Below are 44960 nucleotides of genomic sequence, written 5' to 3'. Positions count from 1 at the left end.
AAACAATTATATCGTGGGCAATTAAAACTGTTTGATGTTTAGAAAGACGTATGTAAATTGCACTGATACCTCGAGGCTCTGCCTCGGGGTCATTCATTTTTATAAAAATAAAAACTCCAACCATAAGTTGGAGAATATTGTCAATACCGCAAATACTATATAAAACAATAATATGAAGGATTTAGTAAATACCAATGAATTCAAGAACTTCGTAAAGGATGTAAAAGCAAGAATTCACAAAGCACAGTACGAAGCATTAAAAGTTGTGAATAAAGAACTGATTCAGCTTTATTGGGATATTGGAAAAATGATTGTAAAGAAACAGGATGAATTGGGCTGGGGCAAAGCCGTTGTTGAAAATTTGGCGATTGATTTACAGAAAGAATATCCGGGCTTGCAGGGTTTTTCTCATCGTAACCTTTGGCGAATGCGTACTTTTTATAGTGAATATAAGTCGCATGCAATTCTGCCACCATTAGTGGCAGAAATTGGTTGGTCGCACAATGTGGTTATAATGGAAAAATGTAAAGATGAATTAGAGCGGAAATTTTATATGGCAAGCACAAAGAAATTCGGGTGGACAAAAGATGTTCTGATACATCAGATTGATAATAAAACTTACGAAAAATATTTATTGAACCAAACCAATTTTGATAAAACCCTGCCCGAGAAATATAAGAATCAGGCAAAGCTTGCGGTTAAAGACCATTATACTTTTGATTTTCTCGAATTATCGGAAGAACACTCTGAGAAAGAACTTGAGCTCGCTCTCATTCGCAATATTCGTAAATTTCTCGAAGAGATGGGCAGTTATTATACATTCGTAGGTAGCCAGTACCGGCTTGAAGTAAGTACAAAAGAATATTTTGTTGACCTTTTGCTTTTCCACCGTCAGTTACGATGCCTCATTGCTATTGATTTAAAGATTGGGGAATTTACGCCTGAACATAAAGGAAAAATGGAATTTTATCTCACTGCATTGAACAAACAAATTAAACTGAATGATGAAAATAATTCTATCGGAATAATTATTTGCAGAAGCAAGGATAAAACAATAGTGGAATATTCTTTGAGCAATGCCACGCAGCCAATTGGTGTTGCCACATACAGCACTACTCCTCAATTACCTGCTAATTATAAAAAATATCTTCCATCGAAAAATGAAATCGAAAAACGACTATCGGATTTTTTAACAAAAAAGGAAGAATAAAATAATCTAAAAAAATCCAACGACACTATCCACTTTTATTTTTTCAGAGCTCAACTTTATTTTAGTTGGTCAAATTGTTTTTGAAGATTCTCAAGGTTGGTCTGTCTTGCTGTCATCAATGCAGCTAACTCGTTTCTTTCTTTATCGTTGAGATGATATTCATTTCCGCTTTCCTGTTCTGTTTTTTTCTTCGATTGATAAAAGCCAAACCACTTGTTGTATGCGTTAAGGTAATCATTCAACGCTGGGAGTATAGGACTTTTCATCTCAACAATTTCATCGTAAAGTTCTTTATTAGTTTTATAGTCGCTGTTATCAATTTTATGAACCTTTGCGATATTCCAAATTGCTGCTCTGAAAGCATTGTGTCTGTCAGTTTCAGAAATAAAAATTTTCATTTGATTATTTATTTTTAGGTTATTAATATTTTTAATTTTTTAAAACAAATTTTTCTAATATAAATGTTTTTTGTGTGCTCAATTAAAGAAACAAAGTAGGTTCATTTTTCTGTCCATGTTTTTTTCAAAGACCTAAAATCATTTTTATATCCTCAATTTTTTTTACTTTACTCAATTGTTCATTTATAGAAGTCAAATCAGATTTAGAGAGTTTTATTAGTTTTTCAATAGTAGTTTTATATTCGGTTAGAGCTTGTTTTTTAATATCATCCGATTCGGCTTTGGTAAATCTTTTTGTAATATCATCTAATACTTTCTGCGATTTTTTATAAATTTCTTCTCCTTTAGGATACTGATAAGAATACTTATAATAACCGTTACTGTTCCAAGTGCGGTTTTCAATCAAATAAATTATTTTGTATTTTTCTTCATATTTATGTATTACATAATCGCCAATTCCCTTTATATCAGTTATAGTAAGTTCTGTTCCGCCGGAACCTCGAAAATCTTCTACAATCTTTACAACATTTCCAACTTCATCATAAAAAATATGGTCATTAGAAAGTACAGAATTATTAGGAGAATCTTCGGTTAGAATTTCAGATTTTAATTTTCCTGTTTCGTAATACTCATAATAATAACAACAGGTATTACCAACACTTCCATATTCCGTACTAATGCCGTATTCAAGAGAAACTTTACCGGATTGGTAAAACTCTTTTCCGAATCCTTTCAATACATTATGTTCTAATTTTAATTTACCATTATCATAATACTCTTTTTTTATCCTTTTTGAAAAATCATCTTCAAGACAAATAATGCCATTTTTATAAGTTCGTTCTATTGTTTTGATTCCATCTCTTTTACAATCAACCTTAATAATTTCTTTTGTTTTCTTCCCATCCTTATCATAATTTGATGTAGATAAAAGATAAGGTGATTTTTCAGAATAATAATGTTCGATAATATAAGATTTATCAGCATTCATAATTTTAAGATCTCCTGTTTTTTCGTTATAGATATATGATATTTTATTAAATAATTCTATATTTCCTATTTTATCTCTCTCAATATTTAATAATAAATATGCTTTTCTGATATAGGTACTATCTGTAGCAATTTTATTACCGAAATTATCAGTATTACTATTCAAATAACCAGAAGGTTCAAAGTGAAATTTTTCATAGACATTGTTTTCTGTTGCATAAATGCTCACAGAAGATAATTGTACTTTCCCTCCCCCAATATCGTAAGAATAATTTATGGAATACGTAACATTCAGAGAATCGAATGATACAGATTCAATTACTTTGAAATAACCAATATAATCATTCCCATGCACACCATATATATAAGTTTTCCCGTTTTTTTCTTCTGATTTAGGACTCCCATCATTAAACCAAGCGAAATAACCATTTTTGTCTTTTTGTTCAGACTTTCGACCATTAGAATAATACTTGACAAAAGATATTTCTTTACCCATATCAAAAATTGTTACATCGCATAAATAATGTATTTTACCGTCATCAGTCCAACACCAAGATTTACTTTCTCCATTTTGTAAATCATTTTTATAATTTATTTTACCTTCGACCTGTCCTTTTCCATACATATCATATGAATTCCAAAGTCCATCCTTTTTTCCCATATTATAAAATCCCGACTCAAAAATGACGCCGCTTTCAAAATACGATTTATAATAACCATTTTTAACACCAGTTGTATTGTCAACTTGGTATTCAAATTTTACTCGTGTTCTATAAATATCATAATATTCCTTTACAACTTTTTGTGAAAAAGCATTAATTGATAATGCTATAATTGCAATTAAAAAAAGTTTTTTCATTTTGTTATTTTTTTAAAATTTTAAAGATTGAAAATATCTGTTTCAATAATGTTTTTCACAACAAAATTTTTAATATTTATTTTTTTGACATCAAAAGCAAATCTTATTACAAAACTCTCAATTGGCGTTGCTTGCTGAAGACAAAATGCTACTCTGCCTTTTTGAATTAAATCATTGCATACATCTATAAACCTATAAACTTCTATTATTTTGCCATTTGCAACTCCTATAACAAAATCACAATCTAAACAGCTCTCTAATTTAAGTTTCCATGCTCTTCTTGTTGCATTCAATGGGTCTTTACTATCCTTAATGGTTTTAGAAATATTTACTGCTATAATTTTCATAAATTTTAATTTTTATTGTAAAACAATTTTTCTAATATCAATAGTGTTGCTTTGTGCGTCAATTAAGTGAACAAAATAAATTCCGTTTCCAGTCCATGTTGATAAATCAACAGTTTTTTGTTGTTGATTTACTATGGTAGTATAAACAATTTGACTCAACGAATTTGTAATTTGAAGCGTATAGCCATTCATTGTTGAAAAGTTGCTGCCAAAGTCAATTGTAATATGGTCATTCGTCGGATTTGGGAAAATTTTAACTGTATTTTTATAGACAATTGGATTGAATCCTGTTAAGTTTGCATTAATAATTAAGGTATCAGTAACCGTAATAGTTTGATAACACAGCCCTGCATTATATAAAGCAGAAATTTCATTTTGTGTCAAAACTCTATTCCATATTCCTATATCATCAATACTTTCATTTCCTTGCGGTATACTTATTGGAATATTATTATTAGAAAATGTTCCTAAAGGTACCGTACGTGAAGTATCTATAACACCATCAATATACATCTTTTGAACACCATTAGTTCCTCTATCTGCAATAAATACAATATGGTGCCATATAGTATCATTTAAATGTGTGTTTTTGCTATATAAATACGGTTGAGAACAGCCAGTCCAATCTATTTGAGTAATTAATTGACCATTCCAAATACTTATACTCCAATCATCAATGCCAGCACCAGCAACATCACGTTGTGGTAAAACACAATTTAAACTATTATTTATTGGTATTTTTACCCAACATGCCAAAGTGAATGTATTTGGCAAATTAATTTGTTGGGGTAATACCAAAGCATCTGAATTATTCACAATTTGTAAAGCATGTTGATAAATACCAAATCTATCATTTATATAATATGAACCGGTAATAGTTCCATTATATAAATTGCCACTAAGGTCATTAATATTTCCATCTAATGTGGCCACCAGCCCATTAATCCATTTGTAGGAACATAAGCTGGTACATTTTGTGCAAAAGCATTAATTGATAATGCCAAAATAGCAATTGTAAAAATTTTTCTCATTTTATTTATTTTTTAATTATTCCTACTCTATTATAGATTTTCGGTTACTCTATTTATAATCATAAATTTATGCAAATTTAATATTTTTTTTAAATTATAGCACAAGTGCTATAAATACTTTTTTTCAAAAATGTAATTTTCGTTTGTGAAAAAGAAAAAAATAAAAAAGCGAAAATTAATTTTTGATGCCACAGGTATTAAAGCGTTTGCAATACATTTAAAAAAGTTAAGGCAAGAAGCAAATATCACACAAAGCCAACTTGCTTTTGAAGCCAGTATTTCTTTAAGCCAAATTGCACGTATTGAAACAGCACGAACAAATCCCACATTAAGTACGATTTTTGCTATTTCAAGAGCTTTAGATATTCCCCTAACTTCCATGTTCGATTTTTCATTACCTGAAAACAAAGAAAAAGAAAAAAAATTTTAACTTTTCGATTCATTTAGTTCATTTGGTTCACTTCGTTCAATCTGTAAAAATCATTTTATTTTTAAATATCTTTGCAAAACATAAATTGTTTATATGTTGTCGAAAATAACTTGTAAAGAAATAGAAAAAAGGTTTGGAAAAGAAATTCGTTATCCTACTGACTGCGAGGCATTGGCGGGACATATTTCAATGGAAACAAATCAACGTATAAGTGCATCAACTCTTAAACGCATACTTGGTTTTGTCAAGGGAATTAAAGAACCTCGTTTATATACGCTTGATGTAATAGCTCAATATTTGGGATTTGAAAATTGGGATATTTATATTGATAAATTTTCTAAAATTGAAAATTCGGAATTTGCAAATCTTGAACAAATAGATGTTTCAGGTTTATGTGAGAATGATAAAATCGAATTTACATACGAACCTAACAGAAAAATAATAATTCTTTACAAAGGAAATTTCAACTTTGAAGTAATTGAATCGCTAAACAGCAAATTACAAAAGAATGATAATTTGAAAATATTCCATATAATCAGGCACTATCCGTTATTGATTAATTCTGTTACAAGAAAAGGTTTGGACATGGGACAGTTCAAGGCAGGTAAGATTAGCGGAATCACAAACATAAATATTATCAAAGCATAATGAATCTGGTTACTGAAAGTTCGGATTTTGAAAATATTGAAACAAATGCTGTTGTTCCGGGTAATGCGTCAATTAAAGAATTGCTTCCTTATCAAAGCAACAATAGTAGTGTTTATAAAATACGTATTAATGATAAATGGTTATTATTAAAACGCATTTTGCCTGAATATAGAGAACACCCTGCGTATATAAACGCATTAGAAAAGGAATTTAATTTAGGATTTAATCTCGACCATCCTCATATTGTAAAATATCTGAATAAAGGAAATGACTCGGAGGGTTTGTATTTACTTTCAGAGTACATAGATGGTGTGTCTTTGCGAAATATTATTCAGAAAAATCCACAAGGAATAGAAGATTTTAAACTGATTAGAAAAATTATTTTGCAATTGCTCGACGCATTGGATTATATGCACAAGCAACAGATATTTCATTTGGATTTAAAACCTGAAAATATAGTTATTACTCATAAAGGGAGCAATGTAAAAATAATTGATTTGGGCTTGTCATGCTCTGATTCGTATATTTCTGTCTCATCAGGAACAAAAAAATATTGTTCGCCTGAACAATTAAATAATCATAGAAACGCAGATGCAAGAAGTGATTTCTATTCATTAGGTTTAGTTTTTCTCGAATTGATTACCGGCAGTACCAAATTATCAGGTTTGAAAAAAATACCAAGTCGGTACAAAAAAATTATTACAAAATGTATTGAGCCATTACAAGAAAACAGATATAATTCGGCTGAAGAAATTATTTCAATATTGGTTAATGGAAATAGAAAAAAATATTTTCTGTTTGGAATTATTGGGCTATCCGGTTTAATATTTTCAATTCTTTTTTTAATATACTTTTATAAACACTCAGATAACTCAGGTAACGAATGGAAGCAATTAGCGTCTTTGCCCGAAATACGATGCTCCGGCAAAGCTATAATTTATAAAGATAAAATATTTTACATAGGCGGTGCAGATGCAGTAAAATGCAGAAATAATACATGGGTGTACGATTCGAGAAAAAATATATGGATTGAGAAAGCACCAATTCCAACATCAAGAACAGAAATGGGCTGTGCTTTGGTTGATAAAAAGATTTATTGCTTTGGCGGATGGCAAGGCGATAAAAAAGGCATGACTAATAAAGCAGAAATTTACGATATTGAAAACAATACATGGGACTCACTGCCAAGATTACCTAAATTTATTACTTCGGCTTCGGCTGTTAGTATTAAAAACCAAATTTATATTTTAGGAGGAACACTCGGCGAAACAAAAACATATTTTTTTAGATTTAATACGGAGACATTAAAATATGATAGTTTAAATGTTTTTAAGAATCAAAGGTCTAATTTATGCTTAATTGTTATTAATGATAGAATTATTGCTATTGGTGGCAGTGCTTTTAAAAAAGGTCAGTACAACTGGCTTGACGATGTTGACGAATACAACCCAAATTTAAACACATGGACTAAAAAAGCAAATATTCCAAATCCAATTACAGTCAGTAGTGCAGTTTTGAAAGGTTATGAAATACATTTAATAGGAGGCAGTACAATAGAAAATGATATTACAAAAAGAATTAAGAATTATCATTTTGTTTATAATTATAAAAACAATACTTGGTCTATTGAAAAACCATTACCATTTAATATCCATAATCATCAAGCAGTTTGTATAAACGGGAAAATAATAATAATCGGAGGAATTAATGAAGAACCTTATCCTTCAAAAAATGTTTATATAGAAGAATAATAAGATTAATATGTTTGTTAGGAAACAGTCAGAAATATTTTTTTTTAAAACGATAATCAACGTAATTTTTTTAAAAAATCATTTCAAATTATTGGTTTCATAAAAAATCGTTTAACCTTCGTCTTCTTTTATACACCTTATAATTGTTTAACCTGTATTCCCTTTCTCTTTTTTCTTCTTGTATTTTTTTATACAACCTATAACATTTTATACTACAAAAATATTTCCCTTCGGTATAAACAATTCTCATTCCTTTTCTGAAAGTTTTACCACAATGAGTGCATTTTTGTCCTATTAATTTTTGAACATCACTATTTTTTTCTTCCTGTTCAGATGAATTTGTATTATTTTCGGTAGTAGTGTTTAAATTTTCAGTAGTAGCAGAAATTGTATTAACTAACTCCTCTGCATTTTCATTTTTTTCATCATTAAGGATTTTTTCATACAAATTAGCCCACTCCTCAGCATTAGATTCATCAGTAGTAGTATTTTCAATAGTAGTGTTGCGAGTAGCACTATTATCAAGAGAAGTAGTGATAATGTCCTTAACAAAATTTTTAAATTCTTCTTCATGTGTTGTTAAAAAATCCGTAATGTTTTCTTTCTTCACTACTTCCGATTTTATCACTACTTTTTCTTTTGGCTTTCCTTCCTTTTCAATAGGTTTTTTATGTTCTGAAAGTTTAATATTATTTGTTGAATTATTTTGGAGTAGTGCATTATTAGTGCTACTCGGCGTGTTTAAATATTGTTTTTTTATTATTGCTATTCTCGATGGAGAAACTTTTAGTTCTGCTTGAATATCGGTGTAGCTATTTCCGTTTTTCAACATTTCAATAATTAATTCGTCTTTTGAGTCCATAGTATTATTTTTTTTAGTTATTAAATTTATGTGTATTGATTTATTATAAAATTCATAGTCCGTTACGTCCAAATAATCCCAATGAATTGATATTAAAAAGGCAATGATGGACGATAAAAAAATATTGATGAAAACTCCACATCCAAACTGGACGCATTGGACTTGAAGGACGTTAACAGGACACTTGTTATTTTTTTGGCGTCCTTCTATATTTACTGATATTATTATATTTTTTATCATTTGGACGTAAAGGATTATAAAAAAAATTAAAATATATCCACCCTTATTGTTGTATTATTTTTTGAGTAAATGAAAAATACCGATTATTTCCGCTCTTCCTTTCAATTAACAAATCTCCCACGCCTTCTGAGTGTAAAGCAAATTTTTTCAACCATTTAATAAAAGTTCTTTGATTACTATAAAATTTATTTTCTTTTAATTCAGAATATTCTTCTAAAAATTTCTGATGAATTTCTTTTTTATCATATTCCTGCCCAATAATAATTTCATTATATTTTATTTTTTCTTCAATGAATTCAACAAACTCCGGACAAGTACAATCAATAATTTTTCTTTTATTAAGATTGATAGATTTTGCAATAATTAAACCTTTTTCAAAATATTGCCAAACACAAAACATCATATAATTATCAAAAATATTCCAATCTGTTTTATCCCAATCCACAAAAAACCATTTTCCAAACTCATCATAAGGGCTATATTTGTCGCTGTAATGCTCACTAAATTCAAATTCAACACATCTGTCTTTTGAGCTTGCTCCATCTACATCAATAGTTTTATTTGTTGTAATTATTATTTTTGCTCTTAATTTAAAAGGGTGTGCATTTTTCTTTTCAACCTTGATAAATTCGGTAATATCATTGTAAAGATTTTCAAAATTAAAATTAGACCTGACATCATTTAGATTTACTATTTGAGTGTCAATGCTTGCTTCTTGGTATTTGTGTTTATCTTCAGGTTTAAAATCTTTTCCATTTATTTCACAATAATTTTTCATCTTTCCTAAACTTTTGCAAAGTAACGTTTTGCCTGTTCTTCCGTCAGGTTTTTCACTTATTTTGCTATCTGTAAAAATTGCAGCTTTTAACTTTCCCTCGAAATAAGTATGCAAAATATAGCCGATAATGGTACTTAATGAAAGGATTCTTTCTTTATCATTATTACAGATATTATAAATAAACCTGATAAAATCACTTTGCAAATCATCCAAATCGTTTATTCTCTCAAAATTTCTTTCTAATATTTGATTTTTCCAAATGTGTCCTGTTAATTCTGAATATGGTTTTAAATTAAATCCTTCTTTGTTACATTCAATAAAACCATTTTTAAAATAAAAAAAGCAACTATGTTTAGTATCTTTATTAAAAACAATTTGTTCATCCGGGGTTAGTAAACTTAATTTGTTTTCACAAAAATAATTTCCGGGATTTCTGTAAAATTTATCTAATAAAAATTCCCGTTTTACTCCTTTATATAATTTTTCGGGTAATGATTTCACATATTTAATAAAATAATCCTGTATTTGTGTAATTGTTACTTGTTGTATTACCTGATTGTCAATTTTAATAAAAATAAAATCAGTATCAATATCAAATCGCTTGAAGCCAAAAGAATAAAGTAATTCGATAAACTTTTTATAATTTATTTTTAAATCTTTTATGTTATTATTGTTATCATAAATGGGAGAATAAAAAGGTTCGATTTTTTCCGAACCGCTTGAATTGGTAATAGAATCAGGTTGTACGTTATTATCTTTTATTACAGGCGAAATATTAATTCCGCTTTCCTTTGCAATTTTGAAAAATGATTTTATTGTTATTCCCTGTTTTCGTTGCTTTAAGCACTCATCAAATTGTTTATTACATTTACATTCATCATATTTTTTGGAATACTTGCTGATTCTGTGAAAATAATTTCTTCCATTTTCATCAAACCCATTAGCAATTGCAAATCCTATTTTCAACCAATTATCATAGCTTCCGGTTATATCAATTTTTTGTTTTTCAATTTGATTAATTATTTTTTCTACATCTGTTTCTAATTTTGATGTTTCTTGATTTTTTGAAATATCAAGCATTTTTGAATTGTCATTAACATAAATATTTTTATCGGAACTTAGAAACATCAATCTGCTTACGTCTTTGCAGGACTTATCAATACTTAAATTGTAATTTTGTAAATAATATTTTTCTAAATATTGAAAATTTTGAAGGTGGTTATTTTTATCAGGTAATATTTTAACAATAATTTTTAATCCGTTTCCACTTGGACTGATAAAGCTTGCATGAGTCAGTTCGTCCTTATTTATTTTTTCTTGCAAATCTTCTAAATTATCTATTTTGTCAATATCAATTTGAATCAATCCTGAATGTTCAATTAAATCAGAAGAAGAATGAGATTCTTTAAATGTTCCTGAAGTAGTGATTGAAGGCAATTGTTTTTTGAAAGCTTCTTTTTCTTCTTTAGTTTGTGCATTTCGGACTTTTTGGATTTGCTCAAACAGTTTCTCTGATTTTATTATTTCAAATACTTCGCTAATATCAATATCTTTAGCTTTCTTGCTTTTTACATCTTTAAAAAATGAAACTTTCATATTGTTTAATTTATTTAGTTAAACCTAATTTTGCTGCAACATTTGATTTTTCAATTCTTTCCATGTCTCTTATTGTCAATGGCTCGGGTTTATAATTTAACAACTCTTCCATTGAGCATTGAAAAAATACAGATAAGCGGGCTATTTGACCTACTGGTATTTCGTAACTTTCGTTAAGCTTGGTGTACATATATTTTTCAAATGTTCTTTTGTTTATACCCAGCGTTTTGGGTAATACATGTTTTGCAAGTAAATAATCGAGATAAGAAAATTTTTCAATTTTTTCTTTGATTTTATACTTATATTCAAAATATTTCTTTATATTTGTCATGTCTTACGAATGAAAATTTATTTTTATGTAAAATATATTCGTTACAAATGTAAGAAAATAATTTACATTAAAGCAAGAAAAAATTTGATTTATTTTTATTTATATGCACATTGGTTTAAAAATCAAAGAATTAGCTGAAAGCAAAAAAGTATCTGCAAAAGAGCTTGGGGATAAAATCGGAAGAACTCGCCAAGCTGTTTATGATATTTATAGCGGAAAAGTTTCTGTAAATATTGATTTACTTGAGAAGATTGCAAAAGCACTTGATATAAATATTGTATTATTTCTTAAAGAACATAGCCAATGGCAAGCATTAAGAAAAGAAATGCTTAATGATGCGTTAAATGAAATTATTCCAATTATAATATCGAAAAATTACATTTCTATTTTGGAAATACGCCAATTGATTATGGATATTCATGTAAATGCAACTAAAGGTAAAGGATTGGTAAATCTTAATCTTGTTAAGCAACAAAATAATTCATCATTTATATTAGAGCAAAGTTACGAAGAACTTAAAAATAGTTTAAAAGAGAAAGATTTAAAACGATTTACTCAGAATATCTTTAATAAATATTTTACAGATTTAAAGCAAGTAGTTGATTCATCTGATTACAAAAAGATAATTGCTGAATACTTTAATAAGAAACCAATCTCTAAAAATGCTTAAAATGGTGGTAATCAACAATTATTTTTCTTGCGACAGTTGCGACAGTAAAGTTAGAAAACAAATATTATTAATTAATTATAAATCAATGGTGTATGTATTGCGAAATAGTACAATTTTGTAATCCCATATTCCACCCAAAATGTTTTTAAATGAATAATTGGAATATTAAGTTCAAAATTAAAATCAACAGAGCCTCACTTACCTAAATTGTTTCCTTTGCTTTTCTAATAATTTTTCAATATAATTCTCAATTAGTTAATAATTTAAAATTTAAAATATTATGACATTAATATTATCAGGTAAATTTTTAACAATAGAAAATGTTGTTAAAGTAGCTCGTCACAACGAAAAAATAGAATTACATCCCGATTCAGTTAAAAAAATAAATGCATGCAGAGCGATGCTCGAAAAGAAAATTGAAGCTAAAGAAATAATGTATGGCATTAATACCGGCATTGGTGAATTTTCGGAAATTGTACTGGCTGACGACCAGATAAAAGATTTTCAACGTTACCTTGTATATAATCATGCAGCAGGCATTGGTGAACCGATGAAAATTGAATATGTGAGAGCTGCAATGCTCGGCAGAATTAATGTTCATGCTCACGGTAATTCAGGATGTCGCATCGAAATAACACAAACATTAGTGGATATGCTGAATAAAGATGTAACTCCTCATGTATGCGAGAAAGGTTCAGTCGGGGCATGCGGAGACCTTGCTCCGATGTCTCAAATTGCTTTATTGATGCTCGGCGAAGGATATGCTTATTACAAAGGCGAAATGCTTGAAGGAAAAGAAGCATTGAAAAGAGCAGGAATCCCGATACCGGGTTTAGAAGCAAGAGATGGATTAGCTACTATCAATGGTTCAAATGTTCTTACGGCAATGAGTGCAATCATGCTTTATGACACCAATCGTTGGTTAAAACAGGCAGAAATAGCATGTGCAATGACATTGGAAGCATTGAAAGCAAATCTCAAACCATACAACCATAAAATACTTGAAGTAAGAGGGTTTGCAGGTGGTATGCGAAGTGCTGCATCAATTCGTAAAGTAACAAAAAACGGAGACCTTGCTGAAGGAAAAGTAAAAGTAAAAGTACAGGACGCATATTCCATGAGGTCAACACCGCAGGTAATAGGTGCCGCTCACGATGCTGTTGCATGGGCAAAACAACAAGTGGAAACAGAATTAAACGGTGTAGGAGATAATCCTATTTTCTTTGCAGAAGAAAATCTGCAATTATCCGGTGCAAATTTTCAGGGCTCACCGGTTTCATTGCCAATGGACATGATTAGTGCTGCGGTTACAATGGTTAGTGTATTATCCGAAAGAAGAATGAACCGTTTGAATAATCCGGCTCTTAGTGTTGGGCTACCTCCTTTCTTAACTAAAGGAGCAGGTATGTTTTCGGGCTTAATGCTTAGCCAATATACTGCAGATATGCAAATTGTAGAACAACGCATTTTATGTATGCCTGCTTCAATACAGTCAATTCCGGCAGCTGCCGACCAGGAAGATTTTGTTTCAATGGGAATGAATACTGCAATAAAAAATTTCCAGATACTTGATAATGCTTATGGCATTCTTGGAATTGAATTTATGGCTGCTGCACAAGCACTCGATTTAAGGGAAAAATTTGAAACTCCTTTCAAATTCGGAACCGGAACTGAAATTGCAAAAAAAGTTATTCGTAAGCATGTGGAGTATCTTGATATTGACAGACCATTATATCCTGACCATAATAAAATGAAAGAACTTGTCAAGTCATGTGAAATACTTGAAGCCGTTGAAAAGGAAATAGGAATGCTGGAATAATTTTATATTGTTTTTTAAACTTTCTAAAGTTTTAAGAAAGTTTGGGTGTTTAACGAGGTTGTCTCAAAAGTGCTCTGTGTAACTCTGTACATTCTCTGTGGCTCTCTGTGTAATTTTTTATTTTATTGTTACACAGAGATTCACCGAGCAATCACTGAGAACCACAGAGAAAAAAAATACTAAAATTTTACTTTTGAGACACCCTCTTTTAAAAAAATGTTTAATTGATAAATTGCTAAATTGTTGAATTTTCATAATTCATAGTTCTTACAACGTTTTAATATTTCCAATCTGCAGCAAATTTTTAATAACTTGAGTATAAGTTTTTATTCATTTCTTAATTTTCCAACAATTTTTTTACTTATTTTGTGTTTCCTTAAAAACGAAAACGCGTAATAATGAAAAAAATAAATCCAAAAATAGAAAGAAAGATTTTTGTTATTGATACATCTGTAATATTGTACGACCATAATTCTTTTAAAAATTTTATGGAACACGATGTTGCCATTCCCATAAGTGTTTTGGAGGAACTTGATAACTTAAAACGGGGGAATGACACTAAAAATTTTGAAGCCCGTGAATTCATAAGAATCATTGATGCACTTTCCGAAGGCAACTCTTTACAGGAATGGATACACCTTGATGGAAACGAAAAAGGAAGCATTACAGTTGTGATGCAACAACAAGCAAAAATGGATGCTGAAAAAATTTTTGGTGAAAAGAAAACCGACCATAAAATATTAAATGCAGCACTTTATCTTTCCGAAAAATATCCCGAAAGAAATGTAATCCTTGTTACAAAAGACATTAATCTTCGTGTAAAAGCAAAGGCGCTTAATCTCACAGCAGAAGATTATCAGACAGGGAAAATAAAGGACCCTGGTGATTTATATACAGGAAAAACAGAAGTGAACGATGTTCAAAGTGAAGTCATTGATGAATTTTATACAAACGGATATTGTGATTTGGAAAAACTTTCAATTTCTGCTCCGTTTGCAAATCATTACTATATATTAAAAAGCCAAAAGAAATCAATTTTATCATTTTTCAATCCTTTAACAAACCGGCTTGAACATGTCCAGAAACATAGTGTTTCGGGAATTCAGCCGAGAAATGCCGAACAAACTTTTGCCATTCATGCGGTGATGAACCCCAATACATGCCTTGTTACCATTCAGGGAATTGCGGGAACGGGAAAGACATTGATTTCACTTGCCGCAGCTCTTGAGCTTAGGCATAATTATCATCAGATATATCTTGCACGTCCTATTGTTCCGCTTAGCAATAAGGACATCGGATTTTTACCTGGTGACATAAGTTCCAAAATAGGTCCGTATATGGAGCCATTGTGGGATAACCTGAAATTTATCAAAAATCAATATGGTAGTACAGATAAGGAATTTAAAAAGATAAGTGAATTGATTGAAGAAGAAAAATTGGTGGTTGCACCGCTTGCATACATCAGAGGGCGTAGTTTTTCAAACATTCTTTTTATTGTTGATGAAGCTCAGAATCTTACTCCGCATGAAATTAAAACAATAATTTCACGTGCAGGCGAAAAAACAAAAATGGTTTTTACAGGCGATATTTTCCAGATTGATACACCATACCTCGATACTCAAAGTAACGGTTTATCGTACATGATTGATAAAATGAAAAATAATAATCTATACGCTCACATTACTCTCGAGAAAGGCGAAAGGTCTGAACTTGCTAATCTGGCAAGTCATTTATTGTAGAAAGTAAAAGTGTTTGTGTTTTGTTTTTTTAGGTTATTATTTTTTCAAGTTCTTCAATTTCGCAGGCATCTTCTGTTTTATATTTTCCTATTCTTGTTCTGCAAAGAGCAGAAAGGTAAGCACCGCTTTCAAGGGCAGCACCAAAATCGCGTGCAAGTGAGCGTATATATGTTCCCTTACTGCAAACAACTCTAAATTCAACAACGGGCATTGTGATTTTTATAATATCAAATTCGGAAATTGTAATAAGTTGAGGTTTTATTTCTTTAGTTTCACCTCTTCTTGCGAATTTGTATGCTCTTTGTCCGTCAATTTGTTTTGCGGAAAACAGAGGAGGAACTTGTTCAAATGTTCCTGTAAACTTTTTTGAAATCAAAAAAAATTTTTCATCGGTAATGTGATTTACGGGAAATGTTTTATCGGTTGGTTTTTCCATATCATAAGACGGAGTTGTAGCGCCAAATGTAAATGTTCCCGTGTATTCTTTCTCAAGGTTTTGAAATTCCGATATTTTTTTTGTGAATTTTCCGGTGCAGATTATTAAAAGTCCTGTAGCAAGAGGGTCAAGTGTTCCGGCATGTCCTACTTTTATTTTTTTGTTATATTTATGTCTTAATTTTTTTTTGAGTAATCCGACTACATCAAAAGATGTCCATCTGTATGGTTTGTTTATTAGAAGAAATCCTCCTTCATCAAAATTAAAAGTCATTAATCAAGAATATTCAAATTATAACCGAGTGCGAGTAAAATTAAAATTATGGTTCCTACTATTATTCTGTAGTAGCCGAAAAATCTGAAACCGTATTTTACAATAATTGAAATAAAGAATTTTATGGCAAACATTGCAACAACAAATGCAACAATATTTCCTATAGCAAGAACAATTATATCTTTTTGCCTGATATTTTCATAAACTCCCGAAAGTTCCAGAACTGTTGCTGCAAACATTGTAGGTACTGCAAGAAAAAATGAAAATTCGGCTGCATTTTTTCTGTTAAGCTTTTGCGTCAATCCGCCTATGATTGTTGACGCAGAACGTGAAACACCTGGAATCATCGAAAATGACTGAAATATTCCGATTACAAATGCAGATAAAAAAGAAATTTTCTGTTTTTCTTCTTCTTCCTCATTTTTAAGTAAATTATCAATAAAGAGAAAAATTACTCCTCCGATTAGTAATGAAAAAGCAACAACAACAACATTTCCGAGCAGTGATTCAATATAATCTTTCAGAAAAAAACCTATTACAGCAGCAGGAATGAAAGCTACAAATAATTTGTAATAAAAATCAATAGTTTGAAAAAATCTTTTCCAATATAGCACTACAACCGATAATATTGAACCGAATTGAATGCTTACTGTGAAAACTTTTACAAATGAGGTGCTTGGAATTCCCAGTAATGATTGAGTTATAATCATGTGTCCTGTCGATGAAATAGGAAGAAATTCGGTAAGTCCCTGCACTATAGCAACTATTATTGCTTGAAGAAATGACATTGAAATTATTTTTTAATAAAAATATGTAATTATCTTTTACTGTTCGTCCTTGTTGAATCGTTTCATTATTGCGAAAATTTCAATTATAAAGCCAATAACTAAAAGTATAGGAGAAAGAGTAATTCTTCTGAAACTGAATACTTCGGGATTGAATATGTTAGGGTCTTTTGGAGCACCGCCCGTCATAAGCAAATATCCTACTGCTAAAAACGCAATACCGATAAGCATTAGAGTATAATTTTCTTTTGTAAAAACAAAAGATTCATTCGGATTTTCTTTAATATTCTTGTTTTCTTTTATGTTTTTATTTTCTTTTTGTTTCATCTGTTTTTTTTATTTTTTATAATAGATGGCAAAATTGCAAAAAATAAATTTAATAATAATATAAATCGTCGGTTTTAAGTCGCAAATATTTTCTAACTGCAAAAATTGTTGAAATATATGATATTAGCAAACCCAGTAAAACTACTATTCCGAATACTTCTGCTAACACGTTTATTTCGTTCATGTACATTAATTCGGGTATTTCAGTTACTATAAAATAAATTGTTCCCGAAAAAAAGAGAATAGCAATTAAAGCTCCGTAAAGTCCATGAACTATACCTTTCAGTACAAATGGTTTTCGCACAAAATACTGTGTGGCTCCCACAAGCATCATGCTTCTGATAAGAAAGCGTTTGGAATAAACGGAAAGCCGGATGGTATTGTTAATTAAAGCTATGGAAATTACAAGCAGGATAATACTGAAAAATATCAGTACGATGCTGATTTTGCGAATCTTGTCGTTTACGAGATTTATAATTGATTTCTGATAAAAAACTTCTTTTATATTTTCATTTTCAAGTAATTTTTTTTCAATAATGGAAATGCTTGCATTATTTGCAAATTCGGCTTTAAGCCGTATGTCGATAGAAGGAAGTAGAGGATTATAGCCGAGAGTTTTAATGAAATCTTCGCCAAGGTCTTCTTTAAGCTGAATGGCAGCTTCTTCTTTTGTAACATATTTGCTTGAGCGTACAAAATATGAAGAATCAAGATGGGCTTTAAATTTAAGAATTTCGCTTTCATTGACCTTTTCCCTAAAAATAAGGGAAACATTCACATTTTCTTTTACATAGTCGGATAATTTTTTTGCATTAAGCAGTATTAACCCTAATAATCCGAGCATGAAAAGAACAAGAGCAATGCTTATAACCGATGATAAATAGGTTGTCCGCAATCTTCGTCTGGCAAATTTTTCTTCTGATGATAACATTAGGGAAAAAGTTTTTCGGTTTCAAATTCAAATGAACGTGCAAACATACTCAAATAATTTGGAAAATAAATTATGTGAATAACTTTAACGGCATATTTTTTATTTTATTTGACTAAATTTGTAAAAATTTAATAAATTATTTGTTTTGAAAGCAAAGGTCGGATGTTTTACATTATTGCTGGTGTTTTTATATAGTTGTCAGGTTAGTAAAAAACTTGAGCATAATCAGTACTTATTAACAAAAAATATAATTCATAATAGCAATAAGGAAATTTCAAATGATGAATTACTGAAAGTTGTAAAACAAAAACCAAACAGAAAAATATTCTGGTTTGTGCGTTTTCATCTCACAGTATATAATATGTTTAACCGGGAAAAAGAAACGAAATGGAATAAATGGTGGAAAACAACAATAGGGGAGGAACCTGTAATTTTCGATTCTTTGTCAATGAACACTTCTTCAAAGCAAATTACAAAGTATCTTCAGGCAAAAGGATATTTTAATGCAACAGTTAAAGATTCGGCTCAGCACCGTAAAAATATAAAAAAGAAAAGAGTATGGGTGCATTATAATATTAAAGCTAACAAACCTTATAAAATAAAAAATATAAAATATATAGTTGATGATATTTATATTAAAAATAAAGTTTTATCTGATACAATAAATTCATTATTAAAAAAAGGTAATAATTATGATATTGATTTATTATCAAAGGAAAGAGACAGGATTACAACAATTCTGAAAAATGACGGATATTTTTATTTTTCGAGAGAATACATATATTTTAAGGTTGACAGTTCTTTACAAAACCATCAATTGGATATTACAGTTGATATTAAAAATATAAGTATTAAATCAACCGGAAATTCCGATTCAGTCGTTTCAGAAAAGCACAAACAATATTATATAAATAAAATTGAAATACTAACTCCTGCTTCGCTTTCCATTGTTGATTCAGTGAAATATGACACATTACAATCCGATGATTATATTTTTATATTTAAAAATAAACTGCGATATAATCCTAAGGCAATTACTCAATGTATTTTTGTTAAGAGAGAACAATTGTTTCGTGTCAATGCAGTAGAACAAACATATAATAAACTATCAAATACAAGAGCATTTAAATTTGTCAATATTCAGTTTAATGAAGTAGCTTACGATTCTGTTAAAAACAAGGATGGGAAACATTATCTGGATTGCAAGATTCGGCTTGTATCATCAAAAGCACAATCCTATTCAATTGAAGCACTCGGAACTAATTCTGCCGGTAATCTTGGAATAGCCGGTAATATAATATACCAGCATAAAAATATTTTCAGAAATTTTGAAAATTTCAATTTCAAAATAAAAGGAGGAATGGAATTTCAAAATACCAATTTAGCTGAAGATAATGATTTATTAAATCATTATCTTCCTTTCAATACTTACGAATACGGCTCGGAAATGAGTTTAAGTATTCCGGGATTTCTTCTGCCTGTAAGTGCCGATAAATTTTCGAAATCATCATATCCCAAAACTCTTTTGAGCATCGGGTATAATTTCCAACAGCGTCCTCATTTCTGGCGTTCAATTACAAATGCTGTTTTCGGTTATGAGTGGAAAGAAACGGAATACAAAAAACATATCATCAATCCTGCCGAATTGAACATCGTTAATATTTTTAAAGATGTTTTTTTTAATGAACAGATAAATGCTACAAAAGATTTATTGATAATTAACAGTTATCAGAATCATTTGACAACCGCCACAAATTACAGTTTTATATATAATAATCAGGATATTAATAAAGCGAGAAATTTTTCTTATTTCAAGGGAAATATTGAATTTGCAGGGAATTTGTTAAGAGGTATAAATAATCTGGGAAATAAATTTTTATTAAATAAATTTCTTGAAACAAGAAAGGACAGCACCGGGATTTATCGAATTTTCGGTATAAACTATGCACAATACATGAGAGCTGACATTGATTACAGATATTATAATATTATAAATAACAAGATATCACTCGTTTTCCGCTTTTACACCGGTGTTGGAGTTACTTATGGAAATTCTAGTGTAATGCCGTTTGAAAAAAGTTTCTGGCTGGGAGGAGCAAATAGCTTGAGGGCATGGCACATGAAAGGAGTTGGTCCGGGTTCGTATTACGACAGCTTGGGAACGGGCTACGACAAAACCGCTGATATGGCTTTGGAAACAAACCTTGAATACAGATTTAAAATATACCGCATTCTCGAAGGTGCTGTTTTTGCCGATGCCGGAAATATATGGCTTTTGAAAAAAGACAGCAAACGTATTGGAAGTGAGTTTGAGCTAAATCGTTTTTATAAAGAAATTGCTCTCGGAACAGGACTCGGATTTCGTTTGAATTTTTCTTATTTCATAATTCGTTTCGATGGAGCCATACCTCTGAGAGACCCCAAACTACCCGAAAATAAAAGATGGCTCGGAAAAGATATAACTACAAAAGATATAATTTTTAACATCGCAATAGGGTACCCGTTTTAATTCAAAAATTTACAATTATTTTTTATTGCTGCTTATGTCATTTTCTTTTTATCGAGAAATTCAAAGAAATTTTTCTTATAAGTTTCGCTGATTGGTATCAACTGGTCGGCAATTTTTATGCGGTTTCTTTCAATATTTTCTATTTTATCAATGGCAACTATGAATGATTTATGAACCCGAATGAATTTGTTCTGCGGCAAAATATCTTCAGCTTTTTTGAAGTTCAGCAAAGTCATAATTCTCTTTGTGGGTGTTACTATTCGTAGGTAATCACTCATCCCTTCAATATATAAAATATCTGACAGCTGAATTTTCTCGAAACGATATTCGGTTTTAACAAAAATAAAATCATCGGAAGGATTGGTTATGTATATTTCTTTAGTTTCACTTTTTATATTACTTTGAATATTAACTTTATCAAATGCTTTGTCAACTGCCTTTACAAAACGCTCAAATGATATGGGCTTTAAGAGATAATCAACAATGTCGAGTTCAAATCCTTTAATGGCATACTTATCGTATGCAGTGGTGAAAATTGTTAATGGCTTTTGTTTAAGTGCATTTAAAAATTGTATACCGGTAAGCTTGTCCATTTGAATATCAAGAAATAAAAGGTCAACCTTGTTTTTTGCAATGTAATCAATAGAATCAACAGGATTGTAAAAGGTTTTTATTAAATTCAGAAAGGGAATTTTACTGCAATAATCTTTAATGATATCGAGTGCCAGCGGCTCATCGTCTATTGCTATACAATTTATTGTCATAATTAATTTTCAATTATAAGTTTAATAATAAATTTATTGTCTTCGGTTTTTATTTCCATGCTATGCTCACCCGGATAAATAAGTTCGAGACGACGTTTGATGTTTTGCAATCCGATACCGCCGATTTTATCTTTTCCTGAATTTTCAGATTTATTAATGTAATTTATTACTTCGAAAATTATTTTATCTCCTTCAATCATAAGATTGATAAAAATTCCGGGCGAATGCACACTTTTATTTCCATGCTTGAAAGCATTCTCTACAAAAGGAATAAGCAACATGGGAGTAATAACTTGATTGGTTATATTTCCAGTAATATTAAATTCAATAAAATTATTCTCCTTAATTCTAATTTTCTGAAGTTCAATAAAACTGTTCAGATATTCTATTTCTTTTTCGAGTGGAACTTTATCAGTATTTGCATCATAAAGCATATACCTCATTATTGAAGAAAGTTTCATCAATGCTTTTGAAGCATCATCCGATTTTTTTATTACAAGTGAATAGATGTTATTCAAAGTGTTGAATAAAAAGTGGGGATTTATCTGCGACCGCAGTAAAGCAAGTTCGCTTGCCTGATTCTGATTTATTAAATCGGCTTTCTGCTTTTGATGATTAAACCAATCGATGGTAAATCGTGTAAAGAAAGCATATAAACTTAAAACAACCGTTATCCGAAATTCATTTGCAATTTCCCAATTTGAAAAAACAAGCTCTTTTAAAGGCAATTTTATAACATAAAGGTCATAATAATAAAAAATTATTAATCTAAAACTTGCATAAACGATAATAGCTAATACCGCAATAAAAACACCGGTAAATCTGGATTTTAAACGAAAAAACAGTGGAACAAAAATAAAATAGAAAAGATAAAAAATACAAATATGAAAGAAAATATTTAATGGTAAAGTCCAAAAATAATAAGGAATACTTTTATATGCTGTTTTGAAAATAATAGGTGTGAACTCCGGATATAATATATATATCCAAAATATGATATGAAATATTATGATATTTTTTCTGCTCACAGTTTGCGGTTTTATGAAGTAAATATATGAAATAAATTTTTCATATAGAATTTCTATTAATTCAAATCTGACAAATAACCCAAGTAATCGGCAAGATACTTAATTTAATCGGCAACCTGCAAACATTGCGTTTAATTGACATTCAGCGGGAAATTAAATCGGATTACAGATTACATTTTTATTAAGGTAAATCATGAATTATTTTTGTTTATGCACACTGAGAATTCTAAAATTAAAATAAATAAATAAAATCTTATGAAAAACAAACTGTCAATAATCGTATCGCTTTTTGTGCTACTTAATTTATGCTTTGTAAAAGTGCAAGGTATAAATAATGAAAAAGTGAATTGCACAATTTCGGGTGAGGTTTTTGATAAAAAAACCAATCAACCTGTGGAATACGCTAATGTGGTTCTGTTTAATCAATTGGATTCGCAGATGGTTACAGGAACAATAACTTCTACCGAAGGAAAATTTCTTTTAAAAAATATTGTGGAAGGAAAATATTATTTAGTTGCAAATTTTATAGGTTATAAGAAAAAAAATATTTCCGGTATCATTTTATCAAAAGAAAATAAAGAATTGAAACTTGAACCAATAAAAATTGAACCTGTTACAACTAATCTTTCCGAAGTAAGCATAAGTTCAGATAAAAACGATGTGGAATATAAAATTGATAAAAAAGTTGTAAACGTAAGTCAAAATCTTAATAGTACCGGAGGAACAGCTGTTGACGCACTTAAAAATGTTTCGGGAGTTATAGTTGCTAATGATGGAAATGTAACCCTTAGAGGTAGTTCAAACTTCACTGTTTTGGTTGACGGAAAACCTTCGGTATTGAGCGGAACTGAAGCATTACAACAAATTCCGGCAAGTGCAGTTGATAAAATTGAAGTAATTACAAATCCTTCAGCCAAATATGACGCAGAAGGTACAGCAGGTATAATTAATATTATAATGAAAAAGAATTCTATGCCGGGTACAAATGGAATAATGAATGCTTCAATTGGAAGTGGAAATAAATACAGCGGAGATTTTCTTTTTAATTTTAGGAAAAACAAAATAAATTATTTCGTCGGAGCAAATTACCGTGATAATACAAGCAAATCATTTAATGAATTATATAAAGAAACTAATGTAAATGATGCAATAAATTTTTTAAATTCTGACGGAATTCAGAAAAGAAAATATACAACTTCATACATTAAAGCGGGCTTCGATTATAGCATAAATGATAAGAACAGTATTTCATTTTCAACTCAGATAGGAAATGTTGATTTTAACGGTTCAATTAATAATAAATATCACGAATGGATAAATCCCGGTTCTATTGACCTTTATACTTATAATAAAGAATCAATGAAAGTTAACGGACTTTATTATATATCAAATATCAGTCATCAGAAGAAATTTAAAAAACCCGGAGCAGAGCTTAATTCATTATTGTATTTGTCGCACTGGGAAGGTGATAGAAGTGAAGAAAATAATGAATATCATACTAATACTAATTGGGAAACAAACGGAATAGAGCCATACAGATACAGATACGTAAGAGATGAAAAAAGAGGTGAATTAAGGTTCAAGTCGGATTTAACATTACTGCTTGATACTATTTATAAAATTGAAGCAGGTATTCAGGGAAGCATACGACCTTTAGTATCAAATCAAAAATATCAGATGTATCAGACCTCACTTGAAAGTTGGATTGAAAATGCCGATTTTAAAAATGATATGAATTTTTATAATAATGTATTTGCTTCATATATAACATTTGCCGGCAAATGGAAAAAAATTGAATATCAGATTGGACTGCGAGGCGAATATAATGAACGATTGCTTGAGCTTAAAACAATAAATAAAAATTACAAGTATGATAAATTAGATTTCTTTCCCACTGCTTCCATATCAAAGCAATTTAAGAATGACAACCAATTGCAATTGAGCTACAGCAGAAGAATTGAGCGACCTCATGAAATGTTGCTGAATCCACTGCCTATGTACAGTGATAAATACTTTAAGAATTACGGAAACCCAGAACTTCTTCCTGAATATATTAACTCATTAGAGTTGAATTATATGAAAAAATTTAAATCCTCTTATTTCTCGGTTGAAACATATTTTCGTCAGAATAACAATACCGTAAATCAAATGTTTCATGTGGACGAAAAAGGAGGATTTTATGTAAGATGGGAAAACATATCAAAGACATATTTTTTCGGAACTGATATATCCGGAAATTTTGATATGGCAAAGTGGTTTAGCATATCGCCTTCATTCAGTGTATACGGTTATAAATATAAAGATAATAATATAACATACGATTTACCCGATATTCCATTATCAGGTGAGGCAAGGGCTAATTTTAATTTCAAAGTAAATAAAACAACCAGAATACAGTTAACAGGATTTTATAATTCGCCTTATTTTGATATTCAGGGAAGGTCGAAATATTCTGTTAACGGAAGCATATCGGTAAGAAAAGAAATATTGAAAAAAATTACTGCGGTTATTAGCTTTAATAATCCTTTTAATATGTTCAAATATGAGTCGGAAAATAAAGTCAATAATTTATATAATACTTTTAAAACCAGAGATGAGGCAAATGTAATAAAATTTAATATTAGCTATAAAATTAATAATTACAAGCCAGTACAGAGAAAAGAAGAAAATATAGACCTTAATGTAAATTAGGTTATAAAAAAAGAAGTTGAAACCCCGGTTGTATCTATTTTTTCGTTCTTTAGTTTAGTTAATTAATTCAATATTTATTACCAAAGATACAATCGGGTGAAACTTCTTTTAAAAAACTTTACCTTACAATTTCCAACTTCACGATTTTACTATTGTATAAGTACTACCGAATATGCTGAAACGCCTTCTCCGCGACCTATGTATCCTAATTTTTCAGTAGTAGTAGCTTTAATGGAAATATCATCTTCGGGGATTTCAATAATTTCCAATAATACTTTTTTTATTTGAGGAATATATTCACCGATTTTAGGATTTTGCAAACAAATTGTAGAATCAATGTTTCCGATTTTGTATTTTTTTTCTTTAAGGAGTTTTACAACTTTTTTCAAAAGAATTCTGCTGTCAATATTTTTATATTCAGCCGAACTGTCGGGAAAGTGAAAGCCGATGTCGCGCAGGTTTGCAGCACCGAGAAGAGCATCGCAGATGGAATGAATTAAAACATCGGCATCGGAATGACCGAGTGCACCTTTATAATATTCGATTTTTATTCCACCTAAATAAAAATCTCTTTTTTTAACTAATTTATGAACATCAAATCCAAAGCCGATTCTGGGTTTCATTATTATAATGTTTTAAAAGGAAAAGAAAGAATAACTATAAGTGCTGATTAATTGCTCTTGTCTTTATTTTGTTCTTTAAATGCTTCAAAATCGAATGTTAAAGAGAATCGGAGAGTATTAGCAAGAGGACTTTTAACTTCTGATGAAGCAGGAATCAAGTATGCAAAATCCAAACCGAAAACACTATACTTAATACCAGCACCGAGTGTAAAAAACTGACGATTTCCTTTTGTGGGATTTTCGTAGAAATAACCTCCTCTGATTGCAAATTGCTTGTCATACCAATATTCTAATCCAACGGAATAAGTTATTTCATGTAGTTCTTCCTTACCTCCTCCTGGTGCATCGGAAAATGAATGAAAAATTCCGTTAACAATAGATACATCGGGTAATCTGTGTGTGATGGAATCGGGATTTGGTGTAGGTACTAATAATTTATTCAAATCAACAAGAAAATTTATTGTGTTGTATTCGTCAAGATTCATTGAAAGTGAAGGTCCTATTTTAAGATTAATCGGAATAAAATCTCTTTCTTTTGATTGTGTATATGAAATTTTTGCACCTATGTTTGAAATATTAATTCCGGCAGCGAAAACTGCATCTTGTTTTGCTATAGTTATTTTTTTATGATAATAAGATGAAATATCGGCTGCAACTGATTGTCCAGGGTGAGTTGACTGGCTTCCTACAAATTGTCCGCTTGTTAAATTTGAGTAAATATAGCGAAAAGCAATTCCACCTGAAAAATCTTCGGAAAGTTTTCTTGAATATGCTATGTCCACCGCAAATTCATTAGGCCTGTATTGTCCTGTAACATTTCCAACAAAATCGGTAAATGTTATATCACCAAGTGAAAAATATAATAATGAAGCACTGATAGTTTGCATTTTATCCAATCGTTTATAACCCGAAATGTAAGCAAGATTGATATCGGGAACCAATGCTCTGAGCCATGGACTATATGAGATACCGAACCCCATGTTTTTATCAATAAATGCGAATTTTGAGGCATTCCAGTGATTTGAATTTACATCAGGAAGAGAAGAAACACCGCCATCGCCCATTCCTCCGGCTCTTGCATCGGGAGCGATAAGCAGAAAAGGTACTGCAGTTGTAATAGTATTAACCTGTCCTGCTAATTCACTGGTTGATATTTGCGAATATCCACTTTTTACAGCTATTATAAGCAAGAATAAAAGTAAGAAGTTTATTTTTAAAAAAAGTTTCATATTTATATAAACGCAAATATATAAAAAATATTTTATAATATAACTAATTTTTCATATTTTTCAGCAACAGAGCCATTATTCGAGCGAACTTTCAAATGATAAATATATACACCTCTTCCGACTTTATCTCCGTAATCATCGGTTCCATCCCATGTGATTTGGTCGAAGTCAACTCTGAAACCTTCCGTTTCAACCGATTTATCAATTGTTTTAATTAATTTACCTGAAACTGTAAATATTTTTACTTGTACATCCAATCCGCAGCAAGGTTGATTATGTTCAAAATAAAATGAAGTATGTGTTGTAAAAGGATTGGGATAATTTAAAACATGCTCGAGTTTTATCTCTGCCGATTTGGCAACAATAAATTCAGTATATGCTTCGGATGAATTGTTGTATGTATCCCATACCTTTAATTTGAGTTTGTGCTTGCCTTCAGACAAATCATTGAATTGGTAACGAATTGTACCTTTCTGGTAACTGTTAAGGGAAGCTTCATAAAAATCGTTCAAAACAAATGAATTTTCGGTATTATCATCGATGGTTGCCACAACATCGTGTCCTATTCCGTTACCTACAGTATTTATCCCGTTAGAATCACTTAAAAAAGCAAGCAAAATAGGATTTTCATTTGTAATGCCACCGAAAACAAATTTATCATTATTAAGAAATAAGTTAATATTTGGTCCGCTGTTATCCGGTGGAGCATTATTATTAGAGCCACCAACTATTATGTTTTTATTATATCCCTTAGCATCATCGTATTGATTATTCGCATAATAGCTTAGTTTTCCGTTTCCATATTGATAAGATATGTCTTTTGGAACAATAAATGTAAATTTATAATTTCCGTTTGTTACAGAAACCTTTCCTTTATATAATACATTTTTCTGAATTTTGAAATTTGTTATTGAACTGTGCTCATCTTGTCCAAGTGTTGATACTGTTGAATACTTATCATATACGGTAGGGTAAATAATACCGTTGAAATTGTTGAGCGGTTGTCCGGCTGTATCAGATAAAATACCCTGTATAGTAACTTTGGAAAGTGCTTTTAAAGTATCGGAGAAAGGAGTAGTGTTAACTTCATATTTGGGTAAACTTATTTCCAGCGAAGGGTCCCCCAAAATTGTAAATATTTTGTTATTAACACTTATTCCTGACATTCCTTTAGCTAACCTTACTATATCGCCAAGTCGCGGATATCTGCCATCACTCATTTTATTGAAAGCATTTTCATAAAAATTCATATTCAGCACATAGTTTGACTGTGAATAAGCCAAGCGGGTTGTTGTAAATAAAGCTACTCCGCCTCCGCTTGGATTTAAAAACACATATTCTCCTGCTGATACTTGGTCGGGGTTGTCATAATAGCTGAATTCGCATGTGGCGGTAATGAATACAGGCATATTATAATAATTTTTCCAACTGTTTATATCCGAAATTTCCAAAACACGTTCGTGTGCCCAGCCCAACTGACCTCCATGCCCTATATAATTAATTATTAAAGTTCCTTTTTCAATTTTTTGGTTAATGGCATCTGTAACTCCAGGATATCGTTGTCCTCCGGGAGTCGACTCCTGCTTATATGAATCAAAATATATTTTTTCAATGTTGAAATTTTTATAAGTGGCATCTATGTATTTAGTAATCTGTTCCGCCTGATTAAGATGCACATTGTCGTCTTCATCATCGGCTGCAAAACAAATTATGTTTCTCCATTCGGCATAATTTGATATGTCGTTTGATGAAGAACAATCGTTGCTGGAAGCTTGAAGCTCATTATATTTTACCGAATATCTGATAACTTTGTCAACTGCATTTTTTGCTTCATCAATAGAAGTGACAGGGAAACGACCTCCTCCTACATCAATATAACCATACGCATCTGCTCCTTCGTTGTCATCAAGTAAAGCATAAAAATCATCTGAAACATAAGAATTGGTTGATGAGAGGGAACTTGCAGCTTCATAAGCAGGAACATAATTTGTATTGTTTTTTATCCGACTTTTATAATCATAAGAACCATCACCAAATAATAAAAGGTACTTGGGCAGTTCATTTTGTGATGAGGCTTTATCATACAGCATTTTTATAAAATCTCGTATTGCCGAAACATCCTGTGAACCCGATGAAAACTCATTATATACTTGCTGTGTACTTACTACGGCTACACTAAAGTTGTCGTTGTTTCTGCGAAATTCGGCTAATCTGTTGGCTTCGCTTAAAAACGTCTGAGGTGCCACTATTACAAAATCAATTTTACTTAATGAATGTAAGTTTTGATTTGCTACGGAACCAAGAAGATTTGCCGTATAATAAAATGTACCGTTGAAAGCTATGAATTCTTTAAGCGAGTCGTTTGCTAACCTGAAAGTTAAAGCTCCTGAATTATAAGTTGTTTCCTGTGCTTTAGGTTCGAAGAGATTTGTTATGTCCCATATAGTAAGGTTAGGATTTGAAGTTGACAAATGAAATTCGGAAATATTACCTGTGCCTGTCGACAAGGCATCTCTGAAGGAAAGCTGATTTCCTGACATTATAAGATTTCTTCTTGCATTAACCTCAATATAATCGAGCCAACCCGTTGTGTTCGAACTTAGCATAGAGACATTAGTAAAAATTGTTGATGACGGAGTTTTAAAAAACATTTCCGAATAGCCGTCTTTAGCAAATTCAACATCACTACATACTCCCGTTGTTATTATTGTGTCTTTCCCATTTGCATTTATTTCAAAAACTGCATTTCCGCTAAAAGTTTTTCCTGCAATTTTTGTATTAACTCTTACATCAGAATTTGCATCAATATTAGGAAAAGAAAAGGAAAAGCTGTATGAGTTTATCAAATCAAAATATTCGCCATACCATGCTTTGCCCGATTTTATGAGATTTAAAGAATCTTTTTCATGATATGAAAAATCATTAAAAGTAGTTACTGTATTTGTAGGAGTTGAAGTGCTTGAAGTTTGCACCGTAACTCTTTTTCCCGCTCCAATGTCAGTTGTGAGAAAATAATAAGTTTCGTCTGAATAAATATTATTATAATGAGTGAACTTTTCCGATGAAATATTGTAAGACCATTTGTGTGGCGATTGTCCGTAAAATAAAATATAATCACCTGCATCAAATTTACCATCACTTTCGCCGCTTACAAATATTGCATTTTCAATTAAATCATCAGGTCGGGAGGATGAATTGTCTTCAGGCAGCATGCCGCCTCCATTGCCATAAACTCTTATGTTTTTCGGGTTGATTGAAGTAACATCAATTCCAAGTCTCACAAGGTCGTTGTAAGTTAATTTATATATGCCGTTGTAATATGTTCCTATTTTATACCACCTGCCTGAAGCAAGAACTGAATTTTGAGTGTATGTATGTCTCATTTTACCTGCTTTAGCAGAATAGACAGGCGTTATTTCTATTGATAATTCGAATGAAACTAACTTTTCTAATTTATTTGTTGTTGGATTTTTTCTGATGGGAACAAAAGAAACAAGTATGTATGGAATTTTTCTTTCAATTAAAACATTTGATTTTATTGATATATCCCCGGTTATTTTATCAAGGTTATTGATTTGTTTAAGCTCTGCATCGGTAAAAGGAACATATGTTTCATTATATAATTTTGTCATTACTTTAACATCCGGGCTTTCAGCATCTATTCTTTCGTTAAAAACAGGCAGGTTAAACTCATTGTATGTGGCATCATTAAAATAAAGAAGGTTTATTTTGAAGTCATCTGAAAATTTTTCCTGATGAATGTTCCAACTTAATTCTTTTTTTATTAGTTTTGTAAAAGCAAGTGTATATTCGAAAAAAGATAGTGTTAGTATTAATATATATAGTCGTTTTATCATTTTAATGTGTTTTTTTTCGTTTAAATTTGTTGTTTTTTAGATAAATTTAAATAAATTATCATTAATTTTCGAGTATCTTTATAAAATGTTTGTATTTTTGCAAGAACAATTTTAAATAAAATATGCTTAAATTTTTGTAACCTAATTCTAATGATTTATGTATAAAAGACAATAATTTATTTGATTTTAGGTAAAACGAGTTTTAATAATTTTTATTGTTTTTATTTAAAATTTGTTTTTTTAATATTAATTTTTGTATTATTGTAACCTGAAATAAAAAAATTTATGTTCAAAAGAATTACATACATAATTATAATATCCATTGCATATCTTACATTTAATACTGAAGAAAGTTTTTCGCAGGATCCTGAATTTACTCAGTATTATGCTAATCCCCTCTATCTTAATCCTGCTTTTGCAGGTTCAATTATGTGCCCGAGGATGGTTTTTAATTTCCGTGACCAATGGCCTAATATTCCGGGAACATTTGTAACTTATAGTGCTTCTTATGACCAGCATGTAAATAACTTGTTCGGCGGAATTGGTATTTTAATATATAACGATAGAGCCGGTGAGGGAACAATTAACACTACTTCTGCAAGTTTCATGTATTCATACAGAGGGGAAATTTCCAAAAATTTTTCAATTAAAGCAGCATTACAAGCAACTTATGTGCAAAAATCTCTTGATTGGGATAAGCTTACATGGCCCGATATGATTAATCCCATGTTGGGATTTATTAATCAAACTACTGAAAAGAAAATTGATACCAGAATTGCATATCCCGATTTTTCAGCAGGAATACTCGGATATTCCGATTTGTTTTACGGCGGTGTTGCAGTTCATCACTTTATGGAACCGAATGAAACATTCTTCCAGCAACAGAGTATTCTTCCAAGAAAATATACAGTACATATAGGAACTATTGTTCCTATGGAAAGCAAGAGAAGAAAACACAGAAAAAAGCTGAAACCTGAAGACCCTGTATTTTCACCTAATATTGTATATCAGCGTCAGGGCGAATTCAGCCAGTTTAATTATGGCTTTTATGTTACAAAATATCCTGCAGTTGGAGGAGTATGGTTCAGACAATGCCCCGAAAATGCTGATGCATTTATTCTAATGATTGGTTTTATTCAGAACAGTTTTAAATTCGGATACAGTTATGATTTAACTATTTCTTCTTTAACTACAGCTACAGCAGGAGCACACGAAATTTCTTTATCAATGATGTTCCCATGCAGTCCCAAGAGGAAAAGAGCAAGAGTAATTATGTGTCCTTCATTTTAATATTAATACTAAAATTCAAACAATTATGAAAAAAAAGTATTATAAATTATCTGTTTTGCTGGTAGTAGCACTTTCGGCTATGATTTATACATCATGCAAAAAATCTGTTTCAAATACTACCGGATGGGAATATAATAACCCTAAATACGGCGGATTTGAAGTTGTTCCTTATGAAGAACAGGAAACAGGACCTGGTCTTATTCTTATTGAAGGCGGTACTTTTGCAATGGGCAGAACCGAACAGGATGTGCTTTATGACTGGAACAATATACCAAGAAGAGTTACTGTATCTTCATTCTATTTAGATGAAACTGAAGTTACAAATCTTGATTATGGAGAATATTTATTCTGGCTTACCAGAGTATTTGGTGCAGATTATCCTGAAGTAATAAAGAAAGCAAGACCTGATTCACTTGTATGGCGCGATAAACTTGCATATAACGAACCTTATGTTGAATATTATTTCCGCCATCCTGCATACCGAGAATATCCTGTTGTAGGTACTAACTGGCTGCAGGCAAGTGATTATTGCCAGTGGAGAACCGACAGAGTTAATGAGATGATTCTTGTAAGAGAAGGTATATTGAAATTAGACCCGAATCAGCAAAATGAAGAAAACTTTAACACCGAAGCATATCTTGCCGGACAATATGAAGGATTGGTGAAAAGCGACCTTATAGACCTCAACCCAAATGGCACAGGAACAAGAAAAGTAAGAGTTGAAGACGGAATATTTTTACCGAAATACCGTTTACCAACCGAAGCAGAATGGGAATTTGCAGCATTAGGTCTTATTGGAAATACAATTTATGAACGTATTACTGAACGAAGATTATATCCTTGGAACGGACACGGAGTTAGAAATCCAAGTGATAAATATTTAGGTGAATTTTTTGCCAACACAATGCGTGGCAGAGGCGATTACATGGGTGTTGCAGGGCATCTTAACGATAATGCTGATGTTACATCTCCTGTTACAGCTTATTGGCCAAACGATTATGGATTGTACGGAATGGGTGGAAATGTTTCCGAATGGGTAATGGATGTATATCGTCCGCTTTCTCCTGAGGACTTTTCCGATTTCCGTCCTTTCAGAGGAACTAGATTTCAAACTCAGCAAAGAGATGAAGAAGGAAACATAGCCGAAAAAGACAGTTTGGGAAGAATTAAATGGAGAGATGTTGATTCATCTGAAACAAATGAAAGAAGGAATTATAAAAAAGCTGATAATATAAATTACCTCGATGGAGATTATAATTCAAGTATTTTTTATGATAAGGAAGATAAAAAGGATGAACCACAAGAAAAATGGATGTATGATTATGGCTCAACTTCTTTAATTAATGATAAAGCAAGAGTTTACAAGGGTGGTAGCTGGAGAGATAGGATTTACTGGATATCTCCCGGAACAAGAAGATTCCTTGACGAAAAACAAGCTGCTGACTATATCGGATTCAGATGCGCAATGACAAGAGTAGGCAGCCCTACAGGTTTTTAAAAAAATAACTTTTAAAATTCAACCCCGGATATTACCTTTGTCTGGGGTTTTTTTTTAATACTAATTGCAAGAGTAAAAATCGTTGAAAGTATAAGTTATAAATATATGGATTATGGAAATAAAAGATTTGTATTCTCTTTATTTGGATTTTCCTGTAATATGCACCGATAGTCGCAGCATAGTTGGAGATTCAATATTTTTTGCTTTAAAAGGAGAAAACTTTAATGGAAATAAATTTACGGAAACCGCATTGGAAAAGGGATGTAAATATGCAGTTATTGATGATTCGGTTTATAAAAAAGATGAAAGATTTATTCTGGTTGACAACACTTTAAAAACCCTTCAGGAACTTGCAAAATATCACAGAAAAAATATTGACATTCCTGTCATAGGGATTACAGGTACAAACGGTAAAACAACAACCAAAGAACTTATCAATACCATACTATGCAAGGAATATAAAGTTATAGCTACGGTTGGTAATTTTAATAACCACATAGGCGTACCATTGACTATTTTATCGGTAAGAGATGAACATGAAATTGCAATTATTGAAATGGGCGCCAATCATATTTCCGAAATAGCCGATTTATGCGATATTGCTCAGCCCGACTACGGAATAATAACAAATATAGGAAAAGCACACCTCGAAGGATTCGGAAGTTTTGAAAATGTTGTTAAAGCAAAAACCGAACTCTACGAATTTTTAAAGAATAATAACGGAACTGTGTTCGTTAATGCTGATAACACTTTGCTTGTTGCTGCATCGGAAAATATTCCGAAAAAAGTTTTCTATAGTAAAGACACAGGCGAATTCAAAGGAAAATTGCTCGGTACCGAACCATTAATTGATATTTTAATTGAAATAGAAAATGAAAAGGAGGAAATTAAAACAAAACTTATAGGTGAATATAATTTCGAAAATATTTTAGCCGCTGCTTTTATTGGAAATTATTTCGGTGTGGAAATAGAAAAAATAAAAACAGCAATTGAAAAATATGAACCGCAAAATAATCGTTCTCAGATTTTAAAAACAGAAAATAATTTACTTATTCTTGATGCATATAATGCAAATCCTTCAAGCATGAAAGTGGCACTGGAAAACTTTATTAAAATGAAATATGAAAATAAGATTTTTATTATTGGCGATATGCTCGAACTTGGTAAATACAGTGAAGAAGAACACGAAAAAATAATTTCTTTTTTATTAGAAAATAATGTTAAAAATGTTTTTTTAATAGGAAATATTTTTTCAAAAATTAATAAGGTCCCCGAATTTAAAACTATTGAAAACGTTGATGAGGCATTAACTTGGCTTAAAACAAACAATATTGAAAATTCAACAATCTTTATAAAAGGTTCGAGAGGAATAAAACTGGAAAAACTTGTTGGGGTTTTTTAAAAAGAAGTAAGATGTAGGAGGTATGAACAGTAAAATTTATTTTTTTCACACTTCAAACCTCAAATCTCGTACTTCAATAAAAAATTTTAAGAAAGATTAAATAACAATGAAATCCGAATATAATGTTATCGGTTTGATGTCGGGAACCTCCCTTGATGGAATGGATTTGGCTTTTTGTAATTTCACTTTTGAAAATAATTTTTGGTCGTTTAAGATTCTTAATGCTGAAACAATTAAATATTCCTGTGAATGGGGAAAAATACTTAAAAATCTGAACAAAAGTAATTCTCTTGAATTTATTCAAATTCATAATGAATACGGAAGATATACAGGGAGGATTGTTAAAGATTTTATAGAAAAAAATAAAATTAAACCCGATTTTATTTCTTCACACGGACATACAATTTTTCATCAGCCTGAAAAAAAACTTACTTTTCAGATTGGCAACGGAGCAGCAATAGCTGCTGAATGTGGTGTAAATGTGGTTTGCGATTTCAGAACGCTTGACGTGGCTCTTGGTGGACAAGGTGCGCCACTTGTTCCCATAGGCGATAAAATGCTTTTTTATGAATATGATTTTTGTTTGAATATAGGCGGTATTTCAAATATTTCATTTGATAAAAATGGACATAGAATCGCATTTGATATTTGTCCCGCCAACATTGTTTTAAATAATCTTGCATCACAACTGAATAAAGAATTTGATGAAAATGGTGAAATTGCGGCATCAGGAAAAATAAATAAAAACTTATTAAATGAATTGAATCGCATAGGATATTATAAAACCCTACCTCCAAAATCGCTCGGTATTGAATGGCTCGAAAAAAATATTTTTCCCCTATTGAAAAAAACAAATATATCTGTTGAAGATAAACTAAAAACTTTTTGCGAACATATTGCGGTGCAGATTTCAAATATTATAAATTTTGAAAATAATAAAAAATTAAAAACTCTTGTTACCGGTGGAGGAACTCATAATAAATATTTATTAAGTAAAATCAGAGAATTTTCAAAATCGAAAATTATAATTCCCGACAAAAAAATTATTGATTTTAAAGAAGCGTTAATCTTCGCTTTTCTTGGAGTTTTACGGATACGCAATGAAATAAACTGCCTTAAATCAGTTACAGGTGCAAAAAAAGATAATGTTGGCGGAACAGTTTTTTTAATTAGAGTTTGTCCATAATGTCCTATTTCTTCGTTATTCTCGTTTCAAAAATCAGTCATTTACTATAGTAAACTCCTGATTTTTAAAACTTCGAAAGCCTCGAACTCGGACATTCTGAACCAAACTCTCGACTTTATGGACAGACACTGATTAATAAAACCCCGAATTTGATTGTTTTTATTCAAATTCGGGGTTTTTAATGTTAGAAAAACTTTTGTCTATATTGCAAATATTGACGTTTTTCTTTTAGAGAATTGTATTATTTGTCTTTTTTCTTTCCTTTGTCTTTTCCTTTATCCTTATCGGTAGGTGGTGTGGCAGCAGCTGGAGCAGCACCAGGAGTGGCTGGAGCAGCACCAGGAGCAGTTGGAGCGGCAGCACCAGGAGCGGCGGCGGCACCTTCGGCAGTTGCAGCAACGGCTGCATCAGCAGGTGTTTCTTCAACAACAAGTCGTGTAACTCTGACACCTGTTACCAAGTCAGTTTTTGGGTCGAGAAAAGTAACATTTTCTACTTTCAAATCCGAAACTTTAATGGAATCTCCAATATCAAGACCGTCAATATTCAAGTCAATTCCATCAGGTAAATGTTCGGGTAGTGCTTTAACTTTAACTTTTCTGTAATTTGCAATAAGCCGTCCTCCGTTTAAAACACCTTTGGGAACGCCATGATTTCTCACAGGCAAATAAGTTATGAGAGCTTTTCCCGGAACGACTTCCTTAAAATCGACATGAATAATTTTATCGGAAACAGGGTGAAATTGTATATCCTGCATTATTGCATTATATTTATTTCCGCCAACATTTATGTCAACTGAGTATGAGTTTGGAGTATAAACTATTTTTTTAAGTTCTTTTTCTTCTGTAGCAAAATGAACTTGTTCTTTACCTCCGTATAATACACAAGGGATTTTCCCCTGATTTCGCAATGCCTTAGCATCTTTTTTCCCTACGTTCTCGCGTGGAGAACCGCTAATAGATACTGTTTCCATTTGTTATTTAAGTTTTAAGTTTATAAATAATTAAAATAATATTCATTTAAAATGCAAAATGTGCACTAATAGATTCATTCTTTTCAATATTTTTAATTACATCAGCAAAAAGATTTGCAACAGATATGACTCTTATTTTACTGCATTTTTCCTTTAAAGGTAATGTATCACAAACCACCATTTCTGTGAGTTTTGAATTCTCGATTTTCTCAAAAGCATTTCCCGAAAGTACGGGATGGGTGCAGTAAGCCCGAACAGATTTTGCTCCGTGCTCAATAAATACATCAGCAGCTTTAGCTATTGTTCCGCCGGTATCAATAATATCATCAATCATTATTATGTCTTTTCCTTCTATTTCGCCTATAGGTATCATTTTTTCAATAACATTAGGTTTTCCTCTTTGCTTATAAATCAAAGCAAAATCAACCTTAAGGACTTTTGCATAAGCAGCAGCTCTTCTTGTTCCGCCAACATCGGGAGATGCCATTGTTGTATTAGGTAAACTAAGTTTTATTATATCGGGTAAAAATATTGCCGATGCATATAAATGGTCAACAGGTACATCAAAAAAACCTTGAATCTGGTCGGCATGTAAATCCATTGTGATTATTCTTGTAACACCCGCAGCTGTCAATAAATTCGCAACGAGTTTTGAACTTATTGGCACTCTCGGTCTGTCTTTTCTGTCCTGTCTAGCGTAACCGAAATAAGGAATAACTGCTACAATTTCCTGAGCAGAAGCTCTTTTCGCTGCATCAACAACAAGTAAAAGTTCAAAAAGATTATCGGCAGGCGGGTTTGTAGATTGAATTATATATAAGTTGTTGCCTCTTACAGTTTCTTCAAATGCAGGACGGCATTCACCGTCACTAAATTCGTTGAATATTATTTTCCCCGGATTTTGCCCAAAACATAAAGAAATTTTTTCGCCTAAAATCTTTGAAGATGTGCAAGAAAATATTTTTGCGTTTGATGACATATATGTTTTTATTTTATTCTTTTTCTAAAAGATTTTAATTAAGGGCTGCAAAGGTAAGAATAATTTTGAAAACTGCAAACTTGTTTTAAAGACAATAGTCATTATGTCATTTGTCATTAGGAAGAAGAAGATGTTGCTAAATTGTTTAATTGTTAAATTGCTGAATTGTTTTTCAAATCTAAAACCATAATTCCTAAATTTTCTGACATCCAGCAACTTATTAAGCATTATTCTTCACCCAATTCACCAACCCTTTTGCTTTAAAGATGCCGACAAGTTTTGATGGAAGAGGGCTAAATCTGAATTCGTTTTCATTTATTTTCACAATGCCTTTCGAAAAATCAACATCAACATTATCGTTTTGTTTATAATTGCTAACCGCTTCGGGTAGAACAATAATAGGTAGTCCCTGATTTACGGAAGAGCGATAAAATATTCTGTTAACAGATTTGCATATTACAGCTTTCATTCCTGCAAAAGCCAATCCTACCGAAGGATGCTCTCTTGAGCTTCCGCAACCGAAGTTAGCACCGGCAATAATTATGTCGCCTTCTTTCACATTATCAGAAAAACTATCATCAAATCCTTTAAATAAATGAGGTATAATTTTATCACCTTCCGAACTATTAATGTTGTACGTGAGATTTCCTGCAAACATTTGGTCAGTATTGAGGTTATCTATGTCGGAATAGTTCCATACGTTTCCCGATTTTCTGTTTTCACCTTTTTTAATAGCAACGGTTTTGCTTTGTTCTTGTATAAATGGAAATTTATCTTCTGCTTTAATTCCTCTCGGGTCGGTTATTTCGCCTTTTAAAGCTGAAATGGCAACTGTAGCAGGTGATGCCAGATAAATATTTGCTTTATCATTTCCCATTCTGCCGAGAAAATTACGGTTGGCAGTAGAAATTACGTTGAATCCATCGGCAGGAATTCCCTGTCCGGTGCCCAAACATGGACCGCACGAAGGTGAAAGAATATTTGCTCCTGCTTTTACTAATTTCTGAAACAAACCTTCTTCTATTGCCTGTATATATATTTTCTGTGAAGCAGGAATTATGAGCAATTGCAATCCTTCCGGAATTTTTTTAGTTCCGATAATTCTTGCAGCTATTCTTATATCTTCAATTCTTCCGTTTGTGCACGTTCCTATAACTGCCTGTTGTATTTTTGTTCTTTCAACTTCCGACACGGCTTTAACATTGTCAACATTGTGAGGAGCAGAAACCACAGGAAATATTTCATTGAGATTTATTTCATATTCTTTAAAATATTCAGCATCATTGTCAGCCCAGATTCCTTCAATTATTTTACCATAAAATTTATACAACACTTCATCGGCAGGAAACACAGCATTTTTAGCTCCCATTTCGGAAGCAAGGTTTGCAATTGTCATTCTATCGGACATAGAAAGTGACCTCACGCCGTCGCCATGATATTCAACCGACATATAATCGGCACCGCTTGCACCGAGCATTCCGACAACCCATAAAGCAAGGTCTTTTGCAAAAACATTTTTGCTTAATCTTCCTTTTAATGTTATTTTAATTGACTCAGGAACTCTGAACCATGTTTCGCCTTGTTTCCATAGTCCTGCAGTTTCGGTACGGTCAATGCCGGCAGCAAAAGCGTTAAATGCTCCGGCGGTACAGGTATGACTGTCGCTGCCAACAATGAGCATTTTTGGTTTTGCATAATTAGAAATAATCTGATGGCAAATTCCTTTTCCTGCATCATAAAACTTTTTTATTCCCTGATATTTTACAATTTCACGAATTTTCTGATAGTCGTTAGCAAGTTTTGAATTTGTAGGAGGAGCGTTATGGTCGAGAACTATCAGTAACTGGTCGGGGTTTGCAACTTTGTCGCCACCCATTTTTGCAAATGTATCTTTGATGCTTGCCGTATTATCATGCGACAGCACAATATCGGGCTTTTTAAAAACGATGCTTCCTTTTTCTGCACCGAGAATTTTTTCGGCAAAAGTTTTACCACTCATAAAAATTTATTTTTTATTAAATATATTCTTCACTATTTACCTGATATAACTCAGGAAAAATTAAACTGTTTGAAATTTGTAGTTAATTTGTTTCTTATTTTTCTGTTCGAAGCAGGTATGGTAACCAAAAACTTATTTTATAAGATTATTATTTTGGAAAATTTTTCAAAATTTATTTTTAGTTTTGAAAAATTAATTAAAGTTCTTTGAACTTGTTAGTCAAAAGTATTAAAAGATTTTGAAATAAAAAAAATTACTTTTTTATTCCCTCAACAATAATAACTATTTCGCCCTTAATCGATGGCTTACTTTTATAGTAATCAGCGAGTTGCGGAAGCGTCCCTCTTGTCGTTTCTTCATAAATCTTTGTTAACTCTCTGGATATAGATGCCTTACGAGTATCGCCAAAATATTTACAGAAATCTTCCAGTGTTTTAATAATTCTAAATGGTGATTCATAAAAAATCATTGTGCGTTTTTCGTTACTGAGTTCGGTAAGTCTGGTTTGTCTGCCTTTTTTATGAGGCAAAAATCCTTCAAAACAAAAATTATCAGAAGGCAAGCCCGAATTTACTAATGCAGGAACAAAAGCAGTAGCACCTGGCAAACATTCGACTTCAACTCCGGAATTTATACATTCTCTGGTCAGCAAAAATCCCGGGTCCGAGATGGAAGGAGTTCCTGCATCAGTTACCAATGCAATATTTTCTCCATTTGCAATTCTTTCTGCAATTGATTTTACGGTTTTATGTTCGTTGAATTTATGATGCGAAAAAAGTTTTGTTTCGATATTGTAATGCTTAAGCAATTTTCCGGTATTTCTGGTATCTTCAGCCAAGAGCAAATCCACTTCTTTCAAAATACGAACTGCACGCAACGTTATATCTTCAAGGTTTCCGATAGGAGTGGGGACTATAAATAGTTTTGACATAAAATATTTTTCTATCCTTAGTTAATTTTACTTTTTGTACATTTCATTTTATGAATAGCTATGATTAATGAGGAAGATTAAAATAATCCAGCGACTTGCCACCCCATTGGTCATCGGCGTTTTTATCATCAATGTTTCTAATACTCCTATCATTGCGGTTATTGAGTATTAAATTCCAGTTGTAATTATTGACTTCTCCTGTCGCATCCGAATGCAGTAAAGCATAGTCGTTAGTTACCAAATCGGGATTATAGAAAACGAATTTACGGTTAGATTGATTTTTAATTTTATAATAATGCCATATTTCATAAGGATAAGCACTTGGTTCTTTGTCTGATGTTGTTATCGTATTCGGAGGTCCGTATTGCAGATAAACTCTACCGCGGTCGGTTTCATATCCTTTTCTTATTCTTGATGAATATGCGGCATTAACTTTTTTTACTTCTTCAAAATATGTAAGCCATGCTTTTTCAGGATTGAGCTGGTTTCTGCTTTCCCAGAATCGCAGGAAATATTGCTGCATAAGCTTTAAATCATTGTCTTTATTTTTAAAATTATTATCAAAGAAATTTCTTTCCAAATCAGTTGAAATAGGTCTTAACGATTTCAGGAAATCAAAAAGAGTATCGGCATTTTCATATTTTTTTACAAAACTGCTTCCTGTATTTAATGCTGCTATATCCTGAAAATTGATTTGTACAGACGGGTTGTTTCTCTGAAAAAATATTTTTTTTGTTGCAACAATTTCATTATTGCGATTTATTACATCAACTACAAGATTGTAATTTCCCGATGGCAGGCTCTGAATCGGATATTCGTTTAATATCACGTTTAATTCACCTGTATTTTGTTTTTTAATTATGTTGTATTCTGATATTTTTTTATTTGTTTCATAAACCTGAATGTAATAATTCAAAAGGTATTGCTGGTTAACTCCAAGCACTTTATCGGTATTATAAATTTCGGAATAGAAAATAATTTTTTCGGTTTTAGGCGGATAATAATCAAAAATGTATGGTGCAAGGTCATATCCGTTTTTGCTGTATAATGTCGGCTCGGCAACAGACTTATATGAAGCAACAAATTCTATGTCGGAAATACTTATTTTATCCTGCGGGAAATCAATATTAATCTGTTCGGTGGTTTTTATATGGCTGTTTTTATCATTGTTATCTTTTATGAAAATTTCAAAATTATACTGACCATTTGGCAAGGAAAACCTTTGCTGGTCAATTAAATTAAACGAAACGGAATTTGTGTCGTCGAGGGCTGGACTCAGAAGATTATATTTTTTAAATGCTTTCACGGTAGTATCTTTTTTAAAAATCAAAGTGATTTCAAGGTTTCCCTGAAATTTTCCTTCGGTATTCTTAACTAACTTTATAGAATTTGCCGAAATAGCGAGATATGTTTCTATATAACTGCCTTGTTGGAAAGATTTAAAAGAGGCATAAGATAAATATGCCTGAATGTTCTTTGCATTTGAATAACTTGAAAATAAAAAGAACATTAAAAACGAAAAGTAAGGTAACTTTTTCATTGTGAATAAAATTTAATTATATTATACAAAAGTATAAAAATTGATAATGATAAGCAAAATGTTTTAAGTAAACGGTAGTAACAATTTAGTTTTCGGTTGAAATAATTAAAGTATCGGTTAAAATAATAGTTTTTTTTTGTAATGAAGAAATATATTGTACTTTTGCATCGGAGAGATGGCAGAGCGGTCGATAGCGGCGGTCTTGAAAACCGTTGGGTGTAACAGCCCCGGGGGTTCGAATCCCTCTCTCTCCGCTGATAAGTAAAGCACAATAAAGTAAACCACCGATTTTGCAACAAAATCGGTGGTTTTTGTTTTTTGCGAAAAGCAAAATAATGTATTAAAACGAAAAAAATCGGTTGCAAATTCGGTTGCAAAAGTTTTTCAAAAAAATGCAACCGAATTAGTAAATATTTCGCTGATTAGCAGCATATTGCATTTCTCTATTTTACTCTTAAACAGTAATTTTGTAAACTTAAAATTAAGAGTATGAAAAAACCAACTTTCAATGTTTTATTTTTTGTAAAACGCACAAGAACCTTAAAAAATGGGGCTTTGCCCATTTATGCACGAATTACAATTAGCGGACAACGTGCCGAATTTGTAATTCAGAAAGATGTAGTAGAAGATATTTGGGATAACAATCATAGCTGTGCTAAAGGCACATCAAAACAAGCAAGAGATATTAACGATTATCTTGAATTGATAAAATTAAAGCTACGTGAGCATAAAATTAAAATGGAAGAACATAACGAACTTCTCACAGCACATGGACTTCGCAACAATTATCTCGGAATAAATAACAACAATAAAACAATCCTCGAAATTTTCAAAGAACATAATGAGAAGTGCAAAGGATTGGCAGATATTGATTTTTCACCCGCCACTGTTGAAAGATATATCACTTGCTACAAGCATATCGAAGATTTTATAAAACTAAAATACAAAAGAAACGATTTGTCTTTAAATGAAATTACACCAATGTTTATAGCTGATTTTGAATATTATATGAAAACCGTGAGAAGCTGTTGCAATAATACAACAATAAAATACATAAAAAATTTCAAAAAGATTATTCGTATTGCATTGGCTAACGGGTGGATGAAGGCAGACCCTTTTGTTAATATCAAATATCACATGGATGATGTTGATTTGGATTTTTTAACCGAAGACGAACTGAATATTTTAATGAAAAAAGAATTTAAAATTGAGCGTTTGCAGCAGGTTAAAGATATTTATTTGTTTTGTTGTTTCACGGGATTGGCTTTTATTGATGTAAAAAATCTGATGAATTCAAACATTGAAGAAATAAACAATCAACTTTGGATTAAAAAGAAAAGACAGAAAACAAAAAACTGGTGTCATGTTCCGATAATAACACCTGCAATTAAAATCTTAGAAAAATACAAAAACCATCCGAAATGTATAAAGAGCGGTTGTGCTTTGCCTGTTCTGACTAATCAAAAAATGAATTCTTACTTAAAAGAAATAGCTGATTTATGCGGAATAAATAAAAATTTAAGCACACATACTGCACGTCATACTTTCGCAACGACAGTAACTTTAGCTAATCAGGTTTCAATGGAAGTGGTTTCTAAAATGCTTGGTCATTCAAGTATTAATATGACAAGAAAATATGCTCGTGTTATTGATGACCTTATAAATAAGGACATGCAGAAGATTTATAGTAAATACGAAACAATTTCATTGTAATGTTTATTATTCTTTAATTAATATCTTTGCTAACTTAAAGCCATGATAGGATTTGTAATAACATATATTCAAAACAAAAATGGTTACAAGCAGCCAAATAAATCTTTTCAAAACAATCTTTAAAGGAAGGGAAGATGTATTTGCTATCCGTTGGGAAAAAGGCGAAAAAAGTGGTCCTGAGTTGTGACATTTGCTAAAAATTTAAAATTCCAAAAAAACAAACATCAGAAAATAAGGAGTTTATAATCTAAAAAAATGAATTTTACCGCACTAATGTGTATTTTTGTGGTATGTATTCTG

The 44960-nt window shown here is 31.2% G+C and carries 35 protein-coding genes and 1 tRNA gene; 15 read left to right on the top strand and 21 right to left on the bottom strand.

The genetic code is table 11. From position 1 onward, the window contains the following. Nucleotides 1-172: 172 nt before the first annotated feature. Nucleotides 173-1210: a PDDEXK nuclease domain-containing protein gene (locus WC223_09265; GenBank protein ID MFA6924427.1), complete on the top strand. Its 1038-nt coding sequence runs from the start codon at nucleotides 173-175 to the stop codon at nucleotides 1208-1210. Nucleotides 1211-1266: 56 nt separating this feature from the next. On the opposite strand, the gene WC223_09260 is transcribed toward WC223_09265, so the two are convergent. The 4 genes from WC223_09260 to WC223_09245 all read right to left on the bottom strand — a co-directional run bounded on the left by WC223_09260 (nucleotide 1267) and on the right by WC223_09245 (nucleotide 4734). Further along, nucleotides 1267-1608 (bottom strand): hypothetical protein, encoded by a 342-nt coding sequence (locus tag WC223_09260; protein MFA6924426.1) that lies wholly within the window; start codon nucleotides 1606-1608, stop codon nucleotides 1267-1269. 124 nt (nucleotides 1609-1732) lie between these two features. After that, nucleotides 1733-3454, bottom strand: coding sequence for a hypothetical protein (locus tag WC223_09255; GenBank protein ID MFA6924425.1), 1722 nt, complete (start codon nucleotides 3452-3454; stop codon nucleotides 1733-1735). 20 nt (nucleotides 3455-3474) lie between these two features. Further along, a complete protein-coding gene (locus WC223_09250) occupies nucleotides 3475-3801 on the bottom strand; it encodes a hypothetical protein (GenBank protein ID MFA6924424.1) in 327 nt (108 codons plus the stop codon). A gap of 12 nt (nucleotides 3802-3813) precedes the next feature. Next, complete coding sequence (locus WC223_09245; protein ID MFA6924423.1) at nucleotides 3814-4734, bottom strand: LamG-like jellyroll fold domain-containing protein; 921 nt, start codon at nucleotides 4732-4734, stop codon at nucleotides 3814-3816. 243 nt (nucleotides 4735-4977) lie between these two features. On the opposite strand from WC223_09245, the gene WC223_09240 reads away from it, so the two are divergent. The 3 genes from WC223_09240 to WC223_09230 all read left to right on the top strand — a co-directional run bounded on the left by WC223_09240 (nucleotide 4978) and on the right by WC223_09230 (nucleotide 7661). Beyond that, entirely contained in the window at nucleotides 4978-5262 is a 285-nt protein-coding gene (locus WC223_09240) for a helix-turn-helix transcriptional regulator (GenBank protein ID MFA6924422.1), read from the top strand. Nucleotides 5263-5355: 93 nt separating this feature from the next. Beyond that, entirely contained in the window at nucleotides 5356-5910 is a 555-nt protein-coding gene (locus WC223_09235; GenBank protein MFA6924421.1) for a hypothetical protein, read from the top strand. Beyond that, nucleotides 5910-7661 (top strand): protein kinase, encoded by a 1752-nt coding sequence (locus WC223_09230; protein ID MFA6924420.1) that lies wholly within the window; start codon nucleotides 5910-5912, stop codon nucleotides 7659-7661. The genes WC223_09235 and WC223_09230 overlap by 1 nt, the downstream gene beginning before the upstream one ends. Before the next feature lie 97 nt (nucleotides 7662-7758). On the opposite strand, the gene WC223_09225 is transcribed toward WC223_09230, so the two are convergent. The 3 genes from WC223_09225 to WC223_09215 form a co-directional block, all read right to left on the bottom strand. After that, nucleotides 7759-8523, bottom strand: a complete 765-nt coding sequence (locus tag WC223_09225) for a hypothetical protein (protein MFA6924419.1) — start codon at nucleotides 8521-8523, stop codon at nucleotides 7759-7761. Between the two features lie 283 nt (nucleotides 8524-8806). After that, entirely contained in the window at nucleotides 8807-11137 is a 2331-nt protein-coding gene (locus WC223_09220) for a BT4734/BF3469 family protein (protein ID MFA6924418.1), read from the bottom strand. Between the two features lie 10 nt (nucleotides 11138-11147). Next, nucleotides 11148-11468 (bottom strand): hypothetical protein, encoded by a 321-nt coding sequence (locus tag WC223_09215; GenBank protein ID MFA6924417.1) that lies wholly within the window; start codon nucleotides 11466-11468, stop codon nucleotides 11148-11150. Between the two features lie 103 nt (nucleotides 11469-11571). On the opposite strand from WC223_09215, the gene WC223_09210 reads away from it, so the two are divergent. From WC223_09210 to WC223_09200, 3 genes are all read left to right on the top strand, one after another. Then, the gene (locus WC223_09210; GenBank protein ID MFA6924416.1) at nucleotides 11572-12138 is read left to right on the top strand and encodes a helix-turn-helix domain-containing protein; all 567 of its coding nucleotides are present in this window, start codon (nucleotides 11572-11574) and stop codon (nucleotides 12136-12138) included. Nucleotides 12139-12418: 280 nt separating this feature from the next. Beyond that, nucleotides 12419-13957 carry an aromatic amino acid ammonia-lyase gene (locus tag WC223_09205; GenBank protein MFA6924415.1) on the top strand — a complete coding sequence of 513 codons (1539 nt, stop codon included), beginning with the start codon at nucleotides 12419-12421 and terminating at the stop codon, nucleotides 13955-13957. Between the two features lie 398 nt (nucleotides 13958-14355). After that, nucleotides 14356-15696, top strand: a complete 1341-nt coding sequence (locus WC223_09200) for a PhoH family protein (GenBank protein MFA6924414.1) — start codon at nucleotides 14356-14358, stop codon at nucleotides 15694-15696. Nucleotides 15697-15724: 28 nt separating this feature from the next. Here WC223_09200 and truB read toward each other — a convergent pair whose 3' ends face one another. The 4 genes from truB to WC223_09180 are packed head-to-tail and all read right to left on the bottom strand — an operon-like array spanning nucleotide 15725 to nucleotide 18448. Next, the gene (gene truB, locus WC223_09195) at nucleotides 15725-16405 is read right to left on the bottom strand and encodes a tRNA pseudouridine(55) synthase TruB (GenBank protein MFA6924413.1); all 681 of its coding nucleotides are present in this window, start codon (nucleotides 16403-16405) and stop codon (nucleotides 15725-15727) included. Beyond that, the gene (locus WC223_09190; GenBank protein ID MFA6924412.1) at nucleotides 16405-17193 is read right to left on the bottom strand and encodes an undecaprenyl-diphosphate phosphatase; all 789 of its coding nucleotides are present in this window, start codon (nucleotides 17191-17193) and stop codon (nucleotides 16405-16407) included. The genes truB and WC223_09190 overlap by 1 nt, the downstream gene beginning before the upstream one ends. Before the next feature lie 36 nt (nucleotides 17194-17229). Then, nucleotides 17230-17517 (bottom strand): DUF3098 domain-containing protein, encoded by a 288-nt coding sequence (locus WC223_09185; protein ID MFA6924411.1) that lies wholly within the window; start codon nucleotides 17515-17517, stop codon nucleotides 17230-17232. 49 nt (nucleotides 17518-17566) lie between these two features. Continuing rightward, the gene (locus tag WC223_09180) at nucleotides 17567-18448 is read right to left on the bottom strand and encodes a permease-like cell division protein FtsX (protein MFA6924410.1); all 882 of its coding nucleotides are present in this window, start codon (nucleotides 18446-18448) and stop codon (nucleotides 17567-17569) included. A gap of 145 nt (nucleotides 18449-18593) precedes the next feature. On the opposite strand from WC223_09180, the gene WC223_09175 reads away from it, so the two are divergent. Continuing rightward, nucleotides 18594-20957, top strand: a complete 2364-nt coding sequence (locus WC223_09175) for a BamA/TamA family outer membrane protein (GenBank protein ID MFA6924409.1) — start codon at nucleotides 18594-18596, stop codon at nucleotides 20955-20957. A gap of 32 nt (nucleotides 20958-20989) precedes the next feature. Here WC223_09175 and WC223_09170 read toward each other — a convergent pair whose 3' ends face one another. Together WC223_09170 and WC223_09165 are read right to left on the bottom strand one after the other, a co-directional pair. After that, nucleotides 20990-21721 (bottom strand): LytTR family DNA-binding domain-containing protein, encoded by a 732-nt coding sequence (locus tag WC223_09170; protein ID MFA6924408.1) that lies wholly within the window; start codon nucleotides 21719-21721, stop codon nucleotides 20990-20992. Nucleotides 21722-21723: 2 nt separating this feature from the next. Next, nucleotides 21724-22749, bottom strand: a complete 1026-nt coding sequence (locus WC223_09165) for a sensor histidine kinase (GenBank protein MFA6924407.1) — start codon at nucleotides 22747-22749, stop codon at nucleotides 21724-21726. A gap of 255 nt (nucleotides 22750-23004) precedes the next feature. Between WC223_09165 and WC223_09160 the strand changes: the two genes are divergently transcribed. Further along, a complete protein-coding gene (locus tag WC223_09160) occupies nucleotides 23005-25440 on the top strand; it encodes an outer membrane beta-barrel protein (GenBank protein ID MFA6924406.1) in 2436 nt (811 codons plus the stop codon). A 149-nt stretch (nucleotides 25441-25589) separates the two neighbouring features. On the opposite strand, the gene ispF is transcribed toward WC223_09160, so the two are convergent. From ispF to porU, 3 genes are read right to left on the bottom strand one after another with little or no spacing between them, the layout of a single operon-like run. Then, nucleotides 25590-26063, bottom strand: a complete 474-nt coding sequence (gene ispF, locus WC223_09155; GenBank protein MFA6924405.1) for a 2-C-methyl-D-erythritol 2,4-cyclodiphosphate synthase — start codon at nucleotides 26061-26063, stop codon at nucleotides 25590-25592. 47 nt (nucleotides 26064-26110) lie between these two features. After that, the gene (gene porV, locus WC223_09150) at nucleotides 26111-27292 is read right to left on the bottom strand and encodes a type IX secretion system outer membrane channel protein PorV (GenBank protein ID MFA6924404.1); all 1182 of its coding nucleotides are present in this window, start codon (nucleotides 27290-27292) and stop codon (nucleotides 26111-26113) included. Nucleotides 27293-27324: 32 nt separating this feature from the next. Then, nucleotides 27325-31149, bottom strand: a complete 3825-nt coding sequence (gene porU, locus WC223_09145; protein ID MFA6924403.1) for a type IX secretion system sortase PorU — start codon at nucleotides 31147-31149, stop codon at nucleotides 27325-27327. A gap of 285 nt (nucleotides 31150-31434) precedes the next feature. Here porU and WC223_09140 point away from each other — a divergent pair, with 285 nt between their 5' ends. The 4 genes from WC223_09140 to WC223_09125 all read left to right on the top strand — a co-directional run bounded on the left by WC223_09140 (nucleotide 31435) and on the right by WC223_09125 (nucleotide 36525). Next, the gene (locus WC223_09140; protein ID MFA6924402.1) at nucleotides 31435-32439 is read left to right on the top strand and encodes a PorP/SprF family type IX secretion system membrane protein; all 1005 of its coding nucleotides are present in this window, start codon (nucleotides 31435-31437) and stop codon (nucleotides 32437-32439) included. Nucleotides 32440-32464: 25 nt separating this feature from the next. Next, the gene (locus tag WC223_09135) at nucleotides 32465-33937 is read left to right on the top strand and encodes an SUMF1/EgtB/PvdO family nonheme iron enzyme (protein MFA6924401.1); all 1473 of its coding nucleotides are present in this window, start codon (nucleotides 32465-32467) and stop codon (nucleotides 33935-33937) included. A gap of 112 nt (nucleotides 33938-34049) precedes the next feature. Then, entirely contained in the window at nucleotides 34050-35339 is a 1290-nt protein-coding gene (murF, locus tag WC223_09130; GenBank protein ID MFA6924400.1) for a UDP-N-acetylmuramoyl-tripeptide--D-alanyl-D-alanine ligase, read from the top strand. A gap of 106 nt (nucleotides 35340-35445) precedes the next feature. After that, on the top strand, nucleotides 35446-36525 hold the full coding sequence (locus WC223_09125) for an anhydro-N-acetylmuramic acid kinase (protein ID MFA6924399.1): 1080 nt from the start codon (nucleotides 35446-35448) through the stop codon (nucleotides 36523-36525). 241 nt (nucleotides 36526-36766) lie between these two features. Here the strand turns inward: WC223_09125 and WC223_09120 are convergent, their stop codons facing one another. From WC223_09120 to WC223_09100, 5 genes are all read right to left on the bottom strand, one after another. Further along, nucleotides 36767-37498: a 50S ribosomal protein L25/general stress protein Ctc gene (locus WC223_09120; GenBank protein ID MFA6924398.1), complete on the bottom strand. Its 732-nt coding sequence runs from the start codon at nucleotides 37496-37498 to the stop codon at nucleotides 36767-36769. Nucleotides 37499-37544: 46 nt separating this feature from the next. Further along, complete coding sequence (locus WC223_09115; GenBank protein ID MFA6924397.1) at nucleotides 37545-38477, bottom strand: ribose-phosphate pyrophosphokinase; 933 nt, start codon at nucleotides 38475-38477, stop codon at nucleotides 37545-37547. Nucleotides 38478-38697: 220 nt separating this feature from the next. Beyond that, nucleotides 38698-40476: an aconitase/3-isopropylmalate dehydratase large subunit family protein gene (locus WC223_09110; GenBank protein ID MFA6924396.1), complete on the bottom strand. Its 1779-nt coding sequence runs from the start codon at nucleotides 40474-40476 to the stop codon at nucleotides 38698-38700. A 253-nt stretch (nucleotides 40477-40729) separates the two neighbouring features. Then, nucleotides 40730-41407, bottom strand: a complete 678-nt coding sequence (gene rsmI / locus WC223_09105) for a 16S rRNA (cytidine(1402)-2'-O)-methyltransferase (protein ID MFA6924395.1) — start codon at nucleotides 41405-41407, stop codon at nucleotides 40730-40732. 64 nt (nucleotides 41408-41471) lie between these two features. Continuing rightward, nucleotides 41472-42947, bottom strand: coding sequence for a GWxTD domain-containing protein (locus WC223_09100; protein MFA6924394.1), 1476 nt, complete (start codon nucleotides 42945-42947; stop codon nucleotides 41472-41474). A 169-nt stretch (nucleotides 42948-43116) separates the two neighbouring features. On the opposite strand from WC223_09100, the gene WC223_09095 reads away from it, so the two are divergent. Together WC223_09095 and WC223_09090 are read left to right on the top strand one after the other, a co-directional pair. Next, nucleotides 43117-43201, top strand: a tRNA-Ser gene (locus WC223_09095). 235 nt (nucleotides 43202-43436) lie between these two features. After that, nucleotides 43437-44660 carry a site-specific integrase gene (locus WC223_09090; protein MFA6924393.1) on the top strand — a complete coding sequence of 408 codons (1224 nt, stop codon included), beginning with the start codon at nucleotides 43437-43439 and terminating at the stop codon, nucleotides 44658-44660. The last annotated feature ends 300 nt before the right edge of the window (nucleotides 44661-44960 follow it).

It is taken from the genome of Bacteroidales bacterium (assembly GCA_041671145.1).
Lineage (GTDB): Bacteria > Bacteroidota > Bacteroidia > Bacteroidales > JAHJDW01 > JAQUPB01.
This window is presented reverse-complemented; position numbering and strand designations above follow the sequence as displayed.

Coding starts and splice junctions, on each gene's coding strand:
- WC223_09185 (MFA6924411.1), bottom strand. CDS start 17,517: ATGAAACAAAAAGAAAATAAAAACATAAAAGAAAACAAGAATATTAAA.
- WC223_09205 (MFA6924415.1), top strand. CDS start 12,419: ATGACATTAATATTATCAGGTAAATTTTTAACAATAGAAAATGTTGTT.
- WC223_09140 (MFA6924402.1), top strand. CDS start 31,435: ATGTTCAAAAGAATTACATACATAATTATAATATCCATTGCATATCTT.
- porV (MFA6924404.1), bottom strand. CDS start 27,292: ATGAAACTTTTTTTAAAAATAAACTTCTTACTTTTATTCTTGCTTATA.
- WC223_09120 (MFA6924398.1), bottom strand. CDS start 37,498: ATGGAAACAGTATCTATTAGCGGTTCTCCACGCGAGAACGTAGGGAAA.
- WC223_09160 (MFA6924406.1), top strand. CDS start 23,005: ATGAAAAACAAACTGTCAATAATCGTATCGCTTTTTGTGCTACTTAAT.
- WC223_09260 (MFA6924426.1), bottom strand. CDS start 1,608: ATGAAAATTTTTATTTCTGAAACTGACAGACACAATGCTTTCAGAGCA.
- ispF (MFA6924405.1), bottom strand. CDS start 26,063: ATGAAACCCAGAATCGGCTTTGGATTTGATGTTCATAAATTAGTTAAA.
- WC223_09125 (MFA6924399.1), top strand. CDS start 35,446: ATGAAATCCGAATATAATGTTATCGGTTTGATGTCGGGAACCTCCCTT.
- rsmI (MFA6924395.1), bottom strand. CDS start 41,407: ATGTCAAAACTATTTATAGTCCCCACTCCTATCGGAAACCTTGAAGAT.
- WC223_09230 (MFA6924420.1), top strand. CDS start 5,910: ATGAATCTGGTTACTGAAAGTTCGGATTTTGAAAATATTGAAACAAAT.
- WC223_09225 (MFA6924419.1), bottom strand. CDS start 8,523: ATGGACTCAAAAGACGAATTAATTATTGAAATGTTGAAAAACGGAAAT.
- WC223_09200 (MFA6924414.1), top strand. CDS start 14,356: ATGAAAAAAATAAATCCAAAAATAGAAAGAAAGATTTTTGTTATTGAT.
- WC223_09190 (MFA6924412.1), bottom strand. CDS start 17,193: ATGTCATTTCTTCAAGCAATAATAGTTGCTATAGTGCAGGGACTTACC.
- WC223_09235 (MFA6924421.1), top strand. CDS start 5,356: ATGTTGTCGAAAATAACTTGTAAAGAAATAGAAAAAAGGTTTGGAAAA.
- WC223_09215 (MFA6924417.1), bottom strand. CDS start 11,468: ATGACAAATATAAAGAAATATTTTGAATATAAGTATAAAATCAAAGAA.
- WC223_09255 (MFA6924425.1), bottom strand. CDS start 3,454: ATGAAAAAACTTTTTTTAATTGCAATTATAGCATTATCAATTAATGCT.
- WC223_09100 (MFA6924394.1), bottom strand. CDS start 42,947: ATGAAAAAGTTACCTTACTTTTCGTTTTTAATGTTCTTTTTATTTTCA.
- WC223_09110 (MFA6924396.1), bottom strand. CDS start 40,476: ATGAGTGGTAAAACTTTTGCCGAAAAAATTCTCGGTGCAGAAAAAGGA.
- WC223_09250 (MFA6924424.1), bottom strand. CDS start 3,801: ATGAAAATTATAGCAGTAAATATTTCTAAAACCATTAAGGATAGTAAA.
- WC223_09180 (MFA6924410.1), bottom strand. CDS start 18,448: ATGTTATCATCAGAAGAAAAATTTGCCAGACGAAGATTGCGGACAACC.
- WC223_09265 (MFA6924427.1), top strand. CDS start 173: ATGAAGGATTTAGTAAATACCAATGAATTCAAGAACTTCGTAAAGGAT.
- murF (MFA6924400.1), top strand. CDS start 34,050: ATGGAAATAAAAGATTTGTATTCTCTTTATTTGGATTTTCCTGTAATA.
- WC223_09090 (MFA6924393.1), top strand. CDS start 43,437: ATGAAAAAACCAACTTTCAATGTTTTATTTTTTGTAAAACGCACAAGA.
- porU (MFA6924403.1), bottom strand. CDS start 31,149: ATGATAAAACGACTATATATATTAATACTAACACTATCTTTTTTCGAA.
- WC223_09135 (MFA6924401.1), top strand. CDS start 32,465: ATGAAAAAAAAGTATTATAAATTATCTGTTTTGCTGGTAGTAGCACTT.
- WC223_09210 (MFA6924416.1), top strand. CDS start 11,572: ATGCACATTGGTTTAAAAATCAAAGAATTAGCTGAAAGCAAAAAAGTA.
- WC223_09115 (MFA6924397.1), bottom strand. CDS start 38,477: ATGTCATCAAACGCAAAAATATTTTCTTGCACATCTTCAAAGATTTTA.
- WC223_09170 (MFA6924408.1), bottom strand. CDS start 21,721: ATGACAATAAATTGTATAGCAATAGACGATGAGCCGCTGGCACTCGAT.
- truB (MFA6924413.1), bottom strand. CDS start 16,405: ATGACTTTTAATTTTGATGAAGGAGGATTTCTTCTAATAAACAAACCA.
- WC223_09220 (MFA6924418.1), bottom strand. CDS start 11,137: ATGAAAGTTTCATTTTTTAAAGATGTAAAAAGCAAGAAAGCTAAAGAT.